The sequence below is a fragment of the Butyricimonas hominis genome, from assembly GCF_014287455.1.
Taxonomy (GTDB): domain Bacteria; phylum Bacteroidota; class Bacteroidia; order Bacteroidales; family Marinifilaceae; genus Butyricimonas; species Butyricimonas muris.
This window is the reverse complement of the sequence record NZ_JACOOH010000008.1, coordinates 288,358-346,028: the sequence shown is the minus strand read 5'-3', so window position 1 is coordinate 346,028 and position 57,671 is coordinate 288,358. Positions and strand designations below refer to the sequence as shown.

Genomic DNA, 57,671 nt, shown 5'->3' with positions numbered 1-57,671 from the left:
CAAGTGTTCCTTTCCTCTTTGTTCGGGGGATTCTTGGGAATCTTGTTGTTGATCCCTTTCCGGAAGTATTTCGTGAAAGACATGCACGGGAAATATCCTTTCCCTGAAGCCACGGCAACGACCGAGGTACTGGTATCCGGGGAGAAAAAGGGTAATCAGGCGAAATTGTTGGCGGTGAGCGGGCTCATAGGCGGTTTGTATGATTTTTGCGTGAGCACCTTCGGCTGGTGGGCGGAAGGAATCTCTACCCGTTTGATGGGTTGGGGCGAAGTGCTTGCCGATAAAGTGAAAGTGGTATTCAAAATTAACACGGGTGCGGCGGTACTCGGTTTAGGATATATTATCGGTTTGAAGTACGCGGCTATTATCTGTGCCGGTTCTTTCACCGTGTGGTTCGTGTTGATTCCTTTTATCAGCCATTTTGCCGATGGGCAGACTTTGGCAGTAGGAGAGGGAGTTTCGATGCTTTTGAGGGACATGAGTCCGGAGCAAATCTTCACGAATTATGCCCGTCATATCGGTATCGGTGGTATCGCTATGGCAGGGGTAATTGGTATTATCCGTTCTTCCGGTATTATCAAACAGGCGTTAGGTCTGGCGGTTAGTGAACTTGGCGGTAAGAAGAATATAGAGGGCAGCGTGGAGCGCACGCAACGGGATTTGAGTATGAGATTGATTCTTTCCGGGGTTATCTCCGTGTTGATTGCGACCTTCGTGTTTTTCCAATTCGGAGTGTTAGGTAATCTGATGCACACGATTATCGCCACGTTGATCGTATTTATTATATCTTTCCTGTTCACGACGGTGGCGGCTAACGCTATTGCTATTGTGGGTTCCAATCCGGTGTCGGGAATGACGTTGATGACATTGATACTGAGTTCTCTGGTGTTGGTAAGTGCCGGGTTGAGCGGAACGAGCGGTATGATGGCTGCCATGATTATCGGTGGTGTGGTTTGTACGGCTTTGTCTATGGCAGGTGGTTTTATCACGGACTTGAAGATCGGTTATTGGCTGGGAACGACTCCCGCCAAGCAGGAAGGTTGGAAATTCTTGGGAACGGCTGTTTCTGCCGCAACCATTGCCGGGGTGATGATGGTATTGAATAAAACTTACGGTTTCGTGGGCGAGGGTGCCTTGGTTGCCCCGCAGGCAAATGCGATGGCGGCAGTGATCAAACCATTGATGGAAGGTGGCGCAACCCCGTGGTTGTTGTATTTTGCGGGTGCTGCTCTGGCATTGATTCTGACGATGATCGGGGTGCCTGCCTTGGCTTTTGCCTTGGGTATGTTTATCCCGTTGGATTTGAATACCCCGTTGTTGATCGGTGGTATCGTTAGTTGGTACGTGGGAAGTCGCAGTAAGGACGAGAACGTGAATAAGGCTCGTCGTGAACGCGGTACATTGATAGCTTCCGGGTTTATTGCCGGAGGTGCGTTAATGGGTGTGATCAGTGCTATATTGAAATTTGCCGGACTGGATTGGTTCATGTCATGGAGCGGTGCCGAGATGTTGGCGGTCGTGATGTATATTCTGATCATCCTTTACTTCATCTATGATTCGATGAAAGCCAAGCTAACAGATTAATTGATTTTAAATTTTAGATTGTAAATTTTAAATTGAATAATGCAATTTGAGATTTACAATCTAAAATGTTGATAAGGTAGTTTCAATTTAAAATCTAAAATTTAAAATCTAAAATATAATACGATGGATTTGAAAGATCGTTTTTTGAAATACGTGAGTTTCGATACGCAGAGTGACGAGGCTAGCGAGACTTTTCCGTCTACCGAGAAACAGAAGGTGTTGTTGAAATATTTGGTAGAGGAGATGAAGGGACTCGGGTTGACCGAGGTAGAGATGGACGAACACGGTTATGCGATGGGAACTATTCCCGCGACCCCGGGATACGAGGAGCGTCCGGTGATAGGTTTTATTTCTCACGTGGACACGAGTCCGGATATGAGCGGGGCGAATATCAAGCCGCAGATTGTCGAGAATTATGATGGGGAAGATATTCGTCTGAACGAGAACTTGATGATGACTGTGAAGGATTTTCCGGAATTGTCAGCGTTTAAAGGACACACGTTGATTACCACGGACGGTACGACATTGTTGGGTGCGGATGATAAGGCCGGTATTGCTGAAATCATGACGGCTGCCGAGTATCTGATGGCTCACCCGGAGATCAAGCATGGCAAGATTCGTATCGGTTTCACTCCTGATGAGGAAGTGGGACGCGGTGTGGATTATTTTAACGTGGAGAAATTCGGTGCCAAGTTCGCTTACACGATAGACGGCGGTTTCGAGGGAGAGTTGGAATACGAGAATTTCAACGCTGCCAGTGCTAAAGTAAGTATTCAAGGACGTAACGTGCATCCGGGATACGCTAAAGATAAGATGATTAACGCGCTGCAAGTGGCAGCCGAGGTTAATAGCCTGTTGCCCGCTTGGGAACGCCCTGAACACACGGACGGGTACGAGGGATTCTATCACCTTGTCGGACTGAACGGTACGGTGGAAAATGCAGAGATCAATTATATTATCCGTGATCATAACCGGGAGAAGTTTGAAGCTAAAAAGCAATTTATCACGAAAGCGGTGGAATTGTTGACGGCTAAATACGGCGAGGGTGTGTTGACGTTGGTATTGAAAGACCAATATTACAATATGCGCGAGATGGTAGAACCGCATCCCGAAGTGATTGAGAAAGCTTTCGAGGCGATGACTCAAGCCGGGGTAACCCCGATCGTTCGCCCTATCCGCGGTGGTACCGATGGGGCCCGTCTTTCATACATGGGATTGCCTTGTCCGAACTTGTTCACGGGAGGTATGAATTTCCACGGGAAGTTTGAATACTGTTCTTTGGACACGATGAACAAAGCGATGCAGACAATTTTGATCTTGATTCAGCTTTGGGCGAAATAAGATCTTCGGAATAAATGGTAGAAGCACTTGGAATTTCACGATTTCAAGTGCTTTTTTTATGGGGATTGTTTATATTTGAGGAGAATATAAATATATAAAGATGATAGATATGGAAATCAAATCTTTGAGTAATATCAATTTTGACGAGTTATTCGGGGCATTCGAACAGGCTTTTGCCGATTATGAAATCCAATTGAATAAGGCAGAACTCATGACCATGTTGAAAAGGCGCGGTTTTAATCCGGAACTTTCTTTTGCAGTATTTGACGGGGATAAAATCGTTTCGTTTACTTGTAATGGGATCGGGGATTTTAACGGGACGCCGACGGCTTATGACACGGGTACCGGAACGCTGAAAGATTACCGGGGAAGAGGGTTGGCGACACGAATATTTGAATATTCCATTCCTTATCTGAGAGAAGCGGGTATAAAAGAATATTTGCTGGAAGTATTGCAGCATAACACGGGGGCTGTTTCCGTGTACAGGAAATTAGGTTTCGAGGTGACACGCGAGTTTTATTACTTCAGACCGGAGAACGAGCGGATTAATAGAGACGTGAAGGCTATTGGCCTTTCGTATTCGTTACGGGCTATAGATATGAACGAGTATGAATCGATACCCGGTTTTTGGGACTTCAAGCCTTCGTGGCAAAATAGTTCCGACGCTATAAATCGGGTGCCGGAAGATTTTATATGTCAAGGTGTTTTCACGGGGGACAGGCTTGTCGGGTACGGGGTTTTTGAACCGATGTCCGGGGATGTTACCCAGATAGCGGTAGATAAGCAATATCGACGTAAAGGTATCGGCTCGTTGCTATTCCAAAAGATGTTGGAGTCTAATAAATATAGCTCTGTCAAGATCGTGAATACTGACGTAGCCTGCGATTCGATGACCGCTTTTTTGAAGTCAAGGAATATTGAACCGACAGGAAAACAGTTCGAGATGATAAAGAAATTGTAAAGAATTAAAAGACTTTTGTTTCTCTTGTTTTGCCGGAAAAGTGTTAACTTTAGCGGTGAATTTAGCAAGATAAATAAAGCATGACAAATAGTACGTATGTAGCCGGACAGGCTACTCTTTTCCCTTTCACGCCTCCGAAGCATTCGGATGATTTGTGTATTCCCGTGCAGACGTGGGAGTTTTTGTGCCACACGTTATACTTGAAACGTTATCCTTTTCTGTTGGGTCCCAAGGGCTGTGGTAAGTCCTCTATTGCCAAGGAATTGGCAACAGCCATGGGCATGGAGTATTTTGCTTTCGACATGGGGCAGGCCTTCAAGCCGAAAAAGATGTTCGTGGGCGGGTTGATTATCGGGGATGACGGGAAGACAAAAGCGGTGCGCTCGGAGTTCTTCAAGGCTTTCGTGTCAACGAAACCCACGTTGATTTTCCTTGACGAGTTGACGCGTACGCCCATGGTGGCGGCGAATTTCCTGATGACGATTCTCGACAGGCAGCAATCGTATATTTATGATGAGGATTCAGGAAAACGATACAACAAAGGAGATAACGTGCTATTCGTGGCGGCGGGAAACGTGGGGTTTGCTTACGTGTCCACGCAACGGTTGGATACGGCTTTTGAAGATCGTTTTATTAAAGTCCGGTTGAATTATCTAACTTCCGCGGAGGAGGCTGATTTGATCCGTGCGCGTTTCCCGAAGGTATCCCGTGACGCGGCGGTACAATTGGCTAGGGTAGCCGAGGTGTTGCGTCTGGCAGAGCAGAAGGAAACTCTATCCGTGTCGCTTTCCACCCGGCAGGTGTTGGACGCGGCGGCATATATGCCTTTGGGCTATCGGTTGAGCGAGGTGATCGAACGGGTGATTCTCACGAATTACGTGATTACGGGAGAGGAAACGATAGCCCGTTCGTTGATACAGACCCTTTAATCGGACGATATGGATTTCCGGCGGATAGAAGAAATATATGACGAGCAATTTATAGATCGGGATTGGTGGGGTGATTTCCCGGCAGCCCGTAATTTGTTGGATCGGGATCTGGGGACGACGGATATATTGAAATTGATCCCGGTATGTGCCAAGATTGCTTATCATATTACGGGGGAGATTCCTAAAATGGTACTCTCGAACAGGGTACCCGCTTTGTCGATGAACCCGAAGCACATTGCCTTGAATCTGAAATTACTCCGTTTCGAGATTTCGGATGAAACACGGGTATTTGTTTTTTTCGGGTATTTCGTGCACGAGTTGGCACATTGGATTTACACGGGAAAGGATATTGCCGGGTTGAGCGAAGAAGAGTTGCTTTATACCCCGATGCATTATGATATGATTCATTTTATAGAGAATCGGCGGGTGGAGTCCAAGCTGGTAAAGGATTTCCCGGGATATCACTATTATTTGTATGCTGCCCGGAAGTTGGGACTTGCCATGGGATTGAATGTCGTGGAATCCCGCATGGGGTACTACGGGGGACAGAGCGAAGACGGTTTGCACCGGGGAGGCGACGGGTCGGAAGCTCTGTATGACTACATCTGTACCAAGATATTATATCCGAATTTGCTGGACGAGAGTAATTATATGCGAGAGGTGTTGTCCTTTCCGGGTAATGACGTGAAGGTGAGGCAGGTGAATGCGATATTGAAAGGGATCAAGAATTACGCCGATCTGACTTACAAGGAAGTGGTATGGTATGCCGGGGCGTTGGCTGATTTGTTTCATGTAAAAGATGTTTGCCCGGATAATTTCTTCTTGCAGGAGATGAAAAAAGCGATGAAGGGGATTGAGGATTTCAAGACGGACAAACAGATTAAAATGGCGGAAACGGTGATTCGGGATCTCCGTAAAACGCTGAACAAGGATACCGTGTTTTCCCCGCAGTTGTTCGTGAGTTCGGAGCGCCAGAAGTTGGAGTGGAAGGGATCGCTGGGGGCGTGTGATCGTTTGGTAGAGATCGATGCGGAAGTGGCGGAAATCTCCGATGATTTGCTGAACCGGGCGAAAGAGTTGGCTGCCAAGATACAGGTGAGTCTTGCCATGTTTTCGGGAAAGATGGATCGGACGAGGGTGATATACGAGCAGGATTCGGGGGAATTGGATGAGGATGAATTGTATCAATCCCGTTACAACCGGAATATTTTCTTTGAGGAAGTGCTGGCTCCCTCTGCCATATTGGAGGTGGTGATATTGCTGGATCTTTCCGGTTCCATGTGCACGGGTGACAAGATTCCTTTGCAGATTGTGATATCTTCTGCGTTGGCACTGGCTTTCAACAAGTATCCCAATGTCGTGTATTATTCCATATACGGGCATCGTTGTGGTGATGACGGGATAGAAATCACCCGTTTCCATGATCGGGGGGAGAGGTTGCAATTGGGGAAGCTATTTTCACAACAGGCTCTGAACGCAAATGCTGACGGGTATGCCATGTTGTATTGTTTCGATAAATTCAAATCGGATGCGAAGAATAAATTGTTCTTTATGATCTCTGACGGTGCACCTTCTGCCACGGGATATGATGGTGAAGATGCACGTGAACACGTGTGGGTGGTGGTGCAGGAGGCGAAGAAACGGGGGATTGAAGTATTATCTATCGGGGTTGATAATTTCGACCAGTCGGATATGTATGAAGAGTTTATTCCTTACGAGGGACCGGAGATTACTACCCGTATTTCGCGATGGATTCGCGAGAAGTTTATGTCGATGGCGGAGGATAATTCGTTTTAAATAGTCCATAAAGTCTGTAAAGTCCGTAAGGTCATGATGTCCTTCGCGCAAGTTCATGGACTTTTGACCTTATGGACTTTACAGACCTTACAGACTGGAGGTGTGTCAAAACACACCTTTACAATCCTAATTTCTTGCGGAGCGCTTTCGGGATAGCATCCTTGTGAACCATGATTGCCACGGTTTGCAAGCGGCAGAAAGGTTCGGACATATAGAGATAGCCGCCGAATTCGCTTCTTTCATCACCCCATGAATTTTTTGTTTTATAGTATAGGGTTCCGTTTTGGTCTTTAAGCAATCCGGTGATGTGCATCAAGTGATCATCCGTGGTCTGGCGATTGTTGAACGTGAATTGCCGTTTGGCATCGTCCACTTTCATTTCCGGCACGGGAGATTCGAATGATTGCAACTTACTTTTTCTTTCTTTTTCGCTGAGGGTAGTCCATTTGTCAATCTCGGCGTTAATCATTTCTTCCGGGTTATCAGTCGGGAGAATTGCTAGTCCGCTAGGATGGCTAAAGCCATTGTGGCTCACGTCACCGTCCCAACAAACGGAGTAACCGTTTTTAAGCGCGTTGTTTATGACTTCCATTAACTCGTCAATCGGCAAGTTGTAATATTGACCGTGCAACCAGTTGTCGGGGATAGGAAGCACGATAGATTTATAGAACGGGAAAGCCTCAAAAGAGGTGAGTTCCACGTAATCGTCCAAGTTTAAGTCCAATGATTTTGCGAAACTTTGCGGGGTATATTCTTTTCCCTCGTAAGTGAAAGTTTCGGGAGTATCCCCGAGGTATGCCTCGATATAGCGCATGAAACCCTTGGTCCACACGGGAGTAATTTGTCTGTTCGGGTTTTTATTTACTCCGTCGAGGATGCCTTGCAGGGCAGCAACCATTTCCGCGTGAATGTGGAAATCCCGTCCGTATTGCAATCCGGGGTACACGTCTTCCGGAACGATACCGTATTTCCCGATAGCGTACAGCACGTCATGTGCTTGTCCGCCTTCACTGAAATTGGTTTTCCCGTGGAATTGGATGTAGCGTAGTCCTTTCTCGAAGTAAACGTTTTTGGCAACGTATAATTCTGCCAAATCATAGACCGGCTTGCCTTTCCGGAGCAATTCGGATTCGAGGAAAGAGAGTGCGGCGTAATCCCAACAGGTGCCGACGCTTTGTTGATTTTTTACCGGGGTCGCTTTTAAGTCCGCCACGGTTGTAAACTTGTACCCGGAACGGGGACCACCCTTTTGGGCAAATAAGGTCGTGCTGATTACGGAAAACAAAACGACCATGCATAATGAAAGATGTTTAATCATGTCTGAGTTATTTTTAGCATTTCTGGTTTGGTCACAAAGCTAACGAAATTTATTTATTGACTAAACTTATTTGGATAAACTTTGCACCAGATAATATCCGCCCCACGTGGCGGCAAGCCCGAGTATCACGCTTAACCCGATATTAAGGGAAAGCAAAAAATAGGCTTTCGCGCTTAATAATTGCAGATTATCCAGCGAAAAGGTCGAAAAGGTAGTGAAACTCCCGCAGAACCCCACCGCTAGTAACAGTCTATGATTGTTCGTGAGGACGTTGGCGTGGGCTAATAGTCCGGCGATGATGCCCATGAGAAAACAACCCGCGATGTTCACGATAAAAACTCCTACCGGGAACGCCGTATCAAAATTCTTTTGAATAAAGCCACTTAGCCAGTAACGGGAAACCCCACCGAACATGGAACCGAGCGCGACAAACAATAGATTACTCATGTTATATTTATATAGATTGGTAAAAAATCTTTTCATGACAAAATTAATGCTTTGTAGTAGATAATCTATATCTTTACCTTGTTTTTTGGATTGGTGCAGAAGAACGATTTAAATATCAAATTATTATTTATGAAAAAAAGAGTTATATTACTTTTGAGTGTTACCGCTTTGGTCGCATCTTGCAAAGAAGGAGCGAAGCAGACGGAGAATCCGTTGATGCAGAAATTTGAAACCCCGTTTCAAGCGCCGCCTTTCGATAAAATCAAACTGGCAGATTACAAACCTGCTTTCGAAGAAGGAATGAAACAGCATAAGGCTGAAATTGAGGCAATCGTGAACAACCCGGAAGCCCCGACTTTCGAGAACACGATCGTGGCTTTCGATCAATCCGGAAAGTTGTTGAACCGGACGTCGGCTATTTTCTTTAATCTTTGCGAAGCTGTCACGAGCGATGACATGTTGGCGTTGGCGATGGAAATCAGTCCTGCCGTGACCGCTCACGGGGATGAGATTAACATGAACCCGAAGCTGTTTGCCCGCATCAAGACGTTGTATGACAAAAAAGAATCGCTGGGCTTGGACCCTTTGGCATTACGCACGCTGGAAAAATACTACGATGATTTCGTGTGCGGGGGTGCTAATCTGAATGATGAGGACAAGGCTAAGATGATGAAAATTAACGGAGAACTGGCTAAGCTGAGTTTGCAGTACGGCAACAACCTGTTGAAAGAAACGAATGCTTTCACGCTGGTGATTGATAATGCCAAAGATCTGGAAGGACTTCCCGATAACGCGATTGCTTCAGCCGCTGCCGAGGCAAAGAACCGGGGAATGGAAGGGAAATGGGTATTCACGGTACAGAAACCGAGCATGTTGCCTTTCCTGACGTACGCCAAAAACCGGGATTTGAGGGAAAAATTATATAAAGGTTACTATATGCGGGCAAATAACGATAACGCTAATGACAATAAAGCGGTACTTGCCCAAATGGTGAACCTCAGAACGGAAAAAGCTAAATTGTTGGGTTTTGATACTTATGCCGCTTACGTGATTGACGTGAATATGGCAAAGACACCGGAAGCGGTACATGCTTTCTTGGAGAGGGTATGGACTCCCGCGTTGAAAGTTGCCAAACAGGAATTGGCTGAAATGCAGAAGATCGCGAACAAGGAAGGCATGCGGGAGAAGTTGGAGAGCTGGGACTGGTGGTATTATGCCGAGAAGCTGCGGAAACAGAAATATGACTTGGACGAGTCTGAAATGATGCCTTATTTGAAACTGGAGAATGTACGCGACGGAATGTTCGAGGTGGCAAACAAGCTCTACGGTATCACTTTGGAGAAACGGACGGATATACCTTTATATCACCCGGAAGTGGAAACTTACGAGGTAAAGGACGTTGACGGTAGTTCGTTGGGTATCCTTTATCTGGATTATTTCACCCGTGCCAGCAAATCGGCGGGTGCGTGGATGACGGAATTTCGCCATTACACGAAAGAGAACGGCAAGGAAGAGATGCCGTTGGTATCCGTGGTCTACAATTTCTCGCCTGCCGTTGGCGATGCTCCCGTGTTGCTGACTTGGGACGACACGGAAACCATGTTCCACGAGTTCGGTCACGCCCTGCACGGGTTCTTTACCCGCGGCGATTATCAACGTATAGCCGGGACAATACCTCACGATATGGTGGAATTGCCTTCACAGGTTATGGAAAACTGGGCAAGCGAACCGGAAGTATTGAAAATGTATGCTAAACACTATCAGACGGGTGAACCGATGCCGGATGCGTTAATCAAGAAAATACAGGAGAGCGGGCATTTCAATCAAGGATTTGCCACGGTGGAATATGTTGCCGCTTCATTGTTGGATATGGACTGGTATTCACAAACCGAACCGCAACAATTTGACGTGAACGCTTTCGAGAAAGCATCCATGGATAAATACGGGCTGATCAAGGAGATTTTACCCCGCTATCGTTCCACTTATTTCTCCCATATTTTTGACGGGGGATATTCTGCCGGTTATTACGTGTATCTTTGGGCTGAAGTGTTGGATGCCGATGCGTTCCAAGCTTTCAAGGCTTCCGGGGATATTTACAATAAAGAATTGGCTGCTAAATTCAGAAAATATATTTTGTCTGAAGGCGGCTATGACGATCCCATGGGACAGTATGTCAAGTTCCGGGGACAACAACCGTCCGAGGAGCCGCTTTTGATGAAGAGAGGTTTAAAATAGTAATAATAAGGAGTTGTGTCAAGAGTCTTTTTAAACTTCCTCCCCCCTTCGTGGTACTCCCTCTATAAACAGAGGGAGAGCTGGAACACCCCCTTGCTTTGGTAAGAGTCTCCAGTTCCTCCTCTGTTTATAGAGGAGGTGGCGGCGAAGCCGACGGAGGAGTTTAAGAAGTAAACATTGACTTTTGACACAACCCCATACTTCTTGAATGGCGTTTATGGCATATACGCGTCTGTGTATAATCGTGATTTGTGTGTTAGCGTGTGGAAAAGTAACTTTTTCCGCGGAGAAGTATCGTGTTCATTTGTTTCGCGTAACCGATACAATCATTGCCGGGGATGAGCGAATTGTGGTGCATGGTAAAGTTCTCGATACAACGCATCTTCCTATGGTAGGAGTCCACGTACTGGAAAAAGGAACGACGAACGGGGTCGTTACAGATTGGGAAGGAAATTTCTCCATGAAAGTAAGGCGATCCGGAACGTTGATCGTTTCTTTTGTCGGTTACCATACTCAATTTGTGGCTGTCGAGGGCAAAAAAGATATCCGGATCACGCTGGAACAGGAGAGTGTTCTGTTGGACGATGTCATCGTGACGGCATTGGGAATCCGTAAAAAAGAAAATTCCTTGTCTTATGCCGCTTCCCGGGTGAACCGGAATGAATTGATTCGGGTGAAAGATCCGAATATGATCGTGACGCTTATGGGAAAGATCGCGGGAATGCAGGTGAACCGGAGTTCTTCCGGTATGGGCGGTTCCGTGAAAGTCGTGATGCGCGGTAATCGTTCGGTGGCGGGTAATAACCAGCCTTTATACGTGATAGACGGAATCCCGATGCTGAACGAGAGCAGCGAACAGCCGAGTACGTCTATCGGGGGTACGGCTGATGCCGGAAACAGGGATGCCGGGGATGGTATTTCCAATCTTAACCCGGAAGACATAGAGAGTATCAGTATATTGAAAGGAGCCCCGGCAGCCGCTTTATACGGGACGCAGGCTGCCAACGGGGTTATCTTGATTACCACGAAACACGGGGAAGCGGGGAAGCAGGAAGTTTCTTTCTCTTCGAGCGTGTTGATTGATAAAGCCATGATGCTCCCGAAACTGCAAAATCATTATGGCGTGAGCGACGAGGTGGAAAGTTGGGGAGAGAGAAAAGATATAAACACGGGAAACCCGATTTCTTCTTTTTTTAAGACGGGAGTGACCGCGATTCATTCCCTTACCTTTTCAACCGGAAACGAACACACGCAAACTTATTTCTCCTACGCGAACACGGTGGGAAAAGGGATTATGGAAACGCATCGTTTGTCAAAACACAACATGAACCTGCGGGAAAGTGCAACTTTTTATGACGGGCTTTTAAAAATAGACGGAAGTGTCAATTTATTGAAGCAAACGGTGAAAAATCGTCCGGTGCCGGGCGGCTTTTACGTGAATCCGTTAGTCGGGTTATACCGTTTTCCCCGGGGAATGGATATCACGGAGTATAAAAATCATTTTGAAGTATGGAATGAAGAGCGCCGGTTGAACGTGCAGAATTGGCACGCCCCGACGGAGGACTTCGAGCAAAATCCCTATTGGGTACTGGAACGTATCAAAGGGCAGGATCAGAGAACACGGGTGATAGCCTCTATTGCCATGCGTCTGATTCTTTCTGCTCATTTTTCGTTGCAGGCCCGCGGAAGCGTGGATTACTTGAACGATAAGTTCCGTCAGAAATACTACGCTTCCACGGCTCCGGCGTTGGCGGGAAGTAATGGACGTTATATCGACGCGAGCCACGAGCAGACTTTGACTTATGGAGATGTGCTCGGGACTTATAAACGAAAGTTCGAGAACTTTTCTTTGGATATATCTTTAGGGGCAAGTATAAATAATAACAAGACAAATGAACTTCGCTACGATTCGAAAACAGCTTCATTGAAATATGCCAATGTATTCAATATCGCGAACATCAATATGACGACGTCCGCTTATATTGCCGAGCAAATCGATGCCACGAGGCAGATGCAATCCTTGTTTGCAACGGCACAGTTGGGTTTCCGGGAATACTTGTTCCTCGATATTTCCGCCCGTAATGATTGGAGTTCCACGTTGGCTTATACTTCCCGTGAATCCACCGGCTTTTTCTATCCTTCCGTGGGATTCTCTTGGTTGATAGACCGGACGTTTTCCCTGCCCGAGTGGATCACGGGCGGAAAGATTCGCGGGGCATGGAGTATGGTCGGGAATGATATCCCCTTGTATATCACGCACCCCGTGTCACACGTGTTGGCGGGAGGCGGTATACAGGCTTCCGATGCCGCCCCTTTCGAGGAAATGAAACCGGAGAAAAACGTGGCGTTTGAAGCGGGAACCGAGTGGCGGCTGTTCAACGACCGCTTGCGAGTGGACCTCACGTGTTACAACACAGTCACGAAGAATCAGTTTTTCAAACTGGCGGCGAAGGATGGCGACACGTACGCTTATCGTTACGTGAATGCCGGGGAAATACGGAACACGGGGGTAGAGATCGAGTTGAAAGGAACCCCTTTTGAGGATACAAAAGTCAAATGGGAAACCGGGATAAATTACGCTTCCAACAAAAATAAAGTACTTCGCTTACACGAAGAACTGCCTGTTTTCCAGTACGGGCCTTATGGCTTTTCGTCAAGTTACGCGATGAAATTGAAAGAGGGAGGTTCCTTCGGGGATATCTACGGCAAGGCTTTCAAGCGGGATGATAACGGGAAGATTCTATACGAGACGGAAGGCGATTTGAAAGGATTACCACGAGTGGAGGGTGACGGTAACACGGTGAGAGTGGGGAATGCCAATCCAAATTTCACGTTGGGATGGACGAATACCTTCTCGTGGCGGAATTTTATGATGACATTCCTGATAGATGGGCGTGTCGGTGGAAAAGTGTTGTCACAGACACGGGCGGATATGGACTTGTACGGGGTAACGAGAGCCACCGGGGATGCTCGTGACCGGGGGTATGTCATGCTGGAGGGCGAGAGGATCACCAACGTGAAAGGATTTTACAAATCCATTGTCGGGGGACGTGCGGGAGTGACGGAATACTACATGTACGATGCCACGAATTTCCGTTTGCGGGAATTTTCCTTGGGATACTCTTTCCCGAAACAATGGTTGGAATCGGTACGGGTACTACGGGATATACATCTGGCTTTTACCGCCCGGAATCTGTTTTTTATATACAGGAAAGCACCTTTCGATCCGGATTTGATTCTTTCTACCGGGAACGATAATCAAGCGATAGAAGTTTACGGGATGCCTACTACCCGTGGTATGGGATTCAGTCTGCGTGTTACCTTTTAATCGGATGGCGGTATGGAAAAGAGAGTATTTGTCTACATGGTTCTGTTTCTGGGATGTATCGCTTGCACGGGACATTTTAAGGATTTGAACACGGATAAAACCGGGATCACGGATGAGGATACGCGTATCGACTGGAACCATATCGGGATACCTCTCGGTGTGGTGCAGCAGGGCATCTATTTTAATTATGATTTCGGCAAGGGGAAGAATTGGACATACCAGATCATGCAGAACCTGAGTGCCGATATGTTCAGTGGTTATATGCACGATTACAAGCCGTTGAACGGCGGTTCCCACAATTCCGATTATAATCTTCAAGACGGGTGGAACGGGACGTTCTGGGGATACACGTACGCTTATATCATGCCGCAGATCAAACGGTTGGAGGATTCCACGAGAACAGAGAATCCTCTTTTCTACGCGATCACGAAAATATTGAAAGTCGAAGTGATGCATCGGGTGTCCGATTACTACGGTCCGATCATATATTCCAATTTCGGGGGGATGAAATCGGTATATATGCCGGATACGCAACAGGATGTTTATCATGCTTTTTTTGACGATCTGAAAGAGGCGGTAAAGACGCTGAGCGATTATATGGATAAGCCCGATGAAGTTTTTGATTTTTCCCGTTTTGATATTCTGATGGACGGGGAGATCCTTTCGTGGATTAAATTTGCCAATTCATTGCGTATGCGTTTGGCGGTACGGATAGCTATGACTGAACCGGAAAAAGCCAGAACGGAATTTCAGTCGGCTATCAGTGATGAACACGGGTATTTTGAAGACCCTTTCGAGCTCGTGAAGGTATCTACCCGCGACGGGTACACCAATCCTTTGGGCGAGATCAACCGAGTATGGGGGGAAGTGTACATGAATGCTTCCATGGAATCCATTTTAAACGGTTTCGATGATCCCCGGCGGAAAGTGTTTTTTGAACCCTGCGTGGACGACGTTTGTTTGCCGGATAAGAACGGTAAGGATTCCGTCATTATTCCTTTAAAGGGACAATACCGGGGGATTCGCCAAGGTACAATGTTCGCACACCCTTATTACGCGGCTCTGTCCAAGATATACGTGAACGTGAATACCGACGCGATCTTGATGACGGCGGCAGAGGTATGGTTTTTACGGGCGGAAGCAGCTCTGCGGGGTTGGACATCGGAAGAAGCCGGGGATTGCTACGAGAGAGGGGTGAAATGTTCTTTCTCGCAATGGCAGGTACCCGACGCGGACGCTTATTTGCAGGGTGATAACCGGGCATCAGATTTCAAGGATGTATTCACGCCCGAGAATGATATCAAAGCCCGTTGCAAGGTATCCCCTTGTTGGGATGAATCCGCATCGCCGGAAATAAAGCTGGAAAGAATTATCACGCAGAAATGGTTGGCTATTTTCCCGGAGGGATGTGAGGCTTGGGCGGAACAGCGAAGAACGGGATACCCGAGACTTTTTCCCGTGAAATACAATAATAGCCGGAATGGTTGTATCGACACGGAAATCATGATACGTCGTCTGAACTTTCCTTCGACTCTTCTGGATGAAAGCGCGGAACAATACAAGGCATTGGTGGATGCTCTAGGGGGAAAGGACAACGCTGGAACCCGTTTGTGGTGGGATACGGGGAGAAATTTTTAAGAAATAGAAGGATTCAAAGATTCATAGGGATTACCTTATCGCGGGTAAACTTTTATTATGGAAATGTAAAGCATCCGAAATATGGGTATTTAGTCGTTCTTTGGTTAGAGTGTCGAAAAAATATAGTAAAAATTAAATGTTCCGCGTGAAACTTTATCAACCGCTTTTCGTTTCTATAGGTGTTTACAATGAAATACAAAGAACCTTTAAATATTTATAGTTATGATGAAAGGAAATATTGGTTTAGACGCATCAATGATCAAATCAAGTAAAACAATTTTAAATAACCTGCTTGCTGATCATTTTGTTTTACTGGCTAAAACATGGAATTACCACTGGAATATGAAAGGCGCGAGCTTCAGATCTTATCACACGTTCTTGGAAGATCTTTATAACGGCCTGATTGAAGATATCGACAGTATTGCCGAGCGTGTTCGTGATTTGGACGAACGTCCTATCGGGTCTTTGAAAGGCTGTCTGGAGCACAACCGCATCAAAGAACAAGACGAGGAGAAACCGCTTCCCGATGCAAAGGGGATGTTGGCAGCCTTGTTGGATGACAATGCAGAAGTTATCCGTCAGATACGTTCTGATTTGGAAACCATGGATAAAGAAGGCTCGAAAGATTTCGGAACATCCAATTTCTTGGAAGACATGATTGAGAAAAAGGAAAAAGTAACTTGGATGATCCGTGCCCATTTGGAATAAGGATAGATTTTTATGTTATGAGTGAATGAGGGGGACTGTCGATTATCGGCAGTTCTCTTTTTTTATGTTCGCCTTGTATTCCGATGTTTTTTGTATCTTCGTACCCGTTAATCAGGAGATATGGATGATAGAGAGATAAGTGGTATTTTAATCCACTGGTACGAGAAGAACAAGCGGGAATTGCCGTGGCGGGAAACCGGCGATCCTTACTTGATTTGGATCTCGGAGATTATACTCCAGCAAACCAGAGTGGCGCAGGGGTTGGATTATTTCAACCGTTTCGTGCAACGTTTTCCCGATGTGCGTTCCCTCGCGGAAGTTGACGAAGATGAGGTGATGAAATACTGGCAAGGCTTGGGTTATTATAGTCGTGCCCGCAACCTGCACGCGGCGGCAAAGCAAATCGTGGATTCTTTTGACGGCGTTTTTCCCCGGACGAGAGAGGATATCTTATCACTGAAAGGGATCGGGGATTACACGGCTGCCGCGATAGCTTCTTTCGCCTATCAACAACCTTACGCCACGGTAGACGGCAACGTGTACCGGGTGTTAGCCCGGCTGTTCGATTTGGAGATGCCTATTGATAGCGGCGAGGGAAAGAAGTATTTCACGGAATTGGCACAATCGTTACTGGACGAACGGCATCCCGATCTGTTCAATCAGGCGATGATGGAATTCGGGGCTTTGCAGTGTGTCCCGAAATCCCCGGCTTGCGATTCTTGTCCTTTGAACGGGAAGTGTCTGGCATTGGCTTCCGGGCGAGTGGAACAATTACCCGTGAAGAACGGGAAGACCATGGTTAAACCCCGTTATTTTAATTATTTGCATATCCGCGGTCAGGGTAAAACCTTGCTTTCCAAGCGCACGGGAAATGACATCTGGCGTAATCTTTACGAGTTCCCGTTGGTCGAAACGGCATCTCCCGTGTCTTGGGGAGAGTTGCAACAAGTGGCCGGATTCAATACATTATTCGGCGGAATGACGGGTATCAACGTGAAACGGGAGTTCACGGCTAAAAAGCACGTGCTGTCCCACCGGGTAATTTACGCCGTGTTCTACGAGATTCTGGTAGATGCTTTTTCTCCTGCCATGCAGAAGTACCTTCAGGTGCCGGATGAGGAGGTAGGTAATTACGCGGTATCCCGTTTGGTGCAGTCTTACTTGGAAAAGCGGGAAACTTTGTTGTTTTGATAAATAAAATTATTCCTTTTTGGTGTGTCACTGGTGAAAAAGATTTATTTTTGTATTGATGCGGAAAGATGATAGAGATATACTTGACAGGTTCACGAAGAATCGTAAGGACGGGATTCGCGTGCTGTTTGATCGTTACTATCGTCCTCTGGTGTTGTATGCCGGGACATTGATCAGTGACGACACGATGGCGGAAGATCTCGTTCAGGAATTTTTCGTGCGTTTGTGGGAAGACGATTATCTCGAACGTATCGAGAGCAAGGCGCTCAGTTCTTATCTTTTCTCTTCCGTGCGCAACAGTTGTTATACATACTTGCACAAGAACGATGTGATGCGTGCCCGCGTGGACTTCACGTCCATTGACGTGGCGGCTGATTCGGCGGCGGCTTTAAGCCAAGAAATCGTGGATAGGGTAACTGCCGTGATAGCCCGAATGCCCGAACAGACGGGACGAGTGCTGAATTGCGTGTTGATGCAGGACATGAAATATCAGGAAACAGCCGACGAGTTGCATGTATCGCTGAACACGGTGAAAACTTTGTTGCGCAACGGGATGCGGCTTTTGCGTGAAGAACTGCAAAGCGAACAGGAGTTGATTCTATTATTCGTTTGCGCGGGTAATTCGGAAAGTTGAACCGACGCGGGGTAACGTAGCTATCCTGAAGCTATACTCGTGCTACACCATATTGAGCCTTATTGGTTTATGCTTGTTTCCCGTTGGAATGTTCATGGCAGGGATGGCTTGAATATTTGTCAAGTTAAATTAGATTATTTCTTGTTAAAACGTGGGCGAAGAGTGGGCTATAAGTAGGCTAAGTGTAGGCGATGCCGCCTAATAGTCACCTAATAGTCGCCCAAAACTCACCCAAAACTCACCCAACCCGGTTTTATATCCTGCTTAAAGCCCTCTTAAAGGTTATATGAAGTGATAGCTTTGCGTGAATATTTTAAAATATATATATTTGCCACCCTTTTTCATGAGGAGTAATTATTTTCAAGTAGAATGTAGTTTTAAACAGAGACAGACGATGAAAAGATTTTTTTCAACCTGCCTGTTGTTTTGGGTGGGCATATTCTTACTATTGGTCGGTTGTAAGAAGGATGAGGTGACAGTTGTCGAAGACGAGGATATTGTGGATAATGAATTACCCGTCAGGTTGACGGTGGCGGATTATAACGAGAGTAACACGTATTATTTGTTGAATGATGACGAATCCCCGGATGTTTATTTCGATTCGAAGCAGCGAAGTTTTCTCGTGACGCAGCCTTTGCAAATTTCGCTGGATGACGAGCTCAATTTCCAGATTCGTTTTTATAGCCCGAGAGCCTTGAAAGGCGTGACGATTTGGGCAACCATCGAGGGGTACGACGAGGAGGTCGAGTTTATGTCGCTCGAGAAAATCATGCCGTTCCAACAGCTTCGGGTGCCTGTACCTTTTGTCACCACGGATATGACCGCGTACACTCGCGGCGGAAAAAAGATTCTTATCACGGCAAACCCGGATTTGACGGTGGAGGATATCTCTTTTAGAATCGAGTGTGACGATCCTTATTGGGCAAGGTTGCAATCCATTCGTTGTAAATGGAATATCGCTTTCGGCAGGTATAGCGACACGCAGGCAAGCTGGAAGTATAAAATGAAGGCTTCACACACGCGTGAGGCGGTGGCGATTGCGTTGAACATGAGTTATATGTTTTCGTCGGAGAAGTTCGAGAAGGCGTTGCACGAGTTCGGACCTCTACATAGTAACAATGACAGGGTGGAGATTGACAAGCATGCTTTATTGACAAGAGTGCTTAATCACCGCGGGTTGGTTTTCGGTTATACCACGGGTGTGATGGGATTGGGTGGCGGCACGACGTACGGGATGCACGAGGTGTGTTACCTTGAGCATTATGCCGATGATAAGAGCATCACGGAAACCCTTTTTCATGAGTTCGCGCATTGCGTGGGATACGGGCATGCCGGGAATATGACCTATGAGCAGACGGGACCCGGGTGGATTACCTTGTGTAATAACGTGTACGTCGAGTTGTCGCGTGAAAAGGAGTTGCCCGTTTACTCCCGCCGTTTCCTGCATACCCGTAAGTGCAAGAACAGGTATTTTGACGATATATACGTGGCGTCAAAATATATTATCGAGGATCCGGAACTTGATGCCCTAGATGGTGGTTTGTCCCCGTTGCGCGGGGTGACGGACACGGGTGGGGATGACGGTATGCCGCTGACTTTCCGGTTGGATTACGCGGATGTGCCCGGGGCAACGGCTGCCACTTTCCGCCCGAAAGACGTGTACGCGTACGGGAATACCTTGTACGTGGTGAATGATGCCGACAATAATTATAGCGTGGAGGTGTTCAATCTCGAGCCTAACAGTATGAAACAGCATTTGCATAGTATCCGGGAATGGTCGCGGGGGGACGAAACGGAAACGTTCGGTGGTAGACCGAATGGTGTTACGCGTGCTAACGGGAAGATATATGTCACTCACGAGGGGAGTCGCACGGAGATTTTCGACGCGGGGGATTACCGGTTTGTCACGTGTATCGGAACCGGGGCGTGGGGTACGGGGCCTTCTCAAACCGTGCACGCTTTCGACGTTGTGCTTTACAAGGGAATGGTGGCGATTCATGACAAGCGTTATGTCAATTTCGTGGAAGAGGGGGTGTTGACGCCCGGAAACGTGGCACCGCGCTTGTACATTCGATCGGAGCATTTGGGCGAGGTGAGCGCCGCTTACGGCATGGCGGTCGATGAACGGGCGGGATTGCTTTATTCCACCCATCCGTCCAAGCGTATAGATGTTTTCGCTCTTGGTGATATACGCGAGGGTGTGACTCTCAAACGTGTCAAGCAGTTGGCTTACCGTAACATGCCTTATGCGCTGGATTTTTACAAGGGTAGGTTGTTCGTGACTTTTAACGGCAACGAGAAGTTTTGCGAAGTTGACCCGGAAACGGGGGATATCGTGAAGGATTATACGACGGTCGGTGGCATCACGTTGCAAGCCCCCGAGAAGTTCTGTATCCGCCGTAGCACGTTGTTTATTGTCGACCGCACGAAGGACGGGCCGTGTCTTTACGCTATTCCCACGCGGGAGTTGAAATAGGAGCGTATGGTTGTTTTTTTTCAAAAAAAATACACCCTTTATTCACCCGTTTTGATTTTTATTTAGTCTTATTTGTGTAAAAAACAAAGTATGACTATATCGAATTACATAGAAGAGTTGATTTACCGTGTGTTAGCAGGAGATGCAAGCGAGGAGGAACGATGTGAGTTGGAGGCGTGGGTGCGGGAGAGCGAGGAGCATCGAGTGTTTTTTCACAAGGTGGAGCGGGCTTGGTACACGGGGAAGTATGCCGTGAGGTGGAAAAACGTGGAGATGAGTTCCGCGTGGAAAGCTGTGGAGCATAAGCGGGAAAGTCATCGACGGAGGCGTTTGTTGCGCGTTGGTTGGAGTGTGGCGGCGGCAGTGGTGTTGGTGGTCGGGTTGGCGTGGATGTTTTTGCCGTCGGGGGAAGAGAAGATGCCCGTGGCGATGGTGCAGGCTCCGGTGGGTAAGCCCGGGGAGTCGAAGGCGTTGCTGGTGCTTTCGTCGGGAGAGCGGGTTGCTTTGGGAGGTGAACAGGCGGACACGATACGGGAGAACGGGCAATCGATTTTGCGGGAGAAGGATTATATTGATTATAGCCGGGAGAAAGGTGATGGAGTGACGGAAACGGTTTATAATGAGTTGATTGTGCCTGTTGGTGGGGAGTACCGTTTGTTGCTTGCCGATGGGACTGTCGTTTACATGAATTCGGAATCCTGCTTGAAATATCCGGTACGGTTCATCGGGAGCGAGCGATTGGTGGAGTTGGAAGGTGAGGCTTATTTTGAGGTGGAGCGGGATGAAGAGCGTCCTTTCGTGGTACGCACGAGTCGGTTGGACGTGACGGTATTGGGCACGGGGTTTAACGTGATGGCTTACAAGAAGGATGCCCGTACGGAAGTCACTTTGGTGAACGGGAAGGTGGACGTGACGAGCGGGAAGATTAGCGAGGTGTTGACCCCGAACCGGCAGTTCGTGATGAATAACGAGAGTGGTGAATACGAGGTGCGTACGGTGGATGCGGATGCTTATGCCGCGTGGAAAAAGGGAACTTTGAATTTTGATGCGATGCCATTGGAGGAGTTGGGGGATAAGTTGGCACGTTGGTACGGGGTGAGTTTCTTTTTCAGTAACGAGCGTTTGAAGCAGTTGAAGTTCTCGGGTGCTTTTCGGAAATATAATGACATGGATTATATTCTTTCTTTGATAGAGGCAACGACGGATGTAACTTTTAAAATCAATGGAAATGCAATTATAGTTAACGAAAAATAAAGTAGAAAACCGCTTCCGAAGGGGCATAAAAATACCGGAAAGTGTTGGGAGCACGATCCGGTAGTCACTCCCGGGGGAGCATCAAGAATCACTTAATTCACAAATGTATGAAAAAAAGTAATGTAGTGTGGCTTGTTTTGTCAAAAAATAAGCGGCAGCAATTATGGAGAATTATGAAACTAACATGGATTTTGTGTGTCTGTTTCGTGTGTACGTTGTCCGCGAACAGTCTGGCACAGCAAAAATTGAGTATGAATCTGGGGGAAACGTCGATTAAGACGGTTTTCGAGGAGATTCGTAAGCAAACGAACAAGATCGTGATTTATAATGACGACCGGTTGGCGTTGCGGAAGAAGGTGAACGCGGATTTCAAGGACATGGAGTTGGCAGATGTGCTGGAACGTGTACTTGCCGGAAGCGGTATGACGTACAAGTTCGTGGACGATTATATCGTGATTACTCCTGCCGTGAAGCCCGCGCAGGATGAGAAAAAAGCGTTTCGGGTAAAAGGTTTCGTGTACGACCAGAACAAGGAGGCTTTGCCGGGAGTGACGGTGAAAGTGGCAGGGGTACCCCTCGGGACTTCTACCGATGTGAACGGGTGGTTTACCATGGAATTGACCGAGAAAGCGACTTTGGAATTTTCATTCGTGGGGTATAAAAGGAAGACTTTGGCTTTGACCGATCAGATGTTGAAAGACACGATTCGGGTTTACATGGAGGAAGAGGTGAACGAGATGGATGAGGTTGTCGTGACCGGTTATCAGGAAATACGCAAGGATCGGATGACGGGTTCCGTGACGGTGATTACTGCCAAGGAGTTGGAGAATAGCGCTTTCAAGAGCATAGACCAGATTCTGGAAGGTAAGGTTGCCGGGTTGTATTCTTTTAAGACCAGTGGAGCACCGGGAACACGGGCGAATGTTCGTATCCGGGGTGACAACTCTATATCGGGTAACAAGGAGCCGATGTGGGTGGTAGACGGTCTGCCCTTGCAAGGTGGTGTGGCATCCATTAACGTGCTTAACGCAGGAAATATTCAGGAGTCTGCACTTGATCACGGTATTGGTAACCTTTCTCCGGCGGATATAGAGTCGATCACTATTTTGAAGGATGCGGCAGCATCGGCTATTTATGGTGCGCGGGCTGCTAACGGTGTGATTGTGATCAAGACGAAACGCGGTTTCGAGGGGGATGCTACTTTTAGTTATAACGGTAGTTTCGGTATAGTATCGGCACCGAGCATTGATTTGGATTTTATGAACGGTCGCGAGAAGGTGGATTTTGAGCTTCAGTTGATGCGGGATTTCCATCGTGCCGATCAAGCCGGGTTAGCGGGTAAGATTTACGATAATTATAAACAAGGACGTATTAGTGCGGCAGAATATGATGCCGAGTTAAATCGGTTGCGTTCCACGAACACAGATTGGTTTGACGAGATTTTCCGGAAAGGATTCTCGCATTCTCATTTCTTGTCGATGCGCGGTGGTTCAGCTAAAACAAACTACTATGCTTCATTGAATTATAGCGGTCAAGACGGTGTATTGAAAAGTAATCACTATAATAATTTGGGCGCAAAATTGGAAGTTCGTCATAAACCTATAGAGAATTTGGAATTGCATTTCCAAGTAGAAGGAAATTATCGCGAGGATGTTGATCATGCTTCTGCTGTAGACCCGTTCAAGTATGCGGTTTTTGCTAACCCGTACGAAAAGCCGTACAACGAGGATGGTAGTTATGCTGCTGATTTGAGTTATTTGGGTGACAACTGGAGTGATTTGAAATACGGTTATAGGTTCGATACATTCAATATCTTGCGTGAGTTGGATGAAACACAGAACAAGAGTATTGCCTCGGATGTGTCTGCCCGTTTGGGATTCAATTACAAAATCATGGAAGGATTGACCGCGGATGTAAGCGGATCGTTGACGTATAGTACGAATAACACGGAGAAGTGGGCAGGTCCTGAAACGTATGCTTCTTACGCGAATGCAAGTTTCGTGAGAGCGGCATTAAAAATAAATCCGGAAAAAGAAATACCGGCGGGTTATAATAACGGTTATTTGAGAGAAGGTTCCGGTCGTTCCACTGCTTTTGCGTTGAGAGGATTGCTTAGTTATAATAACGATCAGTTGGAGGGACATTCTTTTTCTGTTGTTGTCGGTTCTGAGATTTCAGGTAGTAAGAGTTATAATAACTTCCATAATTTCCCGGAGTTTAATCAGATCTATCGTTTTACCACTTTCCCCTCTTTTGACGATCCGGCAGGACAAATCAAGTATGAGAATTTTGTAAGCCAAAATATATTCAACAACATGATGGGTACGGGAGAGGCACAGGACCGTTCGGCTTCTTTCTTTGCGGCATTCACTTATACATTACGGGATAAATATGTATTCAACGTGAACGCTCGTTTTGATGGGGCGGATATTATCGGTACGGATAACCGTTTTACCCCGTTGTGGTCAGCCAGTTTCCGTTGGAATGCCATGCGGGAGAATTTCTTGAAGAACGTGAACTTTATTTCCGATTTGGCGGTACGTGTTTCTTACGGGTACACGGGAAATATTGACCGTAGTTCTTACCCGATGCCGTTGGTTTACTTGAGTGGAGAGAAATATGACGGTTTGTTTATTGCAGAAAGCGTGACTTTCCCGAACCCAAATATCAAGTGGGAACATAAAGAAGACCGGAATATCGGTTTGGATTTTGCTTTTTGGAATAACCGTATCGGTGGTACATTTAACTATTATTGGAATACCACCCGCGATTTGTTGGGAGATATGACTACTCCTATTTCTTACGGGCGTGAAAGTATCCGTACCAATGTATCCTCGTTGGAGAATAAGGGATGGGAATTCAACATCAATCTCCGTTTGGATTTGGGTAAGGATGTGTATTGGGTAAACTCTTTCAATATCGCGCAAAACAAGAATAAGATTACTGATACCTTTATCAAGAACTTCGAGGAGTTTCAAGATGTGAGTTGGAATGGTAGTACTGCTAATATCGAGGGGTATGCTACCGGAACCATTTTCGGACACCGTTTCGCTGGGGTAAATCCTGCCACGGGTAATGCCATGTTCTATTTGACAGAGAGAGCCAGAGAAGTGTGGGCGGAGAATAAAGAGGTGTCGATAGATGAGATCCCGTACGTGATGGAGGATACGGATAGCGAGCTAGACCAAAATGTGTTGAAAGCCTCTTTGGTGAATTTGGGAACTTTGAACCCGAAAGTGACAGGAGGATTTAGTTCTACCTTGTCTTGGAAACAGTTGGAGGTACGTCTCGGTTTTGCTTACAGCGCGGGACATCGGTTGGAAACATTTAACGAGCGGAAATATGCACCTAACGGAAGTACAAGAAGTGAAGTACATTTCTCTCGTACCAATCGTCTAAAGAGTGCCATGAATCGTTGGCGGACTCCGGGGGATATTACCGATACGCCTCGTTATAGCTTTAGGGGGGCATCGTATCACCAGATGTTGACGGATGATAAGTATGAAAAGGCCGATTTCTTGGCTTTCCGCGATTTGACAGTATCCTACGATTTGCGTGGTGATTGGTTCAAATATATCGGATTGAGCCGTTGTCGTGTGGGATTGCAGGTGAGCAACGTGTTTGTATTTACGAAGTACAGCGGTTTGGACGTGACTACCGGAGGGGCATTCAACTACCCGAATCCTCGTACTTATATGTTTAATCTTTCTTTAGGCTTTTAAAAGACGGATGTTATGAGAAAGTTTATATATTTAATTAGCTTTTTATTGGTTTTAGGAGTTACCTCTTGTAAAGAGTTTTTGAATGTAACTCCTAAGAACGTGATTTCGATGGAGGACTTGCAAAGTATCAAGCAGGCGTTATCCAGTTTTTTGTATGGTATGCCTGCTGAGGGGGATGGACATACTAAGATGGTGCGTAATCCTTTCAGTCGTTTCAGAGAAGATATTCCCATGGTTTCTTATGCAAGTGAGGTTGATTTGTATCTTTTAGCAGCAGATGATGCAGGAATGACGGTTGAGGATGTGGAACAAGCAGATTGGAGGTCGGAAGGGACTCAGGGTTTTTGGCGACGGTATTATGGGCCTATCGGTTTGATGAATTTATATATTCATGAAGCAAAAACGGCTGCCGGAGAGGAAGATATGCGGGATTATGTAATGGGAGAGGCTTACGTTGTGCGTGCATACTGTTTCTTTAAATTGGTTCAGTATTTTGCTCCTTATGACAATAATGAATTGGGTATTCCTTTGTGTTTGAATTCTTATGATGATTTCGAGGATGTGGATTTGTCCCGTGCTCCTCAGACAAAGGTGTATGCCCAAATTTTGAGTGATTTGCATGAGGCGGAAATTCGTTTGGAACGTACACCTATGCGGAGTAGTTTTAACCGGATGTACGATACTCATGTTGTAAATCGCTTGTTTGCACAAGTTTATCTATTTAAAGCACTTTCTCCTGCGGCGGAGGCTGATGATTGGAAAAATGCAATCTTGTATGCTTCAAAAGAAACAGATGGTGCGGAATTGGAGAAGAATCCGGATAATTTATCCAGGTTATTTGATGCAGAAACACAAAATAGTGCAGTAGCGAATACTGAAGCGGCTTTGCGTATAAGATTTGATGGTACTGCTATGAGTAATAGTTATTTCTATAGAAATTTATTAGTTGATGAAGAATTTTTGAGTACTCATTTTCCTGAAACGGAAGGAGATATTCGGAATGAATATTCTTTTGGAAGAAGATCTATTAGTATGCCGGGAGTAGGTACTCAATCAAGGAAGTATTTTAATAAATATAATATTTATGGGGCTACTTATGGAAATATATTTATCGGATTCCGATTGGCAGAGGCGTTCTTGATTCAGGCAGAGGCGTTGGTAATGACCAATCAGTTGGATGAAGCAAAAGCAATTTTGGAGCGTTTTAAAGAGGCAAGATACACAGGAATCTATACGACCCCTTCGGATAAAGAGGGTTTGTTGCAAGATATATATCGTGAACGTCGTAAGGAGTTTGTAGGAGAGGAAGATTACAATTGGATGGATATGAAACGTTTGGGGGTAAAAACGGAGCGTACAATTATGGGACAGACCTATACATTGAACGGTGCGGGAGATTATCGTTACACGTTCCCGATTCCTACAAGTGAGTTGGAGAATAACAAGCAATTAAAGCAAAATCCGGTTTGGCAATTAAAAGATTAACATTATGAAGACAAAGAATTTATTATATTTGCTTTTATCGCTGGGCATTTTTATCGGATGTACGCCGGAAGAGGGTGAGTTGCTCGATTTTAGCAAAGTTGAAATTGAAAAAGTAGAGTTAGGTGCAGATGCTGAGCAGTTGATTGCTGATGGTGTCGCCACTTTGACATTGGTACCTCACCTTTATCAAGTGACAGAAGGGAAAGACGGTGAGAAGATATATGGCAGAATACCAGAAGATAGGCTTTCCGGGGATATGGTCAAGTATTTCATGGAGGACGGGACGGAATTGGAGGGACCGGAATACAAGACGACTGATGTGTCAAAAGGTAAAGTGAGTTTTTATATCACCGCAAACGGGATGAAATCCGATTTGTTTACCGTGAAATTGCGGAAACCTTTTGCTGAGGACGAGTATGAAACGATTACCTACCCGGTAGTATTCCATGTACTTCAAACGACAGAAAGTGTAACCGGGGGAGCGAAGTTGGACGCAAGTTTGATTTACGAGTTCTTCAACACGATGGTGAAAACTTTTGAGCGTAAGGTTGCTTTTGGACCGAATAGTGTAGATACTCGTATTCGTTTCCAATTGGCAGAATATACTCCCGATGGGACAAAAATGCAGGAAAAAGGGATAAATCGGTGGTCTGGACCTAAGGATGGAGGTAATTGGCACTGGATTGAAGTGGATGGAATAGAATTTTGTATCAAATATGATTTAGCAAACTATGTTTTCTGGGATTATAAAAAATATTTAAATATTTGGATTGTAGAAAATAGGCCTGGGACAATAGGAACAGTTACAATACCTCCTCAGTTTATCTTGACAGGAACAGAACCTTTGAAAGGAATATCACCGCTTATGCGGGAAAAAACCGAAGAGGAATTTGAAGCAATGAGTAAGGATGATTTTAAGCTTAGTGACATTGGTATGATGTTTGAACTCACTCAGTTTTCAACAGGTAACGATTTACCATTGGGACAACTTGGTCAAGTGGGACAGTTCTTCGGGTTGTTGCCGACAGAGTTTGCGGGAGAAGAAATAACATCAGATTATTGCGAGGATACCGTGCCTTATGATATTTACCGGGAAGAGTGGTATGACAATAATGGGAATGACGCTAATAATCGTTTAAAGGTGACAGAGGACGGATTGTTGTTCTATTCTACGAATATCATGGATTTTTATTCCTTTAGAAATGCCATTACCATGGATCAGATGAAACGTATCCGTACTATCACGGATAACTGCCCGCTCCGTTGGGCTTGGAAGAGCAAGTGGGCATTCACGGGAAAAGAAGATTAATAATAGTCTTGTATGTTGTGAATTAAGAGAAGGGAGAAGCTGAAAAAGGCTTCTTCCTTACTCTTCTTATGTAGGGAAAATCGAAGTTAAACTTAATAAATTGTGGATATGAAATATCGTTTATTGTTTATCGTTTTTTTATTCGCATGTTGTTTTGCTTGTGAAAGTGTGATAGAAAATCAGCAATTCAATGAGTTGGATTTGGAAGAAAATATTTTGATAGAAGGTGGGGGATTATCTCGCTCTGTGGATAGGGGAGTAACTGAGAATATGAATGCATTCCTTCAACGTGTTGATTTGTTTGAGCGTCAATTTATAGAATTGTACCAGTCTTATGATACAATTATTTCTGAAGGTGTACTAAGACAAAAATGGTATGAATGTATTAATCGTTTCGATAAAGATGCTGCTCGAGTATATCAAGATTTGTGTATAAATAAGTCTAGAGATTTATTTAAGAATGATGAAGATCTCGAAAACTATTTTAGAAGTTTTAGAATATATAGTTCTCGTTGTAAGCAAGTTGTTGATTTAATAGTTCGTTCTGTAGAAGATTTAAGAAGTGAAATTATACATGAGTTAGAATATGGCATAAAGCCAATTGAACCAGATGAGCGTCCGGAAACTATTCGTTATACACTTTCGGAAACAGTAAAAAAAGCAATGCCGTTTTGGGGAACATGGGAAGAAATTAGTAAAGTTGGGGTTTCTGGTTCGTTATTTGTTCCGTTGGATCAATTTGATTTTATTGATGTTGCTTGTTTGGTGGATAATTACAATAGGCAAAATTTGTACACGTATGATGATTTTGCTTTTTCTACGCCTCGAAAAGCAGAAGGCTTTCAAGCTATTATGAAGTATGTTAATAATGCGGGAACTATGATTTTGTTAGAGGCTCGTGTTCATTATGAGGATAGTCATACGTTCTATCTGTATTTGATAGATGCTCAAACTTATGAAATTTGTGATCGCCTTGAAGTAGGTACTTGTTATCGACATGACTTTAATGATCGGTTTGAAACGGAGGCGGATACTCGTAGATTTATTGTTAAAGATTGGTTATTTGATAAGGATTATACTGTAGTTGTAGGAGAATTGAAAACGGATATTGCTGCTAAATTTAATGAAGATTTTGGGACATTGGAGGCAGAAGTGATTAGAACGACATACAAATATAATGGACGTAAATTTGTACAAGTGGAGCAAAAATCTGCTGGTAAATTGCAGTATTATTCTGAAAATATATATTCTAATTCAACTCCGCTTGCTTACGATTAATTATATTATTTGAGAATAAATTAGCATTATGAAAAAAGTAATTTGCTCCATCAGCTTATTGTTGTGTTTTATAGTACAAGTCGCAGAATTGGCTGCCCAGCCTCGCTTGAAGTTTGACGGGGAGGGACGGTTTAAGATTGTGCAGGTGACTGATATGCACATTAACCAGAAGAAAGGGCAGTCGGAAGTGTGTTTTGAATTGTTGGCGGAGGTGATTCGGGAGGAGCGACCGGACTTGGTGGTGTTTACCGGGGATCAGGTGACAGAGTTGAATCCGCGAGCGACATGGGTACGGTTGGTGGAGCAAATGAAAACGTGTGGGGTGGCGTGGACGATGGTTTTCGGAAATCATGATCACGAGCAGGGAATGAGTCGGGAGGAGATTTACGAGATGGTGAAGGAGACTCCCAAGTGCTTGATGAGCAAGGGGAACGTGAAGGGTGTCGGGAATTACGTGTTGGAGATAGAGGGGAAGCAGAGCCGGGCGACGGCTGCTGTGCTTTATTTTTTGGATTCGCATAGTAATTGCGAGTTGAAAGAGGTGGGGGGATACCAGTGGGTGGATTTTTCACAGATAGCTTGGTTGCGGGAGCAGAGCGCAAGACGAGAGTGTCCGTCGCTGCTGTTTATGCATATTCCGTTGCCGGAATATAACTATGCTTGGAACGGGAAGACGTTTGGGGTAAGGTTGGAAGAAATTTGTTGCCCGCGGCTGAATAGCGGGTTGTTTACCGCGTTGAAAGAGTCGGGGCAGGTGATAGGGGTGTTTGCGGGGCATGACCATGAAAATGACTTTATAGGTGTATATTATGATATAGCGTTGGGATACGGGCGTGTGTCCGCCGGGAAAAATGCCTACGGGTGTTTGGAACCGGGGGTGCGGGTGATTGAATTGACGGAAGGGAAACGGGAATTTGAAACGTATGTCCGGCTGAAAGGCGGGGAGGTGAAAAACAGATGCAAGTATCCGGTAGATTTTGAAGACTTGAAAAAATTGAAGTAATGATGAGATTGTGTTTTGTGTTGTTTGTGTGCGCTTTGCTCATTTGTCCGGCAATGGTTGCCGGACAGGGCAAAGATCGTGAAATTAAAGTGACTTGGGACAAGGAGAGCCCGGTGAAAAAGATTGTATCCCCGACGAAAGGGAAGGTGAAGAACGTGGTCTTTATGATTGGCGACGGTATGAGCCTGATGACGATGTATTCCACATGGGCTGCCAACCGGGGAAAGTTGAATATTGAGAATTGCCGATGCGTGGGGTTGGCGAAGACTTATTGTTATGACCGTTTGATTACCGATTCCGGGGCGTCCGGTACGGCTTTGGCGACAGGACATAAGACTCGTTACCATTCGGTGGGGGTTGATCCGGACGGGAAGCCGTTGACTACTTTGACGGATTTGGCTGCCGTTAAAAACAAGTCCACGGGGGTTGTGGTTACCTGCCGTTTGAATGATGCCACCCCTGCCGCTTTCTGTGCACACAATAGTGACCGGGAGCAGGCGGAAGCGATTATCGCGGATTACGTGGGGTGTGGTGTTGATTTTATTTTTGGTGGCGGTAAGCGGTATTTTTGTGAACGGGAGGATGGTCGTGATATTATGGAAGAGATGCGGGCGTTGGGGTACCGGACTCCGGAGAATAAGGAGCAATTGGACGCTATCGAAAGCGGAAAAGTGCTTGCCGTTTGGGCGGATCACGATTTGCCTCGTCCGGCAGAGCGGGGAGAGATGCTGACGGAGGGTACCTTGAAAGCCTTGGAACTTTTGTCGCGTAACAAAAAAGGTTTTTTCCTGATGGTGGAGGCGTCGCAGATAGACGATTACGGGCATTCCAATCAACTTCGTCCTCTGGTGGAGGAGGTATTGGATTTCGACCGTACGATAGGCAAGGTGTTCGAGTGGGCGGCTGCCGACGGGAATACGCTGGTGGTGGTGACTGCCGATCATGAAACCGGAGGACTGACTTTGGTGGGCGGTGATTTGGAACGAGGTGAGATCGTGGGTAAGTTTTCCACGGGTAGCCATAGCGGTGTTATGGTTCCGGTTTATGCCTTTGGTCCCGGGGCGGAAGCGTTCACGGGTATTTATGAAAATACCGATATTTTCGAGAAGATTAAATCGCTGTTGAAATTATAAAGAGATGGTGAAATATATTGCATCGTTTTTTATCCTTGTCGTGTTGGCGGGAGCAGGGAAGGTTGCCCGCGGACAACGGGATGTTACTTTTATCATCGCGGCTGATTTGCATTTCGATTTTTTGCCCGAGACGGATCAATATTATCACGTGGTGGCGATGAATCGGGTGCCGGGGCAGTTCGTGATGCCCGACGGGGAGGTGATTAGCCGGGTGGATGGCGTGGTGATAGCCGGTGATATATTTGACCGTTCCCGTCCGGAAATCATTGACCTTTACCGTCAGCGGTATGAATGCGGGGAGGGGGAAAGGCGGATTCATTTTCCGGTTTATCCCGGTTTGGGGAATCATGATTTGGACGTGGCGAGGGATGGCGCACCCAATAACGAGGAACATTTGCAGTTGATAAAGAATTATTTGGATTCTCTTTTGGTTGTTCGTTTGCGAAACGGGGAGATTCTGAACTGGCATCCTTCCAGCCGGAGTTATTCGTGGAACGCGGGGGATGTGCATTTCGTGCACGCGCAACGGTACGCGGGAGATACTTCCTATTGCGAGAGTAATTTGGAGTGGTTGAAAGCGGATTTGCAGACGTATGCTTCCAACGGGGAACCGGTTGTTTATATTCAACACTATGGCACGGACCCGTGGGCAATCGAATGGTGGCCTCGGGAGGCACGGGAGGAGTTGTTCGACGTGCTTGACAAATATAATGTTGCCGCTTTCTTTGCCGGGCATACGCATACCGCCATGATGCCGGAGTACCGGGGATACCCGATTTACGAGGTGAATAACGCTTGGAAAGACGAGGATGGCAATGGCTCTTTTGCCGTGTTGCGCATCAAGGATGACCGGGTGACGGTGGCTTCCTGCCGTTGGAAAAACGGGGAGGGGGAGCTGGAAACGGTGGAGCCGGTGTTGAATCGTACGCTTCCGGCAAAGGCTCGGGAGAAGATTCACTATAACGCGTTTTCGCATAATGACTATTGGCGCCGCCGTCCGTTGGAGGACGCCTTGTCCTATCGCTTTAATTGCGTGGAGGCGGATTTGTGGCTGATAGACGGGGACGTGTACGTGGGGCATAGCAAGCCGTTTTTTCGTCGAGCTGCCCGCACGTTCGAGAATATGTACTTGAAACCTTTGGTGGCACGGATAGAGGCAAACGGGGGAAAGGTGTATCCCAGTAGTGATCGCCCTTTTTTCTTGATGGTTGAGTTTAAAAGTGACGCGGAGGAACTCTATCGAGTGTTGAAAGAGAAGATGGAACCTTACCGGAAATATTTTTGCTCGCTGGACGAGGGGGAATACCGGGAAGGAGCCGTGTTGCTTTTTATCTCCGGTAAACGTCCCACGCATGTGTTGTCGCGAGAACAGAGTCGTTTTATGTTTCTCGACGGGATGATTCGGGATCTCGGAGTCGGGAAGCCGACCACGTTGATTCCGGTGGTCAGTGATCATTATTCCCGTTATTTTACTTGGCGGGGGAGAGGGAAGATGCCGGAAGAGGAGTACAGGAAGATGAAGGAGATACTGGATAAGGCTCATGGCGAGAATAAGCTTTTCCGTTGGTGGGGGGAGCCGGAGAGGAAAGCGGTGAAGAAATTGTTTTTAGAGATAGGTGTTGATTTGGTGGGTACGGATGATTTGAAGATGTTACGTAAGTTGCTTGAATGATGAAAATAATAAATACGGCGTACATGGCGTTGTTGCTGTGTGTGGCTTGTTCCGGGCCGAAAGATTCGGCGGTTAATGTAGTCAATCCTTTTATCGGGACGGGGTTCCACGGGCATACGTACCCGGGGGCAACGGTGCCGCAAGGGATGGTGCAGTTGAGTCCGGATACGCGGCGAGGGAATTGGGATGCCTGTTCCGGTTATCATTATAGTGATTCAACTCTGTTAGGGTTTTCGCACACGCATTTGAGCGGGACGGGGTGCATCGACTGGGGTGATATTCTGGTATATCCCTCTTCCCGAGAGCTTTCGCCTGACGGGACTGCCGACTGGATGCCCCCTCATCCGTTTTCTCATGAACGGGAAGAGGCTATGCCCGGTTATTATCGGGTGGAGTTGCCCGCGGAGGGAATAGAAGCGGAACTGACCGTAACCCCTTACACGGGAGTGCATCGTTATACTTTCGAGCGGGGTGGCGAGGTGTCGATTGTTGTGGATTTGGCGCACGCGTTGAGTGACGATAAAATCAAAGAGGCACGGATGGAACGAACCGGTGATAACGAGATACGCGGGGGGCGTAATACTTCCGGTTGGGTGGATAATCAGCATATTTATTTTATAGCCCGTTTCTCCCGTCCGTTTCATTCTCTACGATGGGTGAAAGAGGGAAAAACGGTTGATTCTGTCGATTCCATCACGGGAGAAAGATTGCAGGTTATTGCCACGTTCCGCCTTTTACCGAAGGAGTCCGTGGAAATGTACGTGGGGTTGTCGTGTGTCAGCGAGGAAAATGCTCGCGACAATCTGGAATATGATTTCACGGGAGATGGATTTGACCATTTCCGCCGGGAAGCGGAACAACGGTGGCGGCAAGTGCTTTCCCGCATGCAAGTGAAGGGGGGCACGTCGGATGAATGTGCTAATTTTTATACCGCCTTGTATCATAGTTTTCTCACGCCCAATTTAGTCAGTGATGCCAATGGCGACTATCGGCGTCATGACATGAAGACGGGTAAGGTTGACGGTCGCCGTAAGCAGTATTCTACTTTTTCTTTGTGGGATACTTTTCGAGCATGGCATCCTTTGATGACGCTTCTGGATACGACTTTGGTCGGCGATATGGTCAATTCCATGCTGGATATTTATGATGTCACAGGAGAACTTCCCATTTGGTCACTTTCCTCGGGTGAAACGAATACGATGATTGGTTATCATGCCGTTTCCGTGATAGCGGACGCGTATTTGAAAGGCATCCGCGGTTTCGATGCCCGCCAAGCGTTGGAGGCGATGACTCGTTCTGCCGAGAAAAACGCCAAAGGGGCGGCTTATTATACCCGTTATGGTTTTATTCCTTCCGATTTACGTCGGGAATCCGTATCCTGCCTGCTGGAATTTGCTTATGACGATTGGTGTATTTCCCGTTTGGCTACGGCATTGGGGGAGAGTGAAACAGCACGGCGTTTCGCTCTCCGTGCCGGTAATTACGCGAATGTATTTGACGGTTCCGGTCGTTTTTTTCGTCCCAAGCGATTGGACGGTAATTGGGAACCGGCGTTTGACCCTTGCCGGGTTGGGCGTGCTTACACGGAGGCTAATGCTTGGCAATATCGTTTCTTTGTTCCTCATGATGTACGGGGGATGATACAGCTTTACGGGGGAGAGGCGATGTTTCTCGCGGATTTGGATTCTCTTTTCCATGGGACTTCGACGGTCGAGAGCGATTTGCCCGATATTACCGGATTGATTGGTCAGTATGCCCATGGCAATGAACCGAGCCATCACATGGCGTATCTTTATACTTACGCGGGACAGCCTTGGAAAACGCAGGAAATGGTACGTCGCATCTTGAAAGAGATGTACCGACCGACTCCTGACGGCATTTGCGGTAACGAGGATTGTGGACAGATGTCCGCTTGGTACATTATGAGCAGTCTGGGGTTCTATCCCGTGTGTCCCGGTTCCAACGAGTTTATTCTCACGTCCCCTTTGTTTCCCGAGGCGACGATTTGTTTGGCAAATGGCAAACGATTGGTCATTACGGCCAATGAGCCCGCTTCTAATACTTACATCCGCCGGGTGTGTCTGAATGGTAGGGAAATGAAGCGTTGTTTTATTACTTACGAGGAATTGATGCAAGGAGGAGAGTTGTCGTTTGAACTTTCGGCGGAGCCTTGTACGGAATGGGGCGGTTACGGTTCGGGGCAACCTTATTCCATGACTCGTGATAAGCAGGTGGCTATTCCCTATGTTTCGCGAGACCTTTATCTTTTCGAGGATGCCGTTGTTTTTGAAATAGGATGTACGACTTCCGGTGCCGAGTTGCATTACACGCTGGACGGTAGTGAGCCTACCCTGTATTCTCCCTTGTATCACGAGGCGATTCGTTTGGATTCTTCCGCGATTCTTCGTGTGCGGGGTTTCAAGGAGGGGTATCTCCCCAGTCGATTGCTGGAATTGCCCGCGGTAAAAGCCGTCTATCGTCCTGCTGAAAGACCGCACGATCTGAATAAAGGTTTTCGCTACCGCTATTACGAGGGTAAATTTACCGGCGTGGAGGATATGGAAAAGATACAGCCCGCGGATTCCGGTTATATGCCCGTGATTCGCATCGACCAAGCTCCTCGTGAGGACCACTATGGTTACATTTGGGAAGGCTGGATTCGGGTGCCGTCACGGGGTGTTTACGAGTTCGAGTTGAAGTCTGACGATGGTAGCGTACTTTACGTCGGTGACCGGAAAGTGGTTGATAATGACGGTTCTCATGCAGCCGTGTCGGCATTCGGGCGCATTGCCCTGCAACAGGGTTATCATCCCTTTCGACTTCTCTATTTCGAGGATTACGAGGGGCAGTTTTTGGAATGGAAATGGAAAAAAGTAACTCGCTAGAGTGAGTGTATGGATAAATAAATTATTAACAGTATATTTTAGAATATGAAAAAAGTAGTACTATTGTTGGTTTGCGTGATGTTTGCTTCTCTATCGGTTGAGGCGCAAGGAGTGAAGTTCGAGTCGGGTACTTGGGATAAAGTTTTGGCTCAGGCGAAGAAGAAAAATAAAGTAGTCTTCGTGGATGTCTATACCACTTGGTGTGGTCCCTGTAAGCAAGTGGCAACTAAAGTTTTCCCCCAAGAAAAGGTGGGTGCGTTTTATAACTCGAATTTTATCAATTATAAAATAGATGCCGAGAGTCCGGAAGGTAAGAAATTCACGGAGAAATATCCGGCGGATGCTTACCCGACATTCTATTTTATCAATGGCAAAGGGGATGTGGTGCATAAAATGACGGGAGCCGGAAATGCAGAGCATTTTATTTCCGAGGGGAGAATGATTGCCCTGTACGAGCGTCACGGGGGAAAAGATAATTTTGTGGCAGCCGTGAAAAACGGAACAGCCGATAGGGATATGTTGTATGAATATTATCAATCTGCCAATGAGCGTAATAAGCCGGCAGCCGTGAATCTTTGTTTGAAAGCTATGCCGACCGAGGAGTTGATTAGCAAAAATAATAAGTTACTCGAAGAGATGTCACTGTATGACAAGGAACTGATGACTCGTTTGGTGGATGAAACGATGAAGGTTAGCAATGACGGGCGGATTTTGGATGAGAAGTTTTACGGGGATTTTATTTATTACACGGTATTTCCCGTGCAGTATCATATTTCGAGATTTTTGAAACAGAGTATTCAAACGGCAAACTGGGAATGGTTGAACGAATTGTTGGTTTTGAAAGCGAAGTTCGCCGATTATGGAGGGAAGATATACCCGAACGGTAACGTGTTGGATGGAGATTTGGATATCTCTCGAGGGCGTGGCTTGTTTTTTGCTACGCCTCAGTATATTAAGCTTTGCTATTGGGCGGAAAATCGTGTTGGGGAAGAGGAGTTCAAGGTGGAATTTCCTCGTTTTATGGAACGGTTGATGCAAGAATATCCCCTCGATACTTTGATGAAGGCGGAGAAGGATCGTGTGATAGATGAGATTCGTAAGGAAGGGCAGACGGAGTTTTTGAAATCGTTTGCCAGAGGTATTTTGAAGCGCGGGGAACTCACGACACCCCGTATCGTGGAGTGGACGGATTATTTCTGGAAACTTTCACCTTCGGATGAAAAGACTAAGGAGTCGTGTAGAGAGTGGGTTCTTTATGCTTTTAATGCGAATCGCTTGTATGGTGAAACGGCTTTTTATGTAGCTGATTTTTTGGCTCGAATCGGGTATTTCGAGGATGCCAAGACAGTGCTGGAGCAAGCAATTTATTTCCAGAAAGATATTAGGAGTGACAATAAAGCACTTATGAAAGAGTTGGAGTGGAAATTGAGGGATGTGAATAACCGGAAGTTGTAAGTAGAAGATAATGCATTTTTGTGGTTACCGCCACTTCTGTTTCATTGATACATGAAAACGGGAGTGGCGGAATTTTTTTCGCGGCGGATACCTCTTTTGCCTTTCTGAATTGTTATATGGGTGTATATTAAATTTAAAAAGATGATTATGGAATTTTGTAGTAAGTTATCGTGTATCGTGTTATGTTGTTTTTTAGTAGGAAACGGGAGAGGCGTGGCGCAAGAGGTGGTTTACCGGGATTATACCCGGCAGGAAGCCGCTTTGCTTGATTCGTTGAAGAAGGAAGGGGTGTTGCCTTTATTCAAGGGAATGCGGGCGTTGCGGCAGCAAGCGCAAGGGGTGAAGGAGAGTACCCCGGTGAATATTGTGCCCCGGCGTGCGGGGAAACGGGAGATGACACCGGAGAATATAATCAAGGAAAGGCGGGCGAGCGTGTTGACGGTAAATAAATACCAAGGAGTGACGACACGTCCGGATATGGTTTACGGGTGGGCAACAGCCGTCGTGTTGACAGCGGACGGTGTTTGCGTGACTAACTTTCACGTGTTTTGGGAATTACTCGATCCGGCAGCGAAGTTGAATCCGGCGGATAGCGTGATATTCGTGGCGACAGAGGACGGTCGGGCTTACCCTATCACGGAAATTCTCAGTTTTAACAAGGCGGCGGATATGGCTTTTTTCAAGATTGATACCCGGGGGGATGTGCTTACCCCGATGCCCTTGGGCGATGATCTTCCGGCGGGGGCGAACGTGCATTTGTTGAGTAACCCGGAAGGCTACCCGTACGCGTACACGCACGGAAGGGTGTCACGGACGATTGCCTTGAACCCGGGTGATCCTTTTTCCCGCAGGATGGAGATGACCGCTGATTTCGCGAAAGGTTCAAGTGGCGGTCCGATCATGGATGACCGGGGAAATATGGTGTCGATGGTATCGAGTATCCGTGCGATATACTTTTCCAATCAACCGCCTTATCATTTGCAAATGAACGTGAAGTTGACCATTCCGGTGAGTTCGTTGCGACGGGTGATAAAATCACCAAAACAAAAGTGAAAAAATTTTGGATGAGATATTGATGTATTTCCAAATGGAATTTCAGTATTGGATTAATTGAATAAATCATTACTTTTGCAACATCATGGGTGTTGTTATTAAGTCAGATAAAGAGTTTGAGAAATTCTTTCGGGAGAATTTTCCAGCCGTGCAGGCGTTTATGCGACGCTACACGGGTGACGATGAATTGGCGGCAGATTTGGCACAGGAGGCATTCATGCGGGTGTTTGAGCGGCGGGAGGAGATTATTTCCGTGGAGTACGGGAAGGCCTTTTTATACACGGTGGCGAGGCATTTGTACTGGAATCATTGTAAACATCAGCGTGCGGCGGAGCATTATTTCGCGCAGTTGGATGAAGATGATGCGGATGATTATAATTTTCTGGAAGAAGCGACACGTCAGGAAACCATACGGATTTTATACGCGGCAATAGAGCAATTGCCACCCCGGACTCGTGAGATTATTCAATTGAACTTGCAAGGTATGAATAACACGGAGGTTGCCGAAGAGTTACAGATTTCCGTGAACACGGTGAAAGATTTGAAGAAATCGGCTTACGTGGTTTTAAGAGATTTATTATCAAAGAATTATTTTCTTATTTTGATATTCCTTTTAGGTGATTAAATGTTAAAATCGTCTTTTTTTGATTTTTTTTTGCTGTTTTACCCACCCACTTTGGTTTTGAAGTAATCTCTTGGGTAAACAACAATAAAATATGGATTTATTAGAACGACGAATGATGATTGCCCGGCTGATAGCGAAAGAACTGACGGGAACGATGGACGAGAGGGAACGGGAGGAATTATCCCGTTGGCTTGCGGAAGACGGGCGACATCAAGAGGAGTACGAGCGGTTGAAAATATCGCTGGAAACAAACGATAAGGTGTGGGAAGAACAAGCCGCGGGACACCGGATGACGGATGCCCGTTGGGAACTCACGAAACAACGGATAAGGAAACAACGGCGTATCGTGTGGAGCAGATACGCGGCGGCGATAGTACTGCCATTGACAATTGCGGCTTTTTGGTTTATAAGCCGGGATACATCACGGGAGCAAGTACCCGTGCAGACGGTTGCCATTACTCATGGTGTGATGAAGGCCCAATTGCAATTGGCTGACGGGCGCAAGGTCGAGTTGAACGATACGACACGATTACGCATAAATGAGGTGGGAGGAACTGAAATTCAAACATCGGACAAAATGGTAAAGTACACGGGGAGTGATTCCGTGGAGATACCGTTAGCGGGCGAGAGGTATAACACGTTGAGAGTTCCCCGTGGTGGAGAGTTTGCTTTGGAGTTGGCGGACGGAACCCGTGTTTGGTTAAATTCCGAGTCAACCTTAAAATATCCCGTTCATTTTACCGGGGACCTGCGAAAAGTGGAGATGACGGGAGAGGGATATTTCGAGGTGGCGAAGAATGCCGGGAAACCCTTTGTCGTGGCGGTAAATGGTGTGAATGTTAGGGTGCTGGGTACAAGTTTCAATGTTTCGGCGTACAGCGAAAGGGTGGTCACGACGTTGGTCGAGGGGAAAGTACAATTGCAAAGAGGAGCAGATAGCGTGATCTTGATACCTAATCAGCAAGGTATATGGCGGAACGGGAAACTCGGGTTCGTGGTGAAACAGGTTGAGGCTAGGAATTATTCGTTGTGGCGTGAGGGAATTTTTTATTTCGAGGATACGGATTTGGAAACGATTTTGGATGTCATGGCTCGCTGGTATAACGTGAATATTTTTTACGTGAACCCGGGGGTGAAGTCCATGAAGTTTTCCGTGGAAGTTAAACGCTACGAAAATATAGAGCAAATATTAAGGAGAATAGAACAGACAAAACGAGTGAAATTTGATATAAAAGATAGAACTATAAACGTGTGTGAATGAAAAAAAGACAGGTAACGCCCCCACGCTACCTGTCAGAATACATTCAATAAATTAATTCAATGTAAAATTCAGAAACAAAGTTATGAAAAAAAAGTGTAACTCGAGTGGTCTTATGAAAATAAGACTACGTAAAAAGTTGTTGACTATGAAATTTTTTGTGCTTTTTTTCTTGTTATCCGTGTCTGTGTCGGCAACGACTTATTCGCAGGAGGCAAGATTGACACTTTCGTTGGAAGATGTTTCTTTGACAGAAGTATTTTCTGCGATTAGAAAAAACACTGCGTTCACGTTTATTTATAACGTGGATGACGTGAGAAATTTGCGGGTGAAATCCTTGAATGTGAAGGATGCCACAATTCAGCAAATTTTGGATGAGGTACTTCGTGGTACGGGATTTATTTATCGAATTGAAGATGAGGTTGTAGTAATCCAGCCGCAGGATGTAAAAGAGAAAAAAGAATCTTTGCGGGTGAAAGGATTTGTTTACGACACGAAGAAACAACCGATGCCGGGAGTGACGGTGAAAGTGCAGGGTGTTGCGATAGGAACAGCCACGAATAAAGACGGGTGGTTTGCTTTGGAATTGCCTTTACTTAAAGGGGTATTGGAGTTTTCTTTTATCGGTTTTAAAAAACAACAGGTAAATTTTACGGAAAAAACCGATACGCTTAGAATTACTTTAATTGAGGATGTTTCGAATTTGGATGAAGTTGTTGTTCGTGCGTATGGTTCACAAAAAAAGAGAGAAACCATTAGTGCGATCTCTTCGGTGAAGGCAGATGAAATGAAAGAACTCCCTGCAGCCAGTATCACGAGTATGTTGCAAGGACGTTTGGCGGGAGTGAATGTCATTCAGCAGTCCGGGGCACCCGGTAGTGCGGCAGTGGTTGCCGTGAGAGGATTTAATTCTTTGATGTTCGATGGAGCTAGTGACGGTCAACCTTTGTGGGTTGTGGATGGAGTGCCGATGCATTCGTTTGTTTCACCTGTGACGGGAACAAATACATTGGCAGATTTGGATCCAAGTTTGATTGAGTCCGTGGAAGTTTTGAAAGATGCGGCTGCAGCCTCGATTTATGGTAGTCGTGCCGGGAATGGAGTAATCTTGATTACGACCAAAAAAGGTAAAATAGGTGAAGTGAAATTTTCAGCAAATGCTTCCTATTCGTTATCTCAATTGATGGAATATCCCGAACAAACGGGGGGACGTATGGAACGGTGGTTGGATATTTTGCAGTATAGAAATACTGTTTATAATTATGAAGCAGATGATGGTTTCTATAATTGTCCGGATTCCTACGAGAGTGTTTGGGTCTCTAACTGGTGGGGGGGATACTGGGGTGCTGGAACATATGATTTGTTTTGGGGAAATAGTCAAAAAGGTTCAGCTACTCAAGAATATTGTCTTCAAGATAGTCTTGATCCGTATTATAATAATAGTACTAATTGGTATAAATATGCATTTCGTACAGGTAAAGTACTAAACGCAAATATCTCCGCAAGTGGTGGAACAGAGAAATTGCGTTATATGGTAGGTTTAGGATATTATGACGAAACGGGAATTATGATTAATAGTCAATATTCTCGAGCGAATTTAATCTCTAATCTAACGGCTAATTTATCTTCCAAGTTAGGATTGGATACGCGTGTTTATCTCGCGTATACGAATAGAACAATGAATGGAAACTCGACGGGTTCCAAGATGAAATACGAGGGAATGACCGTGGATCCAAGACAGCAGAATACTTATTTAGGTGTAAGCGAGGAAGTGCAAAATGAATGGAAAAAGAAGATGTTAGGGCAAAAAGACAGGACAGATGATTACCGGGCAATGGTAACCTCTGTGTTGAGATTAAAATTTTTGCCCGAGTTGGAATTTTCTGCTTCGATAAATTTAGATTATTCTCAAGGAAATTCTAATGTATTTACACCTAGTTATTTAGATGTTTATTATAATGAAAATATGTCCTCGGGCGCAATTAATCGCTCGGTAATGATTTCAACGGAAGAGTTACTGCATTATAATAAAAGTATAAAAGATGTGCATAATATTGATATCTTGTTGGGATTTAATGTGAATAAGACTCAGAAATTTGATATAAAAGGATATGGTAAAAAAGGGGCGAGTGATTTTATATATTATTATGATCCTACAAAAGCACCGGAGGTTGTAAATCATGGTACGGAGGATTGGCCGAATTGGGTGTCTACAAGATTTTATGCTTCAGATTTTAAAGAACAAAAAATGATGAGTTATTTTGGGCGTTTCGGTTACAATTACAAACAACGTTATTTGTTTGAATGTACGTTACGTTCGGATGGTAGTTCTACTTTTGGTGAGGGAAATCGTTGGGCGGTATTTCCGTCGTTTGCTGTGGGGTGGACGTTTTCAGAGGAGCCCTTTGTGAAAAATTGGACGGAAAATTGGCTTAATTTAGGTAAAATTCGTTTTAGCTATGGAACTTCGGGGCAAGTTTTCTCGAAAGAGTATATGGCTCATGGATTGATGAAGGTAGGAACTCGATCGTTTTTAGGTAGTACGGGCGTAACAGTTCAAGATGCAATTGCACCTAGTTTGACATGGGAGAAAACGGAACAATACGATATAGGGCTTGATCTTGATATGTTGCAATATCGTTTGAATGTGAAATTGGATTATTATTATAAATATACAAAAGCCATGATTTGGGATGTTCCCGTGCCGGGAGCGTTATATCCTTTCTCCACTCGTACGGAAAATGCAATGGATGTTTCTAACGAGGGAATTGAATTGGAGTTAGAGGCTGATATATTGCGAGAGAGTGCGGTGAGTTGGCGGATGAAGTTGAATGGTGCTCGAAATTGGAATCGTTTCGAGAAATCTTATTCGGGAAAGGATGTTGGGGAATTTGTGATTGGGAGATCGTTGTATGGAATGTACGTGTATGCCAATGAAGGTTTTTATAATTCGGATGATGAGGTAGAACGTTATCATACGTCCTATGGTAAGGAAATTTATAAAGGTGGAGTTGGCGTGGCGAATGGAACAAGTGGCATGGTAGGGTATTATAATTTGAGAGATTTTAATGGAGATAATGATGTCGACAAGTTGTATGTGGGCTCTCCTGTTCCTGTAGCAAGCGGGGGATGGGTAAATGAGTTAAAATGGAAGGGGTTTGATTTGAATATCCTTGTAAATTATTCATTAGGTCGGAAAATTATTAATATGCGTGCATCGCAATCGTTCGGTACTATACCTTTAACAAAATTGTTGGATTATCGGAAATTACGTCGTTGGACTCCGACAGAAAAGAATCCGAATGCATCACGATGGGGAAAATCCATTATAGGGGAATTGGATACTAATATAGAGAAAGTGCATTCAATGAGTTTAAAACAATTAACATTAGGATATGACTTACCTAAGAAAGTGGCTTCTAAAATTGGTTTGTCCGGATTACGTTGTTTTGTAACGGGAGAAAATTTATTTTACTTGAGTAACTATTCGGGAGAGAACCCGGAGATCGTGGATGTATATAGTGGGTTTGATAAAGGAGATGGATATCCGCTTCCTCGGAAATGGACATTGGGATTAACGCTTAATTTTTAAGGAAAGATGAGAAAGTATTTACTATATTTAGTGTTACCGTTTTGTTGGGCATGTTCGAACTTTATAGATGTAGAACCGGAAAATAGTGTCACGTACACGAACTTTTTTAAAAGTAAAAAAGATGCCGAAGCTTTGTTAACTGAATTACAGGTTCATATGACAACTGTTTTTTTGTCCCAATGGACGGAGGCAGCAGGAGATATGGCAGAGGTAAACGAGCATTTTCTTCCGACAGACTTGACAAGTTGGGGGATGGTATTCGATTGGGCGCCATTTTTTAGATTGATTTATCAGGCCGATTTGATTTTGGATAACGCACATCGGTTTGAAAGTTTAACGAAAGAAGAGCTTGAACCGTATGTTTTACAAGCTTATTTTGCAAAGGGAGTTGCTTATTTTTACTTGGCGATGACATTTGGAGATGCTCCCATATCTAAAGGAACGCTTTTTATCGAGAAGTTGCCACAATCTCCGATGAGTGAGGTGTTGGATATGGCGGATTCTTGTTTGTCGAAGGCCTTAAAACTTCCTGTTTACGAGGAGATGGTGAGTGCCACGTCAGAAGCCCGGATGAAGCAATATGGTAGTAAAGGTGCTGCTGTTGCGTTATTGGCACATCTTCATGCGTGGAGAGCCGGGGTGGAAGGAAAAAAGGAGTGTTGGGCAAAAGCGGAGGAATATTGTTCCATGATAATTGAAGGGCGTGTAGGAAACTACAAGATGGTTGATACCCCGGAAGAGGTTTGCGTGAACGTGCTAAAGGGAGGAAGTGACGAGAGTATTTGGGAAATTTATAGTGATGCTTCGGAGAATAAAGAGTATGCTTATCGTAATGATTTTGTGAGATTTCCTGTCTTGCTAAATGGAGAGTTTTATCCGGGAGCAGGAATTCCGTACCCGTATTTAACCAAGGAAACGGTTCATAACATGTATTCCATGGGAGATTTGCGGAGAGAATCTTATTATTATGCTCTTGATGCCGATTTTATTTATTTGAATAAAGTTGGGGAAAACGTGGTAGTGGGGACAACGCCGGGGGATGTTGTTCTAAAATATGATGTGAGGGAGTTGGACGAAACTTATATGTATAAGTTCCGTTATCCTTATTATGAAAAAAATGAATATGATCCGAGGCCTAGTTTTCGGGGGATGAGTCAAAATAAGGTGCTTTATCGTTTGGCGGATATCTATTTATTACGTGCGGAATGTCGAGCCCGACAAAATAAACGTGACTTGGCGGTAAGTGATTTGAATTATGTGCGCGGTAGAGCTTACGGGAACATGGAAGACGGGAATATAAAAAATGGGGATGATGTATCAAGATATAGTTACCCCACTTCTGAAGACATAAAAAACGGTTTGGATGCGAATTTGTGTTTGGCGATATTCAAGGAACGTGAAAAAGAATTAAGTTATGAAGGGTATCGTTATTATGATATCATGCGTAATGGATATTGTTTTTTGCGTGGGGAAGACTCGCATGATTATATTCGTAAAGAAATTTCCAAGTATTACGAGCAACTCACGGACCAAGATATAAAAGACGGAGCTATGTATTGTATGCTTATGGACGTGTGTTTTGATAATAATGATTTAATACGACAGAATAGGTATTGGAATCGTAGAATACAATAAAATTAGAATTATGAGAAGAAATTATATTATAATCGTACTGATGTTAGTAATAATGTCTTGCACGAAAGATAATTTTATCGACACTGGTATATCTAAAGGACGATTTAACGGGAATGTACTGGAATACATGGAGGCACATCCTTATGATTGGGATTCTACACGCTTGTTGATAAAGCACGCGGGGGAAGATATGGTACGTTTGTTCGAGGGGAATGATCCGCAACACAAGGAGATAACTTTTTTTGGTTTGACGAATCATTCTATTCGTCGTTATCTATTGCATAACGGATTGTCGCGTGTTACGGATTTAGATCCGGAGTGGTGTCATTCTGTATTGATGCAGCATGTTGTAGATGGAAAATTATATCGGAAAGATATTCCCACGGGAGAAGAAGGTGATTTTGGTACGCTTGGGAGCGGAGGAATGATGGTAAAATCGCTCGCGGGAAAGGAGTGCTGGGTATATGTTAAAATAGAACCGGTGGATGGACGTTACGTGGAGTTTGCTCCTCGGCATATTTTTATAAATTTTATGTCAACGGAAAATATCGCTATTATGTCTGGTGATATTGAGCCGAATAATGCTTTGATACATGCGCTTGACTACAATTTTACGATAGGTGATTCGATGATTGGTGGTTCGAGTGATGATGAGAATGAAGATTGGTGGTAAAAAATGAAATTTATGAAACAGATATTATTATTAATAGGGGTGGCGATGTTTTTTTGTTTGGAAGCTTGTCACGAGAAAACTGTCGGATATTTGATAACCGAGAATGCTTCTTATGATCCGGATACTATGTATGTTCGTAAAACTCCGGACCCGCAGCTTGATTGGTTCCGGATAGAAAATAAAGCTCCATGGAAATCTTTGGCGTTGCAAGGATACGAGGGAACAGAGTTGATTTATTTTTACGTGGAGTCGGTTACTTATGAAGGTCCCTTATCCGAGGCTGCGGGAGAAGAAGCAGCCCAAAATTTCATGAAAAATTTGTCCGTTCGTAGCGGGGGTGCTTTGGAATACCCTTTCGAGAATGATGCAGTGCCGGGAACTTATAAAGTTTCAATTCGTTTGACTAATCCCGGATACAGCCATGTGTTACAGGATGCGATGAAAATTATAGTAACGGAATAATATTTAGCACCTACATACCTAAGATAGAAGTAATGATGAGATTTTTTTTATTGATAGCGTTTGTATTATTACAATTGACTGAGAGTTACGGGCAGATTCGTTTTGACAAAATGAATGGAGATGTTGATAAACAGTTAGAGGATTTGTTCAAGAGTAAATCTCCTTTATTATTGTATTTCCCGAGATACGGGGAAGAGAATAAAGTAAAAGGGACTGATGCATTCACGTGTTTTTCTAGTGAGGAAAACGGCACGTTCTTTAATAAACATTTTTGTTGTTATGCATTGGATTCGTTGGCAGAAATGAAATTGGATACCACTACGGTATGGGGACTAAAGAGAAATCCCTGTGTATTATTATTAGCTGCCGGGGGAGAAGGCTTTTTTTGCATTTCCGCTAATGAACATCCCGATGTTTTGTTACGTTTGGGACAAGTGATAATAGGAGAAAAAGAGGACGCTAATCAGGTATTTAATAATTGGAAGAAAAGCAGTAAAAAGCTCTCGGAAACCCAAATGTTGTTACGTGAAATGGGATTGTTATTACCGGGAATGAGCCGGGAAGATTCTTTGAGTTGGGATCAAAAATTGTCTAAAATATACAAGGGGTATTTGGGACATAAGTCTATCAAAGAATTGGCGAATGTTACAGACTTCGGGATATTGGTTCGTTTTCGAGGAGAATACTCTAAAGGGATTTCTGTTGCTGAAAAAGTTTTTGAAAATCGAGATCGATTTTATAATGCAGTAGGGAAAGTGGAAGTGGATCGATTCTTGATGGAAGAAAATAATCGTTTGATATTGACTTTAGCGCAAGCGGGAAATAAGAATTACATAAAGCCGTTGCAGCGAGTGACTGGTGATATGGCTGACGTGTATGAATCAGATGATAGTACGGTAGGTATTGATACTATTTTGCGTTATGGTGCCGCGGGGAAGTATATATTGAATGATAAAAAGTATGAGGCTTACGTTAATTTGAAAAACGAGTATTTCGATATGCTTGGGGAGCGTTGCCAGTGGCAGGATCGATACGATGCGGTTAGAGAGTTGATGATTGCTTCTGACGGGCAGATAACGGCAGACGTTGCAAAATCTTGTATCGGGTGGATAGATGAAATCGCAAGTCATACTGATATCCCGTTGAAAACGAGGATGAGATTAGTGTTATCGGCAGCAGAATGTTATTTGAGTTTGGGTGATACACAATTGGCATCTTTATTATTCGAGGAAGCTTTTAAGTTTGCAACAGTATTTATGAATAAGAATATTCAGGGAAGAGTAATGTATAGAATGCAAGAAGTGCTTCGGAGAAATAATAATTGAGAGAAAAATAACAATTGAGTCGATGTACCTGTCCCGGGAAATATTTTCCCGGGACAGGTCTTGTTTACCGGAGTAGTGGATGTTTTCTTGTTAGAAATGGGAAGAGAACGGGTAGAGAAATAGGTGAGAACGGGCTACAACTCCAGTACAACACTTGACGACCACCCGTTTAACACCGGAGATGTCGAATGTTGGTTGATTATGGTTGAGAACGTGAATGAATTGCCATGCTTTATTTTTCCCTGTTTTTAACCCATGCGTAACGGGAAATTTTCCTAAAGTTTATATAACAACTTTTGAAAAATCATGTGATTTGGTGTATTTCCTCGAATGATTTTGTATCTTTGTTCTGAATTTATCGTAGAAAAGTGGTATGAAAGCTTTCATGAAATATTGTGTGCTGCTTATTTTGGCGGTAGTCTATCTGGGACAACGGGTAGATGCCACTCGCTACATGGAAAAGGTAGTGAGCCAAGAGAGGCTTGTTTCCAATGAAAAGGAGGCTTTCGAACGCTTGGCAATGTTGACGGCGATGAACGGGAATGCGCTACCGGTGAACGTGGTGCATGAAGTGTCTAACATACAGCCTCCCTGCCGTCATTTACAAAGAAATAGTTTCTCGATTCAGTTCGAGGAGTATAAAAGGGTATTTACACCTTACTTCAGGTATGTCGAAAATGATTATCTCGACTTTTTCGCGTTAAGACAGGACGGGGGATACTACGTCTTTGCTTTGCGTGAAATCATTGTATGATTTAGGTTTATTTCGTGGGAAAACTTTGCTCGTTCGTGAACGGGTGAAGTGTGTTTTGGTGTGCTGAAATTTAAACATTATAAATTATACATAGAAATCATAATTATGGAAACAAAATTTGACTATATAGATGACGTAATCTTGAAAGTAGATGAAGGTAAAGTAGAGAAAAAGAAAAAATCACCCGTGAAACCCTTGGGCTTGTTGATCGTGGGAGCCGCTATTCTTTGGGTGGGGGCAAATCATATCAACACGGCACAAAGCGATACGCTTTCTTCTATCATTATTATGCTCGGGTTGGCTGTTGTGGGTTGGGGAATTATGGCATTTATCATTAAAAAAGAAAAGTACGTGTACAAACCGACGGGAAAAGCCATGAAAAAGCACAAAGTGTACGTGGCTGCCAATCAATCTTCACAGTTGTATGATATCATTGAACAGAATAAATTTGATAATCTTCAGTCATTGAGTCGTTCTGATCAATCCAATTTGAGTTTGGAAGTATTTTGTAGCGAAGATGAACAATACGCTTTATTGCAGGTGATGGAATTTGTTCCTTACAACGATGTGCCGAGAACTGAGGTAAAAGTTTACGAGGGAACTCCTGCCAAACAAATAGCTTACTTCTTAAAATAGAAAGGAAAACCCTTTCTATTTTGGTTTATAAAGTTTATAAGGTTCATAAAGTATTTAGAGTTAGTTACTTTATAAACTTTATGAACTTTTTAACTTTATGAACTCTTTAACTTTATGAACTCTTCTGTATTCCCAATTCGGCAGCGACCTTGAACATGTATTCTCGGGCTTCTGCGGGATCGTTACTTATGATGCCGTCGAGGATAGCTTCTTTGATGGCATTTTTAATATCTCCGATGGCTTTGCACGGGGGTAAATTGAAGATTTCCATGATTTCCTCGCCGCTTACCGGGGGTTGGAAGTTCCGGATGGCGTCTTTTTCCTCGACTTCTTTTAATTTTTGACGAACGATCCGGAAATTGTGCATGAAGCGACGCACTTTCTCTTCGTTCTTGGAAGTTATATCCGCTTCGGCAAGGGTCATTAAATCGTCGATGTCGTCCCCGGCGTCAAATAAAAGACGGCGGACAGCCGAGTCGGTTACGATTTCTTCCGAAAGGACAATTGGACGCATGTGCAGGAATACGAGTTTTTGCACGTATTTCATTTTTTCGTTCTGGGGCAGTTTGAGGCGGTTGAATAATTTGCCGACCATGCGTTCGCCGACGTGGTTATGCCCGTGAAATGTCCAGCCTTGTCCCTGCACGAATTTTTTGGTAACGGGTTTGCCTATGTCGTGAAGCAAGGCTGCCCAGCGAAGCCATAGATTGTCTGATACCCGGCTAACGGAATCCAGCACGGTCAACGTGTGATAGAAGTTGTCTTTATGCCCGATACCGTCCACGGACTCTACTCCCTTGAGTGCGGTGAGTTCCGGGAAGAATACCTCCAGTAGCCCGGATTGTTCCAGTAATTTCAGCCCCACGGAAGGACGGGGGGATAGCATGATTTTATTGAATTCATCAATGATACGTTCTTTCGACACGATTTTCAGACGCTCTTTGTTGGCGATAATGCCCTCGAAAGTGATCGCTTCAATCGTGAAATTCAATTGAGAGGCAAAACGAACGGCTCGCATCATGCGTAACGGATCATCCGAAAAGGTAATCACGGGGTCGAGTGGGGTTCGTAATATCCCGTCTTCCAAGTCTTGTATTCCTCCAAACGGATCGACCAGTTGCCCGTAGGTATCTTGATTTAAAGAGATCGCCAAAGCGTTTATCGTGAAGTCTCTGCGTTTTTGATCATCGTCAATGGTTCCTTCTTCCACGATCGGTTTACGGGAGTTCCTTTGATAGGATTCCTTACGTGCCCCGACAAATTCGATTTCCATTCCTTTGTATCGAAACATGGCTGTCCCGAAGTTTTTGAACACGGAAACAGTCAGATTGCCCAATTGTTTTGCCGCGGTTTCTGCCAATTCTATCCCGCTACCTAAAACTACAATGTCAATGTCTTTGGAAGGGCGTTTTAAAATCAAGTCGCGGACATATCCCCCGATCACGTATATCTCTAAACCTTTTTCTGCTGCTATTCCGGATAAGATTTTAAAAATGGGGTGAGTTAATTGCATATTTTGAGGCATAAACTTTAGTAAACTGATTCGCGTACAAAATTATCAAGTTATCCCTTACAGACCAAATAATTTGATTCTGATTTGCGGAGGGAGATTCTTTTTCGATATATTCGCGAACAGTTTTTTAAGGATATGATGAATAGAGAAAGAAGATTTGCAGCATTGTTTGATATGGATGGAGTGGTTCTCGACACGGAAGGACAATACGATCTTTTCTGGATAGAACAGGGAAAGCGTTTTCATCCCGGAATGCCTGATTTTTACAAGAAGATTAAAGGGATGACGACGGAGAAGATTCTGGAGGATTATTTCGGGGGTAATATGGATTTGCAGCAACAGATTTCCCAAGAGTTGGAAGAGTTCGAGGAAAAAATGAATTATCCTTACGTGCCGGGTGTCGAAAATTTTATTCGAGTATTGTTAGATCATGGCGTGAGGATTGCTTTGGTGACGAGTTCCAATAACGTGAAAATGTCGTATGCCTTGAAGGCTCACCCGGAATTTACCGAGTATTTCGAGCGAATAATTACTGCCGATAAGATCACGAAATCCAAGCCTGCTCCGGAATGTTATCTACTGGCGGCTAAAGAACTGCAGATGGAAACAGATGTTTGTTGCGTTTTCGAGGATTCTTTTGCCGGTATCGAGGCTGGACGTAATGCCCGCATGAAGGTAGTCGGGTTGGCTACAACAAACGCGAAAGAGAAGATCGAGGGAATGGTGGATCGGGTAATCGCGGATTTCACGGGATGCTCGTATGACGGGTTCGTGGATTTGATGGATGGGGGAACAATGATGTTTTAATCTTTTTTTGCAAGTCATTTAATTCTTTTTCCGAGAGATAGTGTATTAATAGTGAAGACATCGAGGATTGGTGTTATTGTTATTAATAATAAACTAAATCGAAAGCTTATGATTTTTTGTGTACTAAAAAAGCGGACAATGTTTTTTCTTACATTATTTTTATGTGTTTCATTTGTAAATGTGCAGGCTGGCACGGGGATTCCAAAAGAAAAGAATGATAAAAAAACGATGTTCAGGAGCAATGTGGCTATTTCTACTTTTCCTGTCTGGCTATCCAATCAATTACTTCACAGGCATATTCCTTTTAGCGTTAATCTTGCAGAATCCGATTACTTGTTTAATAATATTGCTTATGTGGATACGTTGTCACAAGAAATGGATTTAATCACTCGTTTTACCGTGACGAAAGGCGGTAAGATTAAAAATTGTGTGGTGGAAAATCTTCCGGATTCTGCATTTGCAGATGAGGTGGAACGTCTTATTTTGATTTCTCGGAAATGGAGAGCCCCTGAAGAGAATGGTCGAAAGACCTCGGCAGAACAACAATTCTCCATTCCACTCGAACTAAAAGGAAGTGTCGTGATTCTTGATAAAGGACCGGAATGGGGTGAAGCTGATCAAAAAATTTATGACAAAAGGTATAATCTTACTAGGTATATACATCAGGTGGCGATGCATGTAGGAGCAAAACGTGCGGATAGTGTAAGTATGATTGAATATCCGAATCAAATGTCGTTTTTGGTAGATGGAATTTTAAAACTCAGTTTTGTCATAGATAAAGAAGGATATTTTTCGCATCTGAGATATGGGCATGATTTACCGGTTGCGGCACAATTAGACTATGTCATAACCCGGCAAATGTATCCCGGTCGTTTTTTTAGTGACGAGGTGAAATGGAAACCAGCAATGCTTGACGGAAAACCCGTGCGGGTGCGAGTGGAAGCTTGCATTGATTATAAAAAGAAAGAATTTTCATGGGATTGTTATTTGATGGATTAAATTTGAGATATACCCAAAAGAAACGGCAGCTCTTCACAGGGGCTGCCGTTTTATTTTATAGAGCAAATATTCTTATTTGACGATTCCGGAGAAGCCCATGAATGCTAAGGCTAACAATCCCGCGGTTACTAGAGCGATTGGAGTTCCTTTCATGCCTTTGGGGATAGAGGAAAGTTCCAATTGTTCGCGGATGCCGGCAAAGATGGTTAAGGCGAGCCCGAAACCGATAGCGGTAGAGGCAGCGAAAACCACGGACTCGAGTAAGTTGTAGTTTTTTTGGATAACCATGATGGCAACTCCCAGTACGGCACAGTTTGTCGTGATCAAGGGAAGAAATACTCCTAACGCCTGATAAAGCGAGGGGCTTACTTTTTTCAGAATGATCTCCACCATTTGCACGAGTGCTGCAATAATCAGGATAAACACGATAGTTTGCATGAACTCTATGTGGAACGGATCAAGTACCGTTTTTTGCACGATGAAAGTAACCAACGTGGCTAAAATCATCACGAATGTCACGGCTCCGGTCATACCTAAAGCCGTGGGAACACTCTTGGAAACCCCAAGGAACGGACAGATACCCAAGAATTGCGCCAATACGATATTATTGACAAATACTGCGGCTATGAATATAAATATGTATTCCATTTTTCTGATTTTAAATTTTAGATTTTAGATTTTAGATTTTAGATTTTAGATTGGATTTTGATTTGCAATTTAAAATCTAAAATTTACAATTAGTTGGTTTTTCTTATTCTATTAATAAACGCGATCAAGTAACCTAGCGCGATGAAAGCTCCCGGGGCTAACACGAAGATGATCATTCCGTAGTTTTCACTGTACAGGGTGATGTTGAAAATTTTTCCGCTACCCAATACTTCACGGATGCATCCCAACAAGGTCAGTGCCATCGTGAATCCCAAACCGATACCCAATCCGTCGAGCATGGAAGGAATGGCTTTGTTCTTGGAAGCAAAAGATTCGGCACGTCCCAGCACGATACAGTTTACCACGATCAACGGGATGAATAACCCGAGTGATTCGTGCAAGCTAGGTAGATAGGCTGCCATACACATATCAACGACGGTAACGAATGCCGCGATGATAACGATAAATCCGGGAATACGGATTTTATCGGGAATCAAGTTTGCCACGAGCGAGATAGCAAGGTTGGATAACACGAGCACGAAGGCGGTAGCCAATCCCATTCCCAAGCCGTTGATTGCCGACGTGGTGACTCCCAGCGTGGGGCACATCCCGAGCAATAGTACAAAGGTGGGATTTTCTTTAAAGAACCCTTTGGTAAAGTTTTGCCAGTTGTTCATATCTTTATTTTTTCGATTGTTCTACTTTTGTTTGGTATCTTTTTCCAGCGCTTTGGCTGCCCGGTTTACTGCGTCCAAAAAGGCACGGGATGAAATAGTGGCAGCCGTGATAGCGTCCACGTCCCCTCCGTCTTTTGAAACCTGCAGTCCTTTCGTTCCCGGTGTTTTACCGGTAATGTCACCTTTGGCACCTTTCACGAACCATGTATCCATTTTGGAACCTAACCCCGGGGTTTCTTTGTGGCTCAACACGGAATAATTGTAAATTGTTCCGTCGGGAGTAAAACCTACCATTAATTCTATTTTTCCCCCGAATCCGTCGTTCGTGTAAGTTTTAATGGCTGTTCCTACTAATTCCCCGTTCTGTTTGGCAGGATAAAACTCAACTTCTTCTTCATTTTCCGAAGGTTTTACCGTGTATTTTTCTGTCATGGGGTCATTATCGAAAGTCGGGACCACGGCACGTATTGCTTGTGTCTGTTTTTCGATTTGTACCTTCTCGATTAATCCCGACGTGAATGAGTTGACAACTCCCACGGCGGCTGAGGATATGAGTGTTACCAAGAATAACACCAATACCATATTTTTAAAACTCGATTCTAATTTCTTTCCCATCATCTTGTGATTTTAAATTTTAGATTTTAAATTTTAAATTTCAAGTGTAAGTAATTTACAATCTACAATTTAAAATTTAAAATCGAACGGGTTTACAATATCTGTTGATCAACGGGGTGAAGCCGTTCATGATCAATATGGCAAATGACATTCCTTCCGGATAAGCACCGAAGGTACGGATTATCACGGTCAGTAGTCCGATACCGATACCGAAAATGATCATACCTTTATGCGTCATGGGGGATGTTACGTAATCCGTCGCCATAAAGATCGCTCCCAACATCATACCTCCCGTGAAAAGATGGAACAGGGGATCAGCAAAATGTGCGGGATTTGCCAAGTGCAATATTCCGGCAAACAGGATTACTGTGGCGAAAATTGTCACGGGGATATGCCATGTAATAATTTTACGAATCAACATATAGGCGAAACCGAGCAGAAGACCGATAGCGGCAACTTCTCCCAAGCTACCTCCTATGTTACCGATAATCATGTTGCTTGTCGAAATTCCGCTGGACGCAAGTGCATCAGCCACGGATTGCCCGTTCTTTACTGCTTCTTTCACGATAGCTAAAGGTGTAGCCCCTGTTACGGCATCTACTGTCGAAAATCCGTGAGGTACAGGCCAAGAAGTCATTTGTACCGGGAACGAAATCAATAAGAATACGCGTCCCACGAGTGCCGGGTTGAAAATATTGTTTCCCAATCCCCCGAAACTCATTTTGCCGATACCGATTGCCACGATAGCACCGATTATCACAATCCATAAAGGAAGGGACGAGGGAAGGTTGAACGCTAATAATACACCCGTGATGATAGCCGAGCCGTCCCATATCGTGGGGCGTTGTTTCATCAGGTATTTCTGGATAATAAATTCAAAGATCAGACAGGCTGCCACGGAAGTAAGGGTTACCAGAATGGCTCCTATCCCGAAAAACACGATAGAAAAGATAAATGCGGGGATTAAGGCAATCAGTACCCCGTACATGTTTTTTTCTATCGAATCCCCGCCATGAATGTGAGGGGAGGGTGATATGGTGAAATTACTCATACAAATAATTTTAAATTTTAGATTTTAAATTTTAAATTGAAGACAAGTAAATTTACAATCTACAATTTAAAATTTACAATTAAATTAGTTTTTACGTGAACGTATCATTTGTCCTGTTCTGGCTTTACCCAAGCGAATCACGTCGAGTAACGGACGGTTTGCCGGGCAGGTATAGCTACAAGAACCACATTCGATGCAATCCATTATTTTTTCGGCTTCCAATGCATCCAGCTTGTTGTGTTCGCTAAGTTGCATCAGGTAATACGGTTCCAATCCCATCGGGCATACGGTAACGCATTTCGAACAACGGATACAGTTGCGATACTCTTTCCGGACGGATTCTTCCTGCCGCATGAGTAATACTCCACTTGTTCCTTTCGTGATAGCAATGTTGGTTGTCGTCAAGGCTTTTCCCATCATCGGGCCGCCACCGATCACTTTTCCCGTGTCCTCGGGAAGTCCTCCGGCTGCCTCGATGAGTTGAGAGAGCGGTGTCCCGATACGGCATAGATAGTTACCCGGTTCTTTCAGCGATTTCCCGGTAACGGTAACCACCCGTTCGAATAACGGTTTGTGTTTCATGACAGCCTCGTAAACGGCATATACTGTCCCGACGTTTTGAACGACGGCTCCCACGGCGATAGGTAGTCCGCCGGACGGAACGAATTTACCCGTGGTGGCTTGTATCAATTGTTTCTCTCCTCCTTGCGGGTATTGTATTTTTAACGGGCATATCTCGATGCCGTCGCTCAATCTGGCGTGTTTGCCAAGTTCTTCGATAGCGTCTTTTTTGTTGTTCTCGATGCCCACGATAGCACGTTTCACGTTAAGAGCTTTCATTAGCAGTTCAATCCCGGCGATAAGCTCTTTCCCGTGTTCCAGCATCAGACGGTGGTCTGCCGTTAAATACGGTTCACATTCGACACCATTGATGATTAATACTTCAGCCGTGTTTCCGGGAGGCGGGGATAATTTCACTTGCGTGGGAAACGTTGCTCCCCCCATACCCACGATACCGGCGGCACTGATAGCCGCGATGATTTCTTCTTTCGTGAAAGTATTGGGATGCTTCGCGAGCGGTTCCTTCAATATATTCTCGTCCCATTCGTCACCCTCGACTTTTATCGTGATGGCTGGTCTGGGATAACCGCTGGCATCCACCACGGGATCGATACTCGTGACTGTCCCCGATACGGAACTGTGGATGTTGGCGGAAATGAATCCGGCGGCTTGACCGATAAGTTGTCCTACTTTAACTGTATCACCTTTTTTCACCGTGGGAACGGCAGGTGCCCCGATATGTTGAGATAGTGGTATGATCACTTGTTCGGGAAGGGGTAACGTGATGATTTCCCCTTGTGCTGATAATTTATTTTCAGGTGGGTGTACACCCCCAATTTTAAATGTCTTAAGCACGGTGTATTAATTTTAGATTTACGATTTTAAATTTTAGTTTGAATCGGCAATCATTGAATCGATTCGTTGTTTTTCACTTCCGTGGTCGCTGGTTCGGTAATCTTTCTCGGAGGGAAGTTTACCTCGTGGATCGCGTGTGTCGGACATGC

General features: G+C 44.9%; 43 protein-coding genes (2 of these 43 only partly in view). 34 read left to right on the top strand and 9 right to left on the bottom strand.

Annotated elements, in window-relative coordinates; translation table 11 throughout:
* From H8S64_RS18120 to H8S64_RS18100, 5 genes are all read left to right on the top strand, one after another.
* Positions 1 to 1,584: the 3' portion of an OPT family oligopeptide transporter gene (locus H8S64_RS18120; protein ID WP_186977972.1), read on the top strand. It extends 381 nt beyond the left edge of the window; 1,584 of the gene's 1,965 nt are visible here — the last part of the coding sequence; its start codon lies off the left edge, out of view; it ends in the stop codon at positions 1,582 to 1,584.
* Positions 1,585 to 1,707: 123 nt separating this feature from the next.
* Positions 1,708 to 2,925, top strand: a complete 1,218-nt coding sequence (gene pepT / locus H8S64_RS18115) for a peptidase T (RefSeq protein WP_186977970.1) — start codon at positions 1,708 to 1,710, stop codon at positions 2,923 to 2,925.
* Positions 2,926 to 3,034: 109 nt separating this feature from the next.
* On the top strand, positions 3,035 to 3,886 hold the full coding sequence (locus H8S64_RS18110) for a GNAT family N-acetyltransferase (protein WP_186978017.1): 852 nt from the start codon (positions 3,035 to 3,037) through the stop codon (positions 3,884 to 3,886).
* Positions 3,887 to 3,966: 80 nt separating this feature from the next.
* Positions 3,967 to 4,815 (top strand): AAA family ATPase, encoded by an 849-nt coding sequence (locus tag H8S64_RS18105; protein ID WP_099290070.1) that lies wholly within the window; start codon positions 3,967 to 3,969, stop codon positions 4,813 to 4,815.
* Positions 4,816 to 4,824: 9 nt separating this feature from the next.
* Entirely contained in the window at positions 4,825 to 6,612 is a 1,788-nt protein-coding gene (locus H8S64_RS18100) for a cobaltochelatase CobT-related protein (RefSeq protein ID WP_186977968.1), read from the top strand.
* A 118-nt stretch (positions 6,613 to 6,730) separates the two neighbouring features.
* On the opposite strand, the gene H8S64_RS18095 is transcribed toward H8S64_RS18100, so the two are convergent.
* Together H8S64_RS18095 and crcB are read right to left on the bottom strand one after the other, a co-directional pair.
* Positions 6,731 to 7,930: a C1 family peptidase gene (locus H8S64_RS18095; RefSeq protein WP_255469601.1), complete on the bottom strand. Its 1,200-nt coding sequence runs from the start codon at positions 7,928 to 7,930 to the stop codon at positions 6,731 to 6,733.
* Between the two features lie 66 nt (positions 7,931 to 7,996).
* Entirely contained in the window at positions 7,997 to 8,413 is a 417-nt protein-coding gene (gene crcB, locus H8S64_RS18090; protein ID WP_255469600.1) for a fluoride efflux transporter CrcB, read from the bottom strand.
* A 93-nt stretch (positions 8,414 to 8,506) separates the two neighbouring features.
* Between crcB and H8S64_RS18085 the strand changes: the two genes are divergently transcribed.
* The 27 genes from H8S64_RS18085 to H8S64_RS17955 all read left to right on the top strand — a co-directional run bounded on the left by H8S64_RS18085 (position 8,507) and on the right by H8S64_RS17955 (position 49,796).
* The gene (locus H8S64_RS18085) at positions 8,507 to 10,612 is read left to right on the top strand and encodes a M3 family metallopeptidase (RefSeq protein ID WP_186977964.1); all 2,106 of its coding nucleotides are present in this window, start codon (positions 8,507 to 8,509) and stop codon (positions 10,610 to 10,612) included.
* A gap of 217 nt (positions 10,613 to 10,829) precedes the next feature.
* A complete protein-coding gene (locus H8S64_RS18080) occupies positions 10,830 to 13,940 on the top strand; it encodes a SusC/RagA family TonB-linked outer membrane protein (protein WP_186977962.1) in 3,111 nt (1,036 codons plus the stop codon).
* A 12-nt stretch (positions 13,941 to 13,952) separates the two neighbouring features.
* On the top strand, positions 13,953 to 15,578 hold the full coding sequence (locus tag H8S64_RS18075; protein WP_186977960.1) for a SusD/RagB family nutrient-binding outer membrane lipoprotein: 1,626 nt from the start codon (positions 13,953 to 13,955) through the stop codon (positions 15,576 to 15,578).
* 222 nt (positions 15,579 to 15,800) lie between these two features.
* Complete coding sequence (locus H8S64_RS18070) at positions 15,801 to 16,286, top strand: Dps family protein (RefSeq protein ID WP_227215446.1); 486 nt, start codon at positions 15,801 to 15,803, stop codon at positions 16,284 to 16,286.
* Positions 16,287 to 16,406: 120 nt separating this feature from the next.
* Positions 16,407 to 17,477: an A/G-specific adenine glycosylase gene (gene mutY / locus H8S64_RS18065; RefSeq protein WP_186977958.1), complete on the top strand. Its 1,071-nt coding sequence runs from the start codon at positions 16,407 to 16,409 to the stop codon at positions 17,475 to 17,477.
* Positions 17,478 to 17,535: 58 nt separating this feature from the next.
* Positions 17,536 to 18,111, top strand: a complete 576-nt coding sequence (locus H8S64_RS18060) for a sigma-70 family RNA polymerase sigma factor (RefSeq protein ID WP_186977956.1) — start codon at positions 17,536 to 17,538, stop codon at positions 18,109 to 18,111.
* A 394-nt stretch (positions 18,112 to 18,505) separates the two neighbouring features.
* Entirely contained in the window at positions 18,506 to 20,587 is a 2,082-nt protein-coding gene (locus H8S64_RS18055; RefSeq protein ID WP_186977954.1) for an NHL repeat-containing protein, read from the top strand.
* 90 nt (positions 20,588 to 20,677) lie between these two features.
* Positions 20,678 to 21,841, top strand: coding sequence for a FecR family protein (locus H8S64_RS18050; protein ID WP_186977952.1), 1,164 nt, complete (start codon positions 20,678 to 20,680; stop codon positions 21,839 to 21,841).
* Positions 21,842 to 21,948: 107 nt separating this feature from the next.
* Positions 21,949 to 25,563 (top strand): SusC/RagA family TonB-linked outer membrane protein, encoded by a 3,615-nt coding sequence (locus H8S64_RS18045; protein WP_186977950.1) that lies wholly within the window; start codon positions 21,949 to 21,951, stop codon positions 25,561 to 25,563.
* A 12-nt stretch (positions 25,564 to 25,575) separates the two neighbouring features.
* The gene (locus tag H8S64_RS18040; RefSeq protein WP_186977948.1) at positions 25,576 to 27,048 is read left to right on the top strand and encodes a RagB/SusD family nutrient uptake outer membrane protein; all 1,473 of its coding nucleotides are present in this window, start codon (positions 25,576 to 25,578) and stop codon (positions 27,046 to 27,048) included.
* A gap of 4 nt (positions 27,049 to 27,052) precedes the next feature.
* Positions 27,053 to 28,357 carry a hypothetical protein gene (locus H8S64_RS18035; RefSeq protein ID WP_186977946.1) on the top strand — a complete coding sequence of 435 codons (1,305 nt, stop codon included), beginning with the start codon at positions 27,053 to 27,055 and terminating at the stop codon, positions 28,355 to 28,357.
* Positions 28,358 to 28,459: 102 nt separating this feature from the next.
* Positions 28,460 to 29,635: a hypothetical protein gene (locus H8S64_RS18030; protein ID WP_186977944.1), complete on the top strand. Its 1,176-nt coding sequence runs from the start codon at positions 28,460 to 28,462 to the stop codon at positions 29,633 to 29,635.
* A 28-nt stretch (positions 29,636 to 29,663) separates the two neighbouring features.
* Positions 29,664 to 30,638 (top strand): metallophosphoesterase family protein, encoded by a 975-nt coding sequence (locus H8S64_RS18025; RefSeq protein ID WP_186977942.1) that lies wholly within the window; start codon positions 29,664 to 29,666, stop codon positions 30,636 to 30,638.
* Positions 30,638 to 31,771, top strand: a complete 1,134-nt coding sequence (locus H8S64_RS18020; RefSeq protein WP_186977940.1) for an alkaline phosphatase — start codon at positions 30,638 to 30,640, stop codon at positions 31,769 to 31,771. The genes H8S64_RS18025 and H8S64_RS18020 overlap by 1 nt, the downstream gene beginning before the upstream one ends.
* A gap of 4 nt (positions 31,772 to 31,775) precedes the next feature.
* Complete coding sequence (locus H8S64_RS18015; RefSeq protein ID WP_186977938.1) at positions 31,776 to 33,443, top strand: metallophosphoesterase; 1,668 nt, start codon at positions 31,776 to 31,778, stop codon at positions 33,441 to 33,443.
* Positions 33,440 to 36,328 (top strand): GH92 family glycosyl hydrolase, encoded by a 2,889-nt coding sequence (locus tag H8S64_RS18010; protein ID WP_436231470.1) that lies wholly within the window; start codon positions 33,440 to 33,442, stop codon positions 36,326 to 36,328. The genes H8S64_RS18015 and H8S64_RS18010 overlap by 4 nt, the downstream gene beginning before the upstream one ends.
* Positions 36,329 to 36,373: 45 nt before the next feature.
* On the top strand, positions 36,374 to 37,783 hold the full coding sequence (locus H8S64_RS18005; RefSeq protein WP_186977934.1) for a thioredoxin family protein: 1,410 nt from the start codon (positions 36,374 to 36,376) through the stop codon (positions 37,781 to 37,783).
* A gap of 147 nt (positions 37,784 to 37,930) precedes the next feature.
* Positions 37,931 to 38,836: a S1 family peptidase gene (locus tag H8S64_RS18000; RefSeq protein WP_186977932.1), complete on the top strand. Its 906-nt coding sequence runs from the start codon at positions 37,931 to 37,933 to the stop codon at positions 38,834 to 38,836.
* An 85-nt stretch (positions 38,837 to 38,921) separates the two neighbouring features.
* Positions 38,922 to 39,461, top strand: a complete 540-nt coding sequence (locus H8S64_RS17995) for an RNA polymerase sigma factor (protein WP_186977930.1) — start codon at positions 38,922 to 38,924, stop codon at positions 39,459 to 39,461.
* A gap of 91 nt (positions 39,462 to 39,552) precedes the next feature.
* A complete protein-coding gene (locus H8S64_RS17990; protein ID WP_186977928.1) occupies positions 39,553 to 40,722 on the top strand; it encodes a FecR domain-containing protein in 1,170 nt (389 codons plus the stop codon).
* Between the two features lie 145 nt (positions 40,723 to 40,867).
* The gene (locus tag H8S64_RS17985) at positions 40,868 to 44,311 is read left to right on the top strand and encodes a SusC/RagA family TonB-linked outer membrane protein (RefSeq protein ID WP_255469594.1); all 3,444 of its coding nucleotides are present in this window, start codon (positions 40,868 to 40,870) and stop codon (positions 44,309 to 44,311) included.
* A 156-nt stretch (positions 44,312 to 44,467) separates the two neighbouring features.
* Entirely contained in the window at positions 44,468 to 45,946 is a 1,479-nt protein-coding gene (locus tag H8S64_RS17980) for a RagB/SusD family nutrient uptake outer membrane protein (protein ID WP_436231469.1), read from the top strand.
* 10 nt (positions 45,947 to 45,956) lie between these two features.
* Positions 45,957 to 46,619 (top strand): fasciclin domain-containing protein, encoded by a 663-nt coding sequence (locus H8S64_RS17975; RefSeq protein WP_186977922.1) that lies wholly within the window; start codon positions 45,957 to 45,959, stop codon positions 46,617 to 46,619.
* Between the two features lie 12 nt (positions 46,620 to 46,631).
* Positions 46,632 to 47,081 (top strand): hypothetical protein, encoded by a 450-nt coding sequence (locus H8S64_RS17970; RefSeq protein ID WP_255469593.1) that lies wholly within the window; start codon positions 46,632 to 46,634, stop codon positions 47,079 to 47,081.
* 32 nt (positions 47,082 to 47,113) lie between these two features.
* A complete protein-coding gene (locus H8S64_RS17965) occupies positions 47,114 to 48,406 on the top strand; it encodes a hypothetical protein (RefSeq protein ID WP_186977918.1) in 1,293 nt (430 codons plus the stop codon).
* A 385-nt stretch (positions 48,407 to 48,791) separates the two neighbouring features.
* Positions 48,792 to 49,160 (top strand): hypothetical protein, encoded by a 369-nt coding sequence (locus H8S64_RS17960; protein ID WP_141560859.1) that lies wholly within the window; start codon positions 48,792 to 48,794, stop codon positions 49,158 to 49,160.
* 105 nt (positions 49,161 to 49,265) lie between these two features.
* On the top strand, positions 49,266 to 49,796 hold the full coding sequence (locus H8S64_RS17955; RefSeq protein WP_099290095.1) for a hypothetical protein: 531 nt from the start codon (positions 49,266 to 49,268) through the stop codon (positions 49,794 to 49,796).
* A gap of 112 nt (positions 49,797 to 49,908) precedes the next feature.
* Here H8S64_RS17955 and H8S64_RS17950 read toward each other — a convergent pair whose 3' ends face one another.
* The gene (locus H8S64_RS17950; protein ID WP_186977916.1) at positions 49,909 to 51,309 is read right to left on the bottom strand and encodes a CCA tRNA nucleotidyltransferase; all 1,401 of its coding nucleotides are present in this window, start codon (positions 51,307 to 51,309) and stop codon (positions 49,909 to 49,911) included.
* A 135-nt stretch (positions 51,310 to 51,444) separates the two neighbouring features.
* Between H8S64_RS17950 and H8S64_RS17945 the strand changes: the two genes are divergently transcribed.
* Positions 51,445 to 52,116, top strand: coding sequence for an HAD family hydrolase (locus H8S64_RS17945; protein WP_255469592.1), 672 nt, complete (start codon positions 51,445 to 51,447; stop codon positions 52,114 to 52,116).
* Between the two features lie 108 nt (positions 52,117 to 52,224).
* Positions 52,225 to 53,115, top strand: a complete 891-nt coding sequence (locus H8S64_RS17940; RefSeq protein WP_186977914.1) for an energy transducer TonB — start codon at positions 52,225 to 52,227, stop codon at positions 53,113 to 53,115.
* 72 nt (positions 53,116 to 53,187) lie between these two features.
* Here H8S64_RS17940 and rsxA read toward each other — a convergent pair whose 3' ends face one another.
* The 6 genes from rsxA to H8S64_RS17910 form a co-directional block, all read right to left on the bottom strand.
* Entirely contained in the window at positions 53,188 to 53,763 is a 576-nt protein-coding gene (gene rsxA, locus H8S64_RS17935) for an electron transport complex subunit RsxA (RefSeq protein WP_186977912.1), read from the bottom strand.
* An 89-nt stretch (positions 53,764 to 53,852) separates the two neighbouring features.
* Positions 53,853 to 54,440 carry an RnfABCDGE type electron transport complex subunit E gene (locus H8S64_RS17930; protein ID WP_099290100.1) on the bottom strand — a complete coding sequence of 196 codons (588 nt, stop codon included), beginning with the start codon at positions 54,438 to 54,440 and terminating at the stop codon, positions 53,853 to 53,855.
* A gap of 21 nt (positions 54,441 to 54,461) precedes the next feature.
* The gene (locus H8S64_RS17925; RefSeq protein WP_176554870.1) at positions 54,462 to 55,055 is read right to left on the bottom strand and encodes an RnfABCDGE type electron transport complex subunit G; all 594 of its coding nucleotides are present in this window, start codon (positions 55,053 to 55,055) and stop codon (positions 54,462 to 54,464) included.
* A gap of 76 nt (positions 55,056 to 55,131) precedes the next feature.
* Entirely contained in the window at positions 55,132 to 56,106 is a 975-nt protein-coding gene (locus H8S64_RS17920; protein WP_186977910.1) for an RnfABCDGE type electron transport complex subunit D, read from the bottom strand.
* A gap of 84 nt (positions 56,107 to 56,190) precedes the next feature.
* A complete protein-coding gene (gene rsxC, locus H8S64_RS17915; protein WP_186977908.1) occupies positions 56,191 to 57,522 on the bottom strand; it encodes an electron transport complex subunit RsxC in 1,332 nt (443 codons plus the stop codon).
* A gap of 50 nt (positions 57,523 to 57,572) precedes the next feature.
* Positions 57,573 to 57,671, bottom strand: partial view of a Fe-S cluster domain-containing protein gene (locus H8S64_RS17910; RefSeq protein WP_186977906.1) — the 3' end only. Its footprint extends 777 nt past the window's final position; 99 of the gene's 876 nt are visible here — the last part of the coding sequence; its start codon lies off the right edge, out of view; the stop codon is at positions 57,573 to 57,575.

Coding starts and splice junctions, on each gene's coding strand:
- H8S64_RS17990 (WP_186977928.1), top strand. CDS start 39,553: ATGGATTTATTAGAACGACGAATGATGATTGCCCGGCTGATAGCGAAA.
- H8S64_RS17950 (WP_186977916.1), bottom strand. CDS start 51,309: ATGCAATTAACTCACCCCATTTTTAAAATCTTATCCGGAATAGCAGCA.
- H8S64_RS17980 (WP_436231469.1), top strand. CDS start 44,468: ATGACAACTGTTTTTTTGTCCCAATGGACGGAGGCAGCAGGAGATATG.
- H8S64_RS18105 (WP_099290070.1), top strand. CDS start 3,967: ATGACAAATAGTACGTATGTAGCCGGACAGGCTACTCTTTTCCCTTTC.
- H8S64_RS17975 (WP_186977922.1), top strand. CDS start 45,957: ATGAGAAGAAATTATATTATAATCGTACTGATGTTAGTAATAATGTCT.
- H8S64_RS17930 (WP_099290100.1), bottom strand. CDS start 54,440: ATGAACAACTGGCAAAACTTTACCAAAGGGTTCTTTAAAGAAAATCCC.
- H8S64_RS18005 (WP_186977934.1), top strand. CDS start 36,374: ATGAAAAAAGTAGTACTATTGTTGGTTTGCGTGATGTTTGCTTCTCTA.
- H8S64_RS17995 (WP_186977930.1), top strand. CDS start 38,922: ATGGGTGTTGTTATTAAGTCAGATAAAGAGTTTGAGAAATTCTTTCGG.
- H8S64_RS18070 (WP_227215446.1), top strand. CDS start 15,801: ATGATGAAAGGAAATATTGGTTTAGACGCATCAATGATCAAATCAAGT.
- H8S64_RS17920 (WP_186977910.1), bottom strand. CDS start 56,106: ATGAGTAATTTCACCATATCACCCTCCCCTCACATTCATGGCGGGGAT.
- H8S64_RS18000 (WP_186977932.1), top strand. CDS start 37,931: ATGGAATTTTGTAGTAAGTTATCGTGTATCGTGTTATGTTGTTTTTTA.
- rsxA (WP_186977912.1), bottom strand. CDS start 53,763: ATGGAATACATATTTATATTCATAGCCGCAGTATTTGTCAATAATATC.
- H8S64_RS17970 (WP_255469593.1), top strand. CDS start 46,632: ATGAAACAGATATTATTATTAATAGGGGTGGCGATGTTTTTTTGTTTG.
- H8S64_RS17960 (WP_141560859.1), top strand. CDS start 48,792: ATGAAATATTGTGTGCTGCTTATTTTGGCGGTAGTCTATCTGGGACAA.
- crcB (WP_255469600.1), bottom strand. CDS start 8,413: ATGAAAAGATTTTTTACCAATCTATATAAATATAACATGAGTAATCTA.
- H8S64_RS18075 (WP_186977960.1), top strand. CDS start 13,953: ATGGAAAAGAGAGTATTTGTCTACATGGTTCTGTTTCTGGGATGTATC.
- H8S64_RS18050 (WP_186977952.1), top strand. CDS start 20,678: ATGACTATATCGAATTACATAGAAGAGTTGATTTACCGTGTGTTAGCA.
- H8S64_RS17965 (WP_186977918.1), top strand. CDS start 47,114: ATGATGAGATTTTTTTTATTGATAGCGTTTGTATTATTACAATTGACT.
- H8S64_RS18055 (WP_186977954.1), top strand. CDS start 18,506: ATGAAAAGATTTTTTTCAACCTGCCTGTTGTTTTGGGTGGGCATATTC.
- H8S64_RS17940 (WP_186977914.1), top strand. CDS start 52,225: ATGATTTTTTGTGTACTAAAAAAGCGGACAATGTTTTTTCTTACATTA.
- H8S64_RS18045 (WP_186977950.1), top strand. CDS start 21,949: ATGAAAAAAAGTAATGTAGTGTGGCTTGTTTTGTCAAAAAATAAGCGG.
- H8S64_RS17925 (WP_176554870.1), bottom strand. CDS start 55,055: ATGGGAAAGAAATTAGAATCGAGTTTTAAAAATATGGTATTGGTGTTA.
- H8S64_RS18080 (WP_186977962.1), top strand. CDS start 10,830: ATGGCATATACGCGTCTGTGTATAATCGTGATTTGTGTGTTAGCGTGT.
- mutY (WP_186977958.1), top strand. CDS start 16,407: ATGGATGATAGAGAGATAAGTGGTATTTTAATCCACTGGTACGAGAAG.
- H8S64_RS18110 (WP_186978017.1), top strand. CDS start 3,035: ATGGAAATCAAATCTTTGAGTAATATCAATTTTGACGAGTTATTCGGG.
- H8S64_RS18040 (WP_186977948.1), top strand. CDS start 25,576: ATGAGAAAGTTTATATATTTAATTAGCTTTTTATTGGTTTTAGGAGTT.
- H8S64_RS18085 (WP_186977964.1), top strand. CDS start 8,507: ATGAAAAAAAGAGTTATATTACTTTTGAGTGTTACCGCTTTGGTCGCA.
- H8S64_RS17985 (WP_255469594.1), top strand. CDS start 40,868: ATGAAATTTTTTGTGCTTTTTTTCTTGTTATCCGTGTCTGTGTCGGCA.
- pepT (WP_186977970.1), top strand. CDS start 1,708: ATGGATTTGAAAGATCGTTTTTTGAAATACGTGAGTTTCGATACGCAG.
- H8S64_RS18015 (WP_186977938.1), top strand. CDS start 31,776: ATGGTGAAATATATTGCATCGTTTTTTATCCTTGTCGTGTTGGCGGGA.
- H8S64_RS18025 (WP_186977942.1), top strand. CDS start 29,664: ATGAAAAAAGTAATTTGCTCCATCAGCTTATTGTTGTGTTTTATAGTA.
- H8S64_RS18095 (WP_255469601.1), bottom strand. CDS start 7,930: ATGATTAAACATCTTTCATTATGCATGGTCGTTTTGTTTTCCGTAATC.
- H8S64_RS18100 (WP_186977968.1), top strand. CDS start 4,825: ATGGATTTCCGGCGGATAGAAGAAATATATGACGAGCAATTTATAGAT.
- H8S64_RS17955 (WP_099290095.1), top strand. CDS start 49,266: ATGGAAACAAAATTTGACTATATAGATGACGTAATCTTGAAAGTAGAT.
- H8S64_RS18035 (WP_186977946.1), top strand. CDS start 27,053: ATGAAGACAAAGAATTTATTATATTTGCTTTTATCGCTGGGCATTTTT.
- H8S64_RS17945 (WP_255469592.1), top strand. CDS start 51,445: ATGATGAATAGAGAAAGAAGATTTGCAGCATTGTTTGATATGGATGGA.
- H8S64_RS18060 (WP_186977956.1), top strand. CDS start 17,536: ATGCGGAAAGATGATAGAGATATACTTGACAGGTTCACGAAGAATCGT.
- H8S64_RS18020 (WP_186977940.1), top strand. CDS start 30,638: ATGATGAGATTGTGTTTTGTGTTGTTTGTGTGCGCTTTGCTCATTTGT.
- H8S64_RS18010 (WP_436231470.1), top strand. CDS start 33,440: ATGATGAAAATAATAAATACGGCGTACATGGCGTTGTTGCTGTGTGTG.